The 57,671-nt window shown below is 60.0% G+C and carries 51 protein-coding genes (1 of these 51 running past the window's edge); 19 read left to right on the top strand and 32 right to left on the bottom strand.

Annotated elements, in window-relative coordinates:
• From NKH43_RS25945 to NKH43_RS25890, 12 genes are all read right to left on the bottom strand, one after another.
• Positions 1–1,785 carry the 5' portion of an ATP-binding protein gene (locus tag NKH43_RS25945; RefSeq protein ID WP_352860472.1) on the bottom strand. 1,113 nt of this gene lie to the left of the window's left edge, so only the first 1,785 of its 2,898 coding nucleotides appear in the window; it begins with the start codon at positions 1,783–1,785; the stop codon falls past the left edge of the window.
• A 146-nt stretch (positions 1,786–1,931) separates the two neighbouring features.
• Positions 1,932–2,867: a helix-turn-helix transcriptional regulator gene (locus tag NKH43_RS25940; RefSeq protein ID WP_352860470.1), complete on the bottom strand. Its 936-nt coding sequence runs from the start codon at positions 2,865–2,867 to the stop codon at positions 1,932–1,934.
• Positions 2,851–3,861, bottom strand: a complete 1,011-nt coding sequence (locus tag NKH43_RS25935; protein WP_352860468.1) for a helix-turn-helix domain-containing protein — start codon at positions 3,859–3,861, stop codon at positions 2,851–2,853. The genes NKH43_RS25940 and NKH43_RS25935 overlap by 17 nt, the downstream gene beginning before the upstream one ends.
• 326 nt (positions 3,862–4,187) lie before the next feature.
• Positions 4,188–4,613, bottom strand: coding sequence for an organic hydroperoxide resistance protein (locus tag NKH43_RS25930; RefSeq protein WP_352860467.1), 426 nt, complete (start codon positions 4,611–4,613; stop codon positions 4,188–4,190).
• 49 nt (positions 4,614–4,662) lie between these two features.
• The gene (locus NKH43_RS25925; RefSeq protein ID WP_352860465.1) at positions 4,663–5,595 is read right to left on the bottom strand and encodes an acyltransferase domain-containing protein; all 933 of its coding nucleotides are present in this window, start codon (positions 5,593–5,595) and stop codon (positions 4,663–4,665) included.
• Complete coding sequence (mdcB, locus tag NKH43_RS25920) at positions 5,592–6,488, bottom strand: triphosphoribosyl-dephospho-CoA synthase MdcB (protein WP_352860463.1); 897 nt, start codon at positions 6,486–6,488, stop codon at positions 5,592–5,594. Before mdcB ends, NKH43_RS25925 begins: the two co-directional genes overlap by 4 nt.
• Entirely contained in the window at positions 6,464–7,141 is a 678-nt protein-coding gene (gene mdcG, locus NKH43_RS25915; protein ID WP_352860462.1) for a malonate decarboxylase holo-[acyl-carrier-protein] synthase, read from the bottom strand. The genes mdcB and mdcG overlap by 25 nt, the downstream gene beginning before the upstream one ends.
• Complete coding sequence (mdcE, locus tag NKH43_RS25910) at positions 7,134–7,865, bottom strand: biotin-independent malonate decarboxylase subunit gamma (RefSeq protein ID WP_352860460.1); 732 nt, start codon at positions 7,863–7,865, stop codon at positions 7,134–7,136. Before mdcE ends, mdcG begins: the two co-directional genes overlap by 8 nt.
• On the bottom strand, positions 7,852–8,781 hold the full coding sequence (locus NKH43_RS25905; protein ID WP_352860458.1) for a biotin-independent malonate decarboxylase subunit beta: 930 nt from the start codon (positions 8,779–8,781) through the stop codon (positions 7,852–7,854). Before NKH43_RS25905 ends, mdcE begins: the two co-directional genes overlap by 14 nt.
• Entirely contained in the window at positions 8,774–9,091 is a 318-nt protein-coding gene (mdcC, locus tag NKH43_RS25900) for a malonate decarboxylase acyl carrier protein (RefSeq protein WP_352860456.1), read from the bottom strand. The genes NKH43_RS25905 and mdcC overlap by 8 nt, the downstream gene beginning before the upstream one ends.
• Before the next feature lie 11 nt (positions 9,092–9,102).
• Positions 9,103–10,773 carry a malonate decarboxylase subunit alpha gene (gene mdcA, locus NKH43_RS25895; RefSeq protein ID WP_352860455.1) on the bottom strand — a complete coding sequence of 557 codons (1,671 nt, stop codon included), beginning with the start codon at positions 10,771–10,773 and terminating at the stop codon, positions 9,103–9,105.
• Between the two features lie 65 nt (positions 10,774–10,838).
• Complete coding sequence (locus NKH43_RS25890) at positions 10,839–11,552, bottom strand: alpha/beta hydrolase (protein ID WP_502906512.1); 714 nt, start codon at positions 11,550–11,552, stop codon at positions 10,839–10,841.
• A gap of 743 nt (positions 11,553–12,295) precedes the next feature.
• Here NKH43_RS25890 and NKH43_RS25885 point away from each other — a divergent pair.
• A complete protein-coding gene (locus tag NKH43_RS25885) occupies positions 12,296–13,252 on the top strand; it encodes an AEC family transporter (protein ID WP_352860453.1) in 957 nt (318 codons plus the stop codon).
• Between the two features lie 184 nt (positions 13,253–13,436).
• Here NKH43_RS25885 and NKH43_RS25880 read toward each other — a convergent pair whose 3' ends face one another.
• The 4 genes from NKH43_RS25880 to NKH43_RS25865 all read right to left on the bottom strand — a co-directional run bounded on the left by NKH43_RS25880 (position 13,437) and on the right by NKH43_RS25865 (position 21,447).
• Positions 13,437–13,763, bottom strand: a complete 327-nt coding sequence (locus NKH43_RS25880; protein ID WP_352860452.1) for a hypothetical protein — start codon at positions 13,761–13,763, stop codon at positions 13,437–13,439.
• 226 nt (positions 13,764–13,989) lie between these two features.
• Positions 13,990–16,740: an ATP-binding protein gene (locus tag NKH43_RS25875; RefSeq protein ID WP_352860543.1), complete on the bottom strand. Its 2,751-nt coding sequence runs from the start codon at positions 16,738–16,740 to the stop codon at positions 13,990–13,992.
• A gap of 348 nt (positions 16,741–17,088) precedes the next feature.
• Positions 17,089–18,525 (bottom strand): MFS transporter, encoded by a 1,437-nt coding sequence (locus NKH43_RS25870; RefSeq protein ID WP_352860451.1) that lies wholly within the window; start codon positions 18,523–18,525, stop codon positions 17,089–17,091.
• Between the two features lie 72 nt (positions 18,526–18,597).
• Complete coding sequence (locus NKH43_RS25865; protein WP_352860541.1) at positions 18,598–21,447, bottom strand: ATP-binding protein; 2,850 nt, start codon at positions 21,445–21,447, stop codon at positions 18,598–18,600.
• A 199-nt stretch (positions 21,448–21,646) separates the two neighbouring features.
• On the opposite strand from NKH43_RS25865, the gene NKH43_RS25860 reads away from it, so the two are divergent.
• From NKH43_RS25860 to NKH43_RS25835, 6 genes are all read left to right on the top strand, one after another.
• Complete coding sequence (locus NKH43_RS25860; RefSeq protein WP_352860450.1) at positions 21,647–22,921, top strand: epoxide hydrolase family protein; 1,275 nt, start codon at positions 21,647–21,649, stop codon at positions 22,919–22,921.
• A gap of 32 nt (positions 22,922–22,953) precedes the next feature.
• Positions 22,954–23,370 (top strand): organic hydroperoxide resistance protein, encoded by a 417-nt coding sequence (locus tag NKH43_RS25855; protein ID WP_352860449.1) that lies wholly within the window; start codon positions 22,954–22,956, stop codon positions 23,368–23,370.
• Positions 23,371–23,429: 59 nt separating this feature from the next.
• Positions 23,430–24,488: an alpha/beta fold hydrolase gene (locus NKH43_RS25850; protein ID WP_502906511.1), complete on the top strand. Its 1,059-nt coding sequence runs from the start codon at positions 23,430–23,432 to the stop codon at positions 24,486–24,488.
• 82 nt (positions 24,489–24,570) lie between these two features.
• Positions 24,571–25,023: a cytochrome P460 family protein gene (locus NKH43_RS25845; RefSeq protein ID WP_352860537.1), complete on the top strand. Its 453-nt coding sequence runs from the start codon at positions 24,571–24,573 to the stop codon at positions 25,021–25,023.
• A 112-nt stretch (positions 25,024–25,135) separates the two neighbouring features.
• Complete coding sequence (locus NKH43_RS25840) at positions 25,136–25,912, top strand: alpha/beta fold hydrolase (RefSeq protein ID WP_352860448.1); 777 nt, start codon at positions 25,136–25,138, stop codon at positions 25,910–25,912.
• Positions 25,909–26,874, top strand: coding sequence for a quinone oxidoreductase family protein (locus NKH43_RS25835; protein ID WP_352860447.1), 966 nt, complete (start codon positions 25,909–25,911; stop codon positions 26,872–26,874). Before NKH43_RS25840 ends, NKH43_RS25835 begins: the two co-directional genes overlap by 4 nt.
• 813 nt (positions 26,875–27,687) lie before the next feature.
• Here NKH43_RS25835 and NKH43_RS25830 read toward each other — a convergent pair.
• From NKH43_RS25830 to NKH43_RS25800, 7 genes are all read right to left on the bottom strand, one after another.
• Complete coding sequence (locus NKH43_RS25830) at positions 27,688–28,902, bottom strand: pyridoxal phosphate-dependent aminotransferase (protein WP_352860446.1); 1,215 nt, start codon at positions 28,900–28,902, stop codon at positions 27,688–27,690.
• Between the two features lie 40 nt (positions 28,903–28,942).
• Positions 28,943–30,457, bottom strand: coding sequence for an aldehyde dehydrogenase family protein (locus tag NKH43_RS25825; protein ID WP_352860445.1), 1,515 nt, complete (start codon positions 30,455–30,457; stop codon positions 28,943–28,945).
• A 380-nt stretch (positions 30,458–30,837) separates the two neighbouring features.
• A complete protein-coding gene (locus tag NKH43_RS25820; protein ID WP_352860444.1) occupies positions 30,838–32,313 on the bottom strand; it encodes an NAD-dependent succinate-semialdehyde dehydrogenase in 1,476 nt (491 codons plus the stop codon).
• A gap of 399 nt (positions 32,314–32,712) precedes the next feature.
• Complete coding sequence (locus NKH43_RS25815) at positions 32,713–33,471, bottom strand: amino acid ABC transporter ATP-binding protein (protein ID WP_352860443.1); 759 nt, start codon at positions 33,469–33,471, stop codon at positions 32,713–32,715.
• Between the two features lie 17 nt (positions 33,472–33,488).
• Positions 33,489–34,271, bottom strand: a complete 783-nt coding sequence (locus NKH43_RS25810) for a transporter substrate-binding domain-containing protein (protein ID WP_352860442.1) — start codon at positions 34,269–34,271, stop codon at positions 33,489–33,491.
• 69 nt (positions 34,272–34,340) lie between these two features.
• The gene (locus NKH43_RS25805; protein WP_352860441.1) at positions 34,341–35,027 is read right to left on the bottom strand and encodes an ABC transporter permease; all 687 of its coding nucleotides are present in this window, start codon (positions 35,025–35,027) and stop codon (positions 34,341–34,343) included.
• Positions 35,024–35,707, bottom strand: a complete 684-nt coding sequence (locus NKH43_RS25800) for an ABC transporter permease (protein ID WP_352860440.1) — start codon at positions 35,705–35,707, stop codon at positions 35,024–35,026. Before NKH43_RS25800 ends, NKH43_RS25805 begins: the two co-directional genes overlap by 4 nt.
• 334 nt (positions 35,708–36,041) lie before the next feature.
• Here NKH43_RS25800 and argE point away from each other — a divergent pair, with 334 nt between their 5' ends.
• Entirely contained in the window at positions 36,042–37,199 is a 1,158-nt protein-coding gene (argE, locus tag NKH43_RS25795; RefSeq protein WP_352860439.1) for an acetylornithine deacetylase, read from the top strand.
• Between the two features lie 6 nt (positions 37,200–37,205).
• Here the strand turns inward: argE and NKH43_RS25790 are convergent, their stop codons facing one another.
• Positions 37,206–38,138: a LysR family transcriptional regulator gene (locus NKH43_RS25790; RefSeq protein WP_352860438.1), complete on the bottom strand. Its 933-nt coding sequence runs from the start codon at positions 38,136–38,138 to the stop codon at positions 37,206–37,208.
• A gap of 224 nt (positions 38,139–38,362) precedes the next feature.
• Here NKH43_RS25790 and NKH43_RS25785 point away from each other — a divergent pair, with 224 nt between their 5' ends.
• The 10 genes from NKH43_RS25785 to NKH43_RS25740 all read left to right on the top strand — a co-directional run bounded on the left by NKH43_RS25785 (position 38,363) and on the right by NKH43_RS25740 (position 48,854).
• Positions 38,363–39,286, top strand: a complete 924-nt coding sequence (locus NKH43_RS25785) for an ABC transporter substrate-binding protein (protein WP_352860437.1) — start codon at positions 38,363–38,365, stop codon at positions 39,284–39,286.
• A 145-nt stretch (positions 39,287–39,431) separates the two neighbouring features.
• Entirely contained in the window at positions 39,432–40,166 is a 735-nt protein-coding gene (locus tag NKH43_RS25780; protein ID WP_352860436.1) for an ABC transporter permease, read from the top strand.
• Between the two features lie 8 nt (positions 40,167–40,174).
• A complete protein-coding gene (locus NKH43_RS25775) occupies positions 40,175–40,930 on the top strand; it encodes an ABC transporter ATP-binding protein (RefSeq protein ID WP_352615880.1) in 756 nt (251 codons plus the stop codon).
• A 53-nt stretch (positions 40,931–40,983) separates the two neighbouring features.
• Entirely contained in the window at positions 40,984–41,946 is a 963-nt protein-coding gene (locus NKH43_RS25770) for an agmatinase (protein ID WP_352860435.1), read from the top strand.
• 35 nt (positions 41,947–41,981) lie between these two features.
• The gene (locus tag NKH43_RS25765; RefSeq protein ID WP_352860434.1) at positions 41,982–42,356 is read left to right on the top strand and encodes a nuclear transport factor 2 family protein; all 375 of its coding nucleotides are present in this window, start codon (positions 41,982–41,984) and stop codon (positions 42,354–42,356) included.
• A gap of 21 nt (positions 42,357–42,377) precedes the next feature.
• Positions 42,378–43,667 (top strand): class-III pyridoxal-phosphate-dependent aminotransferase, encoded by a 1,290-nt coding sequence (locus NKH43_RS25760; protein WP_352860433.1) that lies wholly within the window; start codon positions 42,378–42,380, stop codon positions 43,665–43,667.
• Positions 43,668–43,838: 171 nt separating this feature from the next.
• On the top strand, positions 43,839–44,513 hold the full coding sequence (locus tag NKH43_RS25755; RefSeq protein ID WP_352860432.1) for a GntR family transcriptional regulator: 675 nt from the start codon (positions 43,839–43,841) through the stop codon (positions 44,511–44,513).
• Positions 44,514–44,630: 117 nt separating this feature from the next.
• Positions 44,631–45,827 (top strand): M20 family metallopeptidase, encoded by a 1,197-nt coding sequence (locus NKH43_RS25750; RefSeq protein WP_352860431.1) that lies wholly within the window; start codon positions 44,631–44,633, stop codon positions 45,825–45,827.
• A 1-nt stretch (position 45,828) separates the two neighbouring features.
• Complete coding sequence (locus tag NKH43_RS25745; protein ID WP_352860430.1) at positions 45,829–47,475, top strand: 5-guanidino-2-oxopentanoate decarboxylase; 1,647 nt, start codon at positions 45,829–45,831, stop codon at positions 47,473–47,475.
• The gene (locus NKH43_RS25740) at positions 47,472–48,854 is read left to right on the top strand and encodes an FAD-binding oxidoreductase (protein ID WP_352860429.1); all 1,383 of its coding nucleotides are present in this window, start codon (positions 47,472–47,474) and stop codon (positions 48,852–48,854) included. Before NKH43_RS25745 ends, NKH43_RS25740 begins: the two co-directional genes overlap by 4 nt.
• A 150-nt stretch (positions 48,855–49,004) precedes the next feature.
• On the opposite strand, the gene NKH43_RS25735 is transcribed toward NKH43_RS25740, so the two are convergent.
• From NKH43_RS25735 to NKH43_RS25720, 4 genes are all read right to left on the bottom strand, one after another.
• A complete protein-coding gene (locus tag NKH43_RS25735; protein WP_352860428.1) occupies positions 49,005–49,211 on the bottom strand; it encodes a hypothetical protein in 207 nt (68 codons plus the stop codon).
• Between the two features lie 564 nt (positions 49,212–49,775).
• Entirely contained in the window at positions 49,776–50,531 is a 756-nt protein-coding gene (locus tag NKH43_RS25730) for an SDR family oxidoreductase (RefSeq protein ID WP_352860427.1), read from the bottom strand.
• Positions 50,532–50,794: 263 nt separating this feature from the next.
• Positions 50,795–50,953: a hypothetical protein gene (locus NKH43_RS25725; protein WP_352860426.1), complete on the bottom strand. Its 159-nt coding sequence runs from the start codon at positions 50,951–50,953 to the stop codon at positions 50,795–50,797.
• An 81-nt stretch (positions 50,954–51,034) separates the two neighbouring features.
• Positions 51,035–52,462, bottom strand: a complete 1,428-nt coding sequence (locus NKH43_RS25720) for an NAD-dependent succinate-semialdehyde dehydrogenase (protein ID WP_352860425.1) — start codon at positions 52,460–52,462, stop codon at positions 51,035–51,037.
• 161 nt (positions 52,463–52,623) lie between these two features.
• Between NKH43_RS25720 and NKH43_RS25715 the strand changes: the two genes are divergently transcribed.
• Complete coding sequence (locus tag NKH43_RS25715; protein WP_352860424.1) at positions 52,624–53,517, top strand: AraC family transcriptional regulator; 894 nt, start codon at positions 52,624–52,626, stop codon at positions 53,515–53,517.
• Positions 53,518–53,811: 294 nt separating this feature from the next.
• On the opposite strand, the gene NKH43_RS25710 is transcribed toward NKH43_RS25715, so the two are convergent.
• From NKH43_RS25710 to NKH43_RS25695, 4 genes are all read right to left on the bottom strand, one after another.
• On the bottom strand, positions 53,812–54,393 hold the full coding sequence (locus NKH43_RS25710) for a histidine phosphatase family protein (protein WP_352860423.1): 582 nt from the start codon (positions 54,391–54,393) through the stop codon (positions 53,812–53,814).
• Positions 54,394–54,475: 82 nt separating this feature from the next.
• On the bottom strand, positions 54,476–55,498 hold the full coding sequence (locus tag NKH43_RS25705; RefSeq protein ID WP_352860422.1) for an acetamidase/formamidase family protein: 1,023 nt from the start codon (positions 55,496–55,498) through the stop codon (positions 54,476–54,478).
• Positions 55,499–55,603: 105 nt separating this feature from the next.
• A complete protein-coding gene (locus NKH43_RS25700) occupies positions 55,604–56,218 on the bottom strand; it encodes an ANTAR domain-containing response regulator (RefSeq protein ID WP_352860421.1) in 615 nt (204 codons plus the stop codon).
• Complete coding sequence (locus NKH43_RS25695; protein ID WP_352860420.1) at positions 56,215–57,408, bottom strand: transporter substrate-binding domain-containing protein; 1,194 nt, start codon at positions 57,406–57,408, stop codon at positions 56,215–56,217. The genes NKH43_RS25700 and NKH43_RS25695 overlap by 4 nt, the downstream gene beginning before the upstream one ends.
• Between the last annotated feature and the right edge of the window lie 263 nt (positions 57,409–57,671).

The following is a 57,671-nucleotide window of genomic DNA, read 5'->3' as shown; positions in this document are numbered from 1 at the left end:
AGAATGTGCCGATGCCTCCGGCAGTCGCGCTTCGCGCCGAGGGAGTTCTTTGATTTCATCGCTCGCGCTCAACGCGAAACGCGACCAATGCCTACCTTCGGAAAGTAGCCAAAGATTGAGAAACAGAGGTACAGCATCGGCTGCCAGTTCGACCGCTACAGCATGCGATTCCGGGTCTGAAAAGCTCCACTCGAGTGCCTTTCGGACATTGTTGATGTGCGGTGCATATGGTCGCATATCGGCATAGGCGCCATGTTCGAGCGCAATGCCCTTGAGCAGGCTGGCAAAGTAACGAGCGTGGCGCCGGGAAATAGGTTCAAGCTCTTCGACCTCCTGCAATTTCGTCATTGCATATGCGCGGGTCACATCGGCAAGGCGATAGAAGACGACCTCACCTACCGGCTGGACCCAGACCATGGATTTGTCGACGAGGCTTGCTATCGACACCATTGTCGCCTTGCCGTCATCCCCGGCCGAGCCAGCAACGGAGCACGCCGCTTCTATCGAGAAGAGCCCGACGAAGACGGAGAGGCGGGAGAGGACCCGCTGCTCAAGTTCCGCAAGTAGCTCGAAGCTCCAGTCGAGCATCGCTTCGAGCGTCTGGTGTCGTGGAACGACAGTGCGCCGCCCGGCCAAGCGCAATTTCGCATTGCCGGCCAGAAGATTGGCGACGCCGCGGATGCCGTAAGTTCCGACTCGACTGGCTGCGAGTTCGATTGCAAGCGCGATGCCATCGGTGCGGCGGCAGATCTCACCGACGACGGGCGCATCGCTGTCAGTTAACTCTCCGTGGAACCCGCTGTACGCTGCCCGATCCATGAAGAGTTGCACCGCCGGTGTCGCCAGCGCCTCGGGCGCTGTCGGAAACTTGTCGGCCGGATAGGCCAGAGGGCTCAAGAGATGGACGGTCTCTCCATCGACACGCAGCGATTCACGGGAAGTTACCAGCAGATGCACGCCTGGCGCGCGCTGAAAGAGCTCGCCGGCCAAGAGCGACGTCGGATCGACCAAATGCTCGCAACTGTCGAAGATGATCAGCACGCGTTTGTCCGCGAGAAAGGTCACCAGTTCGGTGACTGGATCCGCGCCTCCAATTGCACAGCCGACCGCCGCGATGACGGCCCCGGGAACCAGGTGGCCCTCGGTCATGGCGCCGAAATCGACAAATATGACGTTCGTGTCGTCGAATGCACTTTGCAGCCTCTGGACAATGGCCGCAGCCACTGTCGTCTTGCCGATGCCTCCCGGTCCGACGATGCTGATGAAACGGCGCGCCAAAAGGAGTTCGCTCAGGCTGGTGATGACGGCTTCCCGGCCGATCAGCGAACGAGGTGGCGGTGGCACACGGCCTGTGGATCGGGGTGCCAAAGACGCCGCCGGTGGAGGCGGCTGCGGATCCGGTTCGTTGGGTGCTATTGGAGCGACAAAACTATAGCCCCTGCCCGCGATATTCACGATGTATCGTGCCCCATCTCGCCCGTCTCCTAGAGCCCGGCGAAGCGAAGCCATGTGGACCCTCACCCCCGCCTCGTCGACGACAACGTTTCGCCAGACGAGTTCCAGCAACTCATGCCTGCTGACGATGTCGCCGGCACGGTCAATAAGGGCAATCAGCAAATCAAGGGCGCGCGAGCCGATCCGAACAGGCTCGCCATCCTGCAGGAGTAGCCGCTGTGCCCGATCCAGGCGAAAGCTGCCGAACGATATCGGAGCGTGCGCGCTAGCTTCGACATGCGGCGGGGCAAGCAAGACCTCGTCCGTCCGGACCATCGCTTGACCTGTCATCGCTCCCCGCTCCTGCGCCTGCAGTTGACGAGCATGTTGAAGGAACGACAGACCTGTCTTCCGAAAAACGGATGCAGATTGTGAAAATATGACGCCTTCTCGTGCGGGGGCCTCGTTAAGGACCGTCTTTGGCCGAGTTCGCCGGTTCAGTCAGTATCCGGGCCGCTAATCCCGATTGCTGTTGACCGGCGCCAGTGCCCGGCGCTGACGCCGATATTCTGTTTGAAAGCGGTGGCGAAATGGCTTTGACTCGAAAACCCGCACCTGAGAGCGATCTCCGCAATCGGAAGCGATGAGCCCGTCAACAGCGCCTGCGCCCGCTTCATACGACGGCCGAGTTGCCACTGATGCGGCGCAATGCCCGTGGAGCGCTTGAAGGACCGGCCGAAGTGGGCGACCGAAAGACCGCATTCCTCGGCCAGTTCCGTCATTGACACGTCCAGGCGCTCGTCCATGAGTTCCTTCGCGCGACGCTCCTGCCAAGTCGCCAGACCATAGAACCGGACTGATGCCGCGCTTTTCGAGTTGCCATACCGCCCGAGCACATTGGCGCAGACAGCATCGAGGATCGTGTCGAGCAGGAGTCCGCTCGCCTGGTGGCGATGGGCAAATGCTGCCGCCGCCGCCCCGGCAAGTTGACGCATCACCGGATCGTCCTGGCCAACAGTGGGAGATTGAGGAAACTCTGTGAAGATCGGCATGTCGTTCTGCTCGGCATACGCCTTCAGGGCCGTAATCGGCATGTAGAAATTCACGGTGTGGAAAGGATCCTGTATAAGGACCCGCGGCTCCCGTCTTAGATCGGTAAGGTAGGTTTTTCCCGCATGCATGGTCTCACTCAAGGGGGACCTATCGTTCAACCAAAGATCCAGCCGCATATGCTTGAGGTTAACAATTACCTGATAGGCATCGTCATAGCCGAAAGACGGGGTTGGATCCTGCGGCGGCGCTCGGGATTGCAATTCCGTGATAGCGAGCGTACCTCGATTCAACGTGCGATAGACGTGACTGAGAGGCTCCGGCAAACCGAGGCGTTCGCCTAATTGCGAACCGTAGGCGCGGCCTCTAGTTGTCTGAGTCAATTTTCGAACTCCGTCCCCCAAGGTCTAACTGACGCCAACGCCCAGGGCTTGCGCCGATATTTTCCTTAAAGGCAGTGGCGAAATGGCTTTGGCTCGAAAACCCGCACTTGAGAGCGATTTCCGCAATCGGAAGCGACGAGCCCGTCAGCAGCGCCTGCGCCCGCTTCACACGACGGCCGAGTTGCCACTGATGCGGCGCAATGCCCGTGGAGCTCTTGAAGGCTCGGCCGAAATGGGCGACCGAAAGACCGCACTCCTCGGCGAGTTTCGACATGGACACATCCAGGTGCTCGTCCATCAGCTCCTTCGCGCGACGCTCCTGCCAAGGCGCCAAACCACGGGACCGGACTGATGCCGCGCTTCTCGATGTGCCATACCGCCCGAGCACATTGGCGCAGACAGCATCGAGGATCGTGTCGAGCAGGAGTCCGCTCGCCTGGTGACGATGGGCAAATGCTGCCGAGACCGCCCGGGCAAGTTGACGCATCACAGGATCGTCGTGGCCAATCGTTGGAGGCTGAGCAAGGTCCGCGAATACCGGCATGTCGTTCTGCTCGGCATATGCCTTCAGGGTCGTAATCGGCATGTGGAAATTCACGTTATGCCAAGGATTCTGTAGAAGGACCCGTGGTTCCTGTCTCAGATCGACGACGTAAGTTTCCCTGGCACGGAGGGCGTCGATCGAGGTGAACCGACCGTTCAGCCAGAGCTCCCGCCGGATATTCTTGAACTGCACGATCACCTGATAGGCTTTGTTATAGCCGAGAGACGGGTTTGGGTCCGCCGGGGGCACTCGGGATTTCAATTCAGAGACTGCCAGCATGCCGCGCTGCAGCGTGTGATGAACATGAGTGGGTACCGCCGGCAAGCCAAAGCATTCGGCCAGATGGGCGCCGTAGGCGGGGCCTCTGCTCGTCCGATTTCCGGTGAGAAGTGTCTTGCCTATTGGGACACCACGAATTGCACAAACCAAGACTGCGAGAAACGATGCCATCTAGAAGCGGCCTTATCAAGTTCGTGCAACGGCGACGTGTAGAACCGCGCTTGTCAACTTGAATTAAGGCCAATCCAACCGCATCGGCCCCGCCGGCGAATCCGGATGCCCGCGCGGCAACTCCACCGCGGCGTCTTCACAACGCCTTCGACGATAGGATTGGCGGTCGTCCCACCCCGCAGATCCTCATTCGCCAGCACCCCCTCGTATAGGGTTAGGCCATTTGGCTTGCGGTAAAAGCAACTGACATTCGGCCCGGAGAAATTCCGAAAGTCGGTCTGACCTGCGACATGCGGAACGCCATCATCATTGTTTCTGGCCGATCGTCATACGGCAACCACTGCCTTCGCGACATCGACGTTTCCTCGGACGGCATTGGAATAGGGGCAAATGGCGTCGGCATTTCTCACCAGCTCCTCGGCTGTCGTTTGATCGACGCCGGAGACGGTGACGGCGAGAGAGGCGTGCAGCACGAAGGCATCGGCTTCGTTGCGGCTGAGGCCGATTTCAGCGACGACGATCACGTCGCCGTCGGCGAAGCGATGCCCCGACTGCCGAGCAACGCGCAACAGCGCGTTTTCAAAACACGCGGCATAGCCACCGGCAAAGAGCTGTTCGGGATTGGTGGCGCCGCCCATGCCACCCAGTTCCTTGGGGATGGCAAGCTTGAGATCGAGAATGCCGTCCTCGCTGCGGATCGCTCCCTTGCGGCCGCCCGTTGCTGTTACCTTGGTCGAGTAGAGAATAGTCATGCGTTATCTCCCTTCATGAGCGGTTCGGTCCCGCATCTGTGTCGAATGTTTAGGACGCCACTTCCATCCACCGGCGCAGGCCAGCTACGGAGCGGAAATCGGCGGCGCTGCGCGTTGGTATGCCGGGCTCGAACTCGGTCATCATCCGCGACAGCGCGTTGCCAGGTCCGAGTTCGAGCACGCGGGTGGGACGGGAGGCGCGGCAAGCATCCATGCAGGCCGTCCAATCGATGGTTGTCGAGACCTGAGCCGCGAGCTTGACGAGACCATCGGCGACGCTGCGAACAGGCACCCCGTCGATGCCGCTGATCAGTCGGACATCGCTCGGCAAACTGGCGTCCGTGACGGTTTCGCTCATCAGCCTGCCAAGCCGCTCGCTCACGGCTTTGAGAGCCGGTATGTGGGATGCGACGTGGATCGGCAGCACCGTCGCGCGGGTGGCGCCACACGCCGTGGCGTCCGCGAGCGCCAGCCGGAGGCCGACCGCGCGTCCGCCGACGATGAGGTGCAGCGGACCGTTGACGATGGCGACGTCGAGCCCATAGGCGCGACAAATTCTGTCGACCACATCGCGCGGCAAGCCGATAATGGCGGCAAGCCCGGAAGGCTCGTGCGTAGCCTCGTCCATGAGGGCGGCGCGGCGCGTCACAAGATCGAAGGCGCTCGATGCGTCCATGACGCCGGCGACCGCCCAGGCTGGCACTTCGCCGGCACTGTAGCCGGCGACGGTGAGCGGGCGCGAAGCTGACGAGTCTACCACCGCCCATACCGCGAGCGCCGCCGCGCAGCAAAGCACCTGCGCAACGTCGTTGCGGTGAATGATGTCGCCGCCCCTGTGGGCGAGGTCTCGCGGATCGCGACCGCCGAGCGCCCCGGCGGCGAGCGCGAAGACGGGTGCCGCCGCCGGCTCAGAGACGACGAGATCGAACATGGCCGCGCTCTGTTTACCCTGTCCCGAGCACAATATCGCGATGCCGCTCACGGCGTATTCTCGACATGATCGAGGAAGATCGTTACGGCCAGCAGATCGGCCGATCCACCCGGGCTGAGGCGCCGCGTCACAAATGCGCGGTGCACGGCCATAGCATGGGCAAGCCAGTCCGTCCGGCCGACGCCTCCGGCGAGAAGGAAATCGCATGCCGCGCGGCGTGCGTCCCGCAGCCCTTCTATGCCGCCGCGGTGGAGCAGGTTGGTGTCCTCCATCACCGCCAACAATGCGAAGAAGGCATGCACCCGCGCCGCCCCTTCGTCGCCAGTGAGCACCCGCCCGGCCAGCATCGCCGGAAGGCCGATGGTCCGTGCGTGCGGAAAGCCGGCGGCCGCCTCCACACGCGCACCGCCAGCGCCAAAGCGCCGCAGCGCACCGCTGCCGTGGCTGTTCAGCGGGATCGGGCCGCGCGTGATTTCTCCACCCCAGCGCTCTTCGACTATCCGCGTCAACCGCTTTGCCGAAAGACGGAGCCGATCGGCGCATGCCGCACCGGCTGCTGCGCATAGCAATCCCAGCGCGAAGATTGCGCCGCGATGGGTGTTTACCCCTCCGGTGGCAGCGAGCATGGCGTCTTCTGCGAGCCCACCTATTCGCCGTAACTCTGCCATATCGGCGCCCGCCGCGCCGGCTGCGGCAAGCTCGGCATAGAAGGGGCGAATGCCGTTTATGCTGCTCAGGAAGGTGCCATAGTCCATGTCGTCATGGCTGCCGTTGTCGAGCGGGCTGACGAGGCCGGGCTTCGGCCAGGTGTCGAGTTCGGCGAGCAGCGCGTCTGTAGCCATGCCGCCGAACCGTTCGGCGTCGACAGGTGCGAGCGATGCCCTCCCGTGCGCCGGCGCGCGCTTCGGGAAACTCGCGGTCACACGAAGAGATGTCGTGCGCATCTAAATTCCGCTCCGTGCATCGATTTGATCAGGACTGTGCCGCCAGGGCGGGTCAGTGCGTTGCGCAGTTCGCGCCAGTTCGCGCCTTCGCCTGTGTTCAGGATGATCTCGCCGTCGAGTCGGGCCGGGCCTGCGGCGTCGAGCGTGGCGAGACCGTCAAGCAGTTCATCCAGGTCTTCTCGGCGTGATACCGGCCAGATGAGGTCGATGTCCGAGCCGGCCCGCAGATAGGTAAGCCCTGTCAGATGCTGCCAAAGCAGCGCGCCGAAGACGGCCGGCCGCAACCCCAGCCGCATCGCGAGAGCGTCAGCAGCTTCCAGCTGTGGGCGCAGGTGCGCGGGGGCCGACCGCGTTGCCTCGGCCACGGAGTGCGCCGCGACACTTGCCGCAACGTGCTTGGGAGCGATGAAAAAGCCCAGCCTTAGCTTGCCGAGTGTGGGCGGCAGCGGGAGGCCGATGGCGATCGCGCTCTCGTCGTCACCCGCGGCGCCCCGCCGCACGATCACCGGCAAGCCGCGTTCGGCCCAGCCTTCGACCAACGGCCGGGGCTCATCGGCCAGACGGTCGAGGCTGCCGGCAGCGAGGAGCATCTCCCTCCACGCCCCTGGCTCTACGCGCAGCAGATCGTGGCGGCGATAGGCATTGTTAGACATAGTCGTCACCGGACGCTTGGTGTGCCACGCGCCGCGCGATCTGCGCGGCGACAGCGCGCCCACCACGTTCGGCGCCGAGCACGTCTCGCTTATCGCGTTCGGGGACAGCCGCTAGCGTCGCCTCGAGCTGATCGGCGAGCGATTTCGCGGGATCCCAAATCTGCGCGATTGCGCCGACGGCGCTCATAAAGGCAAGGCCGGGTGCGAAAACCGGGGTGGTTTGCGACAGCTCTTTCAGCTTCTCCTCCGGCAGCTTGGTCACGCGCGCCATGGAGGGCAAGTCCATCACCGCCGGCGCGGCGTCTGGAAGCGCGACAAGGACGTCGGTGGCTAGCGCAGTAGCGAGGAACGCGCCGGCGACGGCCTTGCCGTAATTCAACCCGACGGTGGCATGGCCGCTGCGGCTCGCCAGCAGCAGGCATTTCGCCAGGTGGGCGAGATACTCGTTGAGGCCGAGCATCTCGTCGCGGCGGGACATGAGTTGGCCCTGCGTGTCGACGATGACGAGGATCGGTGTCTTGCCGCCGGTCGCGATGATGTCGAGCACGCGACGGGCCAGCGGCAGCACGCCCTCGATCCCCAATGCCTCGCCGTCGGCGATGCCGACCACCTCGACCGTGCCACCATTGGCCCGCTTTCCCGTGCCGAGGATCAGATGATCGGGCCGGGGATCGATGTTGTGCCCCATGAGGAAGAGACTTGAGAGGATCTCATCGAGCTTCATAAGCAGCTCCTCTCAGGCCTTTGACGATTCCCGCGAAGGCCACGTCATCCAAGTTCCGTATGGTTTGCGGTTCGGCAATGCCGAGCGCTACCCACATCTCGACCGCGGAGTTGCACGCTCCAAGGCGCACTATCCGGTCGGCGAGCCGTCGTTGCTCGGCGCGCAGGGTCGCGAGATCGAAAGGCGGCGCTCGGTCGATCAACGCGAGCACGGCGTCGCGGAAGCCCGCCACAGTGTCCCCGGCATAGGCGTCGGCGCCCCCGAGCAGGCGGCGATTGCGTCCTCCAGTCACGCTCCAAACCAGCGCTTTGTCCTGCGAGTCGAATTCCTCGACGCCTTTGTTGGTCTCAATCACCTCCGGGCCTGACACGCCGGTGCGCCCTTGTTCCGAAATGGCGATCCGCGAGCAAGTGGCGGCGGCGAGGCCCGCACCACCGAAGGCGCCCGCTCTCCCGCCGACGAGAGCGATGACAGTCACTCCGTAGCCGCGCGCCTCGACGATGGCGCGCATCACCTCGGCCACTGCGAGCTCGCCGGCATTGGCTTCCTGCAATCGCACTCCGCCGCTGTCGAGCAGCAAGAGGACGATGCGCGGCAGCTTCGCATCTTCGCGTGCGGCGCGCAGCAGGCCGACGAGTTTGGCCCCACTCACCTCGGCGAAGGTACCTCCCATGAACTGGCCTTCCTGTGCCGCGACAAGAACGGCACGTTTCCCGAGCTGGCCGCGCCCGACAACCATGCCGTCATCGAAGGCGGCGGGCAGGTCGAACAGGGCGAGATGGGGGCTCTGCGCGCGCTCCGTCGGGGGCAAGAACTCGGCGAAACTGCCCGGATCGAGCAGCCCCGCGAGGCGCTCGCGTGCGGTCGAGAGGAACCAGCTTGCGGTATCGGCAGCGGGATGCTTCAGGTCAGTCATGGCCCGCCTCCATAGTCCGCACGCCCTGCAACAGCCGCAGCATCACCGTGTCGGGTCGGGCGCCGCTGTCATTGATGGAGATGCGCAGGCCGCCCGGCGAGGCGCGCTCGACAAAATCGGCGACGACGGCCTTCCAGACATCGTCATAGCCGCGCACCAGGGTGGCGATTTCGACGTTGCAATCAGTACCGGCAAGCGTGCGTTCCAGCAGCACTTCGAGATTGCCGGAGGCGACGACGCCGACGAGAGCGCTGCCGACGGTGCCGGCAGCTGGACTGCGGGTTTTGTGGTGGACTTTGAGTATTTCCATGTGCCGCCTCCTCACCAATTGCGGAATTTGGCCGGCGGATCGTAGAGGTTGCCCGACCAGTGCATCAGCTCCTTGATAGAGCGCGCGGCGAGCAGGCTCTTGTTGGCCTCGAGCGGATCGATGCCAAGGTCTTCCGGCCGCAGGATCACCTTGCGGGCGCGCAGATCCTCCACGGCCTTGCGGTCGCGGGCACGGCCGACATCGGTATAGCCGGCGACGCCGCGGATCGCCTGCTCGCGCTCATATGCTGTGCGGCAGAGCAGAAGGTTGGCGATGCCCTCCTCCGTAACGATGTGGCTGACGTCGTCGCCATAGATCATCACCGGTGGAAGCGCGAGATCGAGCGATTTGGCCAGTTCGACACTGTCGAGGCTCTCAACGAAGGTGGGATCGAGCTTTTCGCCGAAGGTCTCGACGATCTGCACCACCAGCTTTCGCCCGCGCGGCAGGCTCGTCGCCTCCCCGGCGGCTTCACGGCCCGCCTTCAACCAGGCCTCGCTGGCATGGCGCCGTCCATGCGGATCCGAGCCCATGTTTGGCGCTCCGCCGAAGCCGGCGATGCGGTCGCGGGTGAAGGTCGAGGAGTTGCCCTGAAGATCGATCTGCAGAGTCGAGCCGATGAACAAGTCGGTCGCGTAAAGCCCGGCCGACTGGCAGTACATGCGGTTGGACGCCATCGAACCGTCGCGGCCAATGAAGAAGATGTCCGGCCGCGCCTTCATATAGTCGTCCATGCCGACTTCCGAGCCGAAGCTGTGCACCTGTTCGACCCAGCCCGACTCTATGGCGGGGATGAGGGTGGGATGCGGGTTGAGCGCGAAGTGCGTGGCGATCTTGCCTTTAAGCCCAAGCCGCTCGGCATAGGTCGGCAGGATCAGCTCGATAGCGGCGGTGTTGAAGCCGATGCCATGGTTCAGCCGTTTCACGCCGTAGGGCGCGTAGATGCCCTTGATCGCCAGCATGGCGCCGAGGACTTGCGTTTCGGTGATCTGTGCCGGGTCGCGGGTGAACAGCGGCTCGACATAGAAGGCCTCGGGCGTCACCACCACGAAATCGACCCGGTCGCCCGGCACGTCGACGCGCGGCACCTTGTCAACCAGCTGGTTCACCTGCGCGATGACGATTCCCTGCTTGAAGGCGGTCGCCTCAATGACAACGGGCGAGTCCTCGGTGTTCGGGCCCATATAGAGATTGCCGTCGCGATCCGCGCAGCGCGCCACGGTGAGCGCGACATGCGGGGTCAGATCGATGAAATAGCGCGAGAACAGCTCGAGATAGGTGTGAACGGCGCCGAGTTCGATCTTGCCAGCCTTGAGTGCGCGCGCGATCGCCGCTCCCTGCGGGCCGGAATAGGAGAAGTCGAGCCTCTTCGCGATGCCGGTCTCGAACAGGTCGAGATGCTCGGCCAGCACCACGCCCGATTGCACGATGTGCAGCTCCTTCACCACCGAGGGGTCGACTTCCGCGAGCCGGGCGGCAAGGAAGTCGGCCTGCTTCTGATTGTCGCCCTCGAGGCACACCCGGTCGCCCGGCCGTATCACCGCCTCCAGCAGCTTCGTCGTATCCCCGGGTGCGACCTGCTTGCCACGGGCATAGGCGCTGGCGGCGGCAATGCGCTGCTCGCGTGACCGACGTGATGCGTCCCAGATTCTGGTCGACGAGATGTTCGAAAGGACAGTCATGGAGGACCTCGTGCACTGAAAGAAGCCGTCGCATGCTGGCGCTGTGCGACGGCTTGGGTCTGCGTTCAGTTCGTCTTCTCTCCGACTTTCCGAGCGGCCTCCACGATCACATCGGCCACGCGCTCTGGATGGGATTCGTAGACCGAATGGCTGGCGCCTTCGATGACGATGAAAGGCGCCTTGGCGCGTTCATAGTAGAAGCGTTCGAGGTCGGGATTGATGATCTGATCGTTGCCGGCGACGATGCCCCAACTCGGCTTGGTCTTCCAGGCAGCCGCAGTCAGCGGCGTGTTGAACACCTCGGCCTTGGCCAGCACCTGCGAGCGGGCAGCGAACTCGGCTTGTTCGCGAGGGAGGTCAGGGGCGAACAGCTTCGGGAACAGTTCCGGCTCCAGATAGGTATAGCCGTCCGGTGTCGCTTTGATCGCCCCTTCGGTCTTGGCCAGCACGCTCGGCATCTTCTTGCCGAGTTCGCCCTCGTCCTCACCGACGTCTGGTGCGTGGGCGGCAACATAGACGAGGCCGGCCACCTTCGGATGAACACCCGCCTCGGTCACGATCGAGCCACCGTAGGAGTGGCCGACGAGGATGGCCGAACCTTCCTGCATGTCGAGCACGCGCTTTGCGGCGGCGACATCATCCTGGAACGACGTTTCGGGCTCTTGGACCATCGATACACGGAAACCCTTCTTCACCAGAATGTCATAGATCGATTTCCAGCCGGACCCATCGACCCAGGCACCATGCACTAGGACAATGTTCTTGATGGGCTCGGCCATCGCCACAGCGGGGGCGATCAGGGCGAGAGAAGACGCGAGTAAGACGGCGGAACAGATAGGGCGAAATGGCATGGCAGCACCTCGGCGGTTGGGTTGAGGTTCAGAAAATCGTGAACGGCCAGATGCTGGCATGCATATGAACGGAGCGCGCGTTAAGATGGGTAAATAATCGCAAGCCAACAATCGGAAGGCTCGCTCAGCGCTCCACAGCAGAAACTGCGCCCTTTGGATCGTCGGTTCACCTATCAGAATCGTCGAGGCTCGCCGACGATCTAATCCGTCTCGGCCCGGCACCGAGAGACGCATTGGCCAAGCGCTCTGCCATCGGCCCTCAACAACACTTTCCAACAATTTACGCGCGGCAAGCGCGAGCCTGTGCAAGCCTGAGCTTCTGATGACGAACCGATATCGCCGTGACGCTGAGGACTCACCCAAATGCGGTCGCCGAACAGCGCTTTACTTAATGTCGACAGTGTCAGTCGCGGATCCGGGCCAAACGGCGGAACCCACGACTGGCACTGTGGCGCGCAGGCCGCCCCACACTGCGCGCGATCACAGATAGCGGATGCCCTCACCGCCATCCTTTTCCAAGCCGAAGCAATCCGGCTGGGAAATGCGGTTGCAAGCTCGGCTGAGGCTGAGCTGGATCTGTCAGTCCGACACATCATGAAAAGTGCAAAACGCGTGTGGAGCATCATGGGCGATACCCACGAGGCGAATTGTATCTGCAGGAAGCCTCCGACATGACGGCCAATACAATCCTTCCGGCACTCGTCCCGATCTTTTTCGCGATTCTTGTTGGCTACGGCGCCGGTAGGCTCCGCATCGTTGAAAACCATCATGTAGACGGCCTCAATGCTCTCGTGATGAACTTTGCGCTGCCTGCCTCGCTGTTCCTGGCGACCGCATCCGCACCGCGAAGCGAGATGCTCGAGCAAGTGCCACTTTTCCTGACACTCGGTTTCGTGATGCTGCTCATTCATCTTGCATGGTATTTTTTTGTCCGTGCTTCCTCGCACGTTTCGAAGGCGGACGCGGCCCTTCAGGCCCTGACTGTATCTTTCCCGAATTTGGCCGGCGTTGGCCTTCCCGTAGCGGCTGCCGTTATAGGACCAGGTGGCACAGTCCCCATCGCTGTCGCGCTTGCCGCTGGCTCGATCATCGTCAGCCCCATGTCTTTGATTTTCGTCGAACTGAATTCCAGGAAACCGAAGGAAGAAATCGCGACTGGCCCCGCAAGACAGATTCGGAAGGCATTCCTCCGCTCAGTGACGAAACCCGTCGTTCTGGCTCCCGCAGTCGGCATTCTGTATTGCCTCGCCGGATTGGAGCTGCCCTCTCTCGCCAAGGCGAGCCTTATGCTCATCGGAGTCGCCGCCCCCAGTGTGGCGCTGTTCCTGACAGGTCTCATTCTCTCGTCGCAACCGTTTCGCTTGAATTGGAGCGTAGTTGCTGCAACGGGGCTTGCCGATATCGGCCGACCTATCTTGACTGCCGTGGTCGTGTTTACTTTGCCGATGTCGATCGAGACGGCGAAGATAGCCATTCTGATCTCCGCCATGCCGTCGGGTTTCTTCGGCATTCTCTTTGCCGTGGACTATCGCCTAGACTCAGCGGCAGCCGGCTCGATGGTCATAGCGAGCACTCTTTTCAGCATCGTCACGCTGACAACAGTCATAACGTTGCTTTTTCCGCTTTAGGCGATCTGCATCTCTCTTCGCCCTATCTCATGGCCATCGCGCCTGCGATCAAATGTTCGATCCTGCGCTGTCTGTCACAGGCGGCTATTCTCATCCTTGCGACGGTCCGCCTCCCGACAGCGCGACGGTCAGCTGCCGATAGCTGTCAGATGGCTTCTGGCACCAGCACGCGACTAGCGGATGTTCAAGTCGGCGCAGGGGCGGTGAGGAAGGGCATGATATCTACGCCGTCTCCCGGGAAGACGGTGAAATGCGGGTGGGTTTCGAACAGGCGGGCGGCAGTCTCGATGGTATCGGCCTCGATGACAATGTAGCCGCAGAAAGGGTTCACGGCGTCGGCGATGCCGTCCTTTGTAACGCGCCTCGTCCTGCCGACCATACCGCCGCGATCAGGGAAGAATGCGGCATTTCTCTCCTCCCAGTCCGCCCACTGCTGCATCCCAACGGCATCAATCGCATCCTGCTCTGGCTTAGGCAGGCTCCGAAAGCGAGCAAGGTCTTCGGGCTTCATGGTGTAGACGGCAAGATAGCGGGCATGCGGCGGTCTTCCTGCTGGCAGAAGTCGTGCCAGCCTAGACTTCTGGGCGGCCCAAGTCACTGCGCACCACCACCCCCCTAATCCCTGCTCAAAGGTCGGTGTAAACGATCGCCGGCTTGGGCTGGGGTCTTCAGGCGATTGTCGCGCCACCTTGACCTCGAGACCGATTTGCAAGCCGTCGAACTGGGGTAATTTTCAACTATTTCAGAGATGCCAGAATGCGTTCGGCATCCACGAGGTCCCTTGTGCCGGTTCTCTCCGAAAATTCCTCGAAGATCGGTTGCAGAATGCCTAACGCCTCTGCGCTGCGTTCGCTGTCTATCAACAGCCGGGCCAATGGAACGGCGGCTTTCAATTGCCAACCGACGGCAGCCTGAGCTGTCGCAAGCTTGATGGATCTTCGCAAGGCCGTTTCCGCTGCATCGATATCCGGGCAAGGCGCTTTGAGGGCAATCTCAGCTTGCGTCCGGTAAAGAGAAGGTACCCACAGCCTTTGGCCCATTTCTTCGGCCGAAGAAATCGCCTCGGCGATGGATGCACGAGCTTCGTCATGTTCGCCACAATGGACGAGTGCCGCCGCCAAGGCGCGGGACGCTGGGGGAATGACCAGGCGAAATGGGTCTAGGTGAAGTATGCGGAGGGCTTGTCGCAGCACGTCTACGGCAGCCGCAGCCTCTCCCGTCATCAGGAGCCATTCTCCTTTCAGCGCCCATGCCGCAGCCGCGGTGCTCCTCAAAGAATGTTTCTCAGTATGAGCAATCACCCGCTCGATGTGCTCTCGTGAGTTCTGCGTATCGCCACCCCAAAGCAGGATAGGAATAGAGGCAACGGCGGCAATGCTGTAATTACCCGGGAGACTAGAACCCTCTGCTTCGTTCATGAGCCTGAGCGCCATCCCGTTGGCGGTCTTGGGGAAGCCCCGGAGCCATAGGCAGCGTGCCAGCGCGATTTCGGCGCGCAGATGATGATCATATCCGAAGATATTGACCTCGACACGCCCAACAGTGGCTTCGAGCTTGAAACCGCGTCGACAGTGCTCAACGGCCGCTGCCTGGTCGCCGGCGAGATGGTAGGCGGTGCCGACCATCCACTCAGAAATTACTTTTTCGGCAAGCGATCCATTGCGCGTTGCAAGAACCATGCATCGTCTGGCTGCGTCCAAACCCCCGTCGAAATCACCGAGCCTGCTCAAGAAGACGCTGAGACCGGCTAGTAGACGAATCTGCGGCACGCCACTTTCATCCGCCTGGGAAAGATCCAGTCCGCGTTCGATGGCGTTACGAACTTCTTGCGGATTGCCTTGTGTATGCATTGATGAGATCGCCAGGGCTTCTTGCAGGCGCACCTCCTGCTGGGATCCGCGGCTGTGACCTTCAATTATGCCCAGCGCCAGATGGGACCAATGGCGGCATTCGGCGAGCAGCCAGAGACCAATAAACAACGGAGATGAATCCGCGGCAAGTTCGATGCCGATCGCATAAGATTCCTTGTCGGAAAAACTCCATTCCAGCGCCTTGCGCACATTGCCGATATGCAGCGCATGACGCTCTATGTTGGCGTATAAGCCTGGCTTGAGCGCAACCGCCTTGAACAGATCCGCGAAATAGCGGGCGTGGCGCCGCGAAATCTGCTCAGGGTCTCCGATTTCCCTGAGCTTGGTCGCCGCATAGGCACGCGTCGTGTGAGGAAGACGGTAAAAGACAGCATTGTCTACCGGATGCACCCAAACCAGGCTTTTATCAACCAGGCTCCCCACCGTCGGCGCCACCGCCGCCCTGTCGTGGTCACCCGAAATTGAACGCGCGGCGTCCATCGTAAAAAAGCCTACAAAAGCGGAAAGGCGGGCCAGGACGATCTGCTCGTTCTCGGTGAGCAGATTGAAGCTCCAGTCGAGCATCGTTTCGAGCGTTTGATGCCGGGGAGCGGCGTTTCGCCGTCCAGGCAAATGCAGTTCCACATTACTCGCAAGCAAGTCTGCCACGCCGCGGATGCCATAGGCGCCGACGCGGCTGCCAGCCATCTCAATCGCCAGCGCAATGCCATCAGTCCGCCGACATATCTCGGCTACCACCGGCGCGTCGATGTCGGTCAGTCCGCCTTCAAATCCACTCGCGATCGCCCGATCCATGAAGACCTGCACCGCTGCCGTCGACAACGCCTCCGCTGCGGTCGGAAGCTCGTTGTCGGGAACCGGAAGGGGGCTCAGCAGGTGAACCGTCTCTCCCTCGGCACGCAACGATTCCCGAGAGGTCGCCAGCAGATGCAGACCTGGGGCACCACGAACGAGCTGCTCCGCCAGGAAAGCCGTCGCATCGATCAGGTGCTCGCAGTTGTCGAAGACAACCAGCATGCGCTTGTCGCGGACGTAGGATAGAAGCTCTTCGACAAGGTCGGTGCCTTCGAGTTTACACCCCAACGCCGAGATGACGGCTCCTGGCACGACGCCGGTTTCCGAGACCGCTCCAAGGTCGACAAAGGCAATGTTGTCATCTGCGAATTCTGATTGCATTCGCAACGCGATCGCGGCCGCTACCGTCGTTTTGCCAATGCCTGCCGATCCGACAATGCTGACAAAACGGCGCTCCAGAAGGAGTTCGCTCAAGCTGTCGATAACGGCCTCGCGGCCAATGAGCGAACGGGGCGGAGGCGGCGCATGACCAAGCGACCTGGACGCTTGAGCCGGTACCGCCGGCGGCGCCGCATCCATGTCGTCTCGCACAATCGGGGCGACAAAGCTGTAGCCGCGGCCCGCGACATTGACGATATACCGCGCTCCGTCCTGGCCGTCCTCAAGGGCCCGGCGCAGCGCTGCCATGTGGACCCTGACGCCCGCTTCATCGACGACTACGCCTTGCCATACGAGATCAAGCAACTCGTGCCGGCTGACAATGTCGCCGGCACGCTCTACCAGGGCGATCAAGAGATCCAGCGCACGGGATCCGATCCGCACCGGCTCGCCATTCCGCAACAGCAGCCGGCGGGCAATATCCAAGCGGAAGCTGCCGAACGACACAATGGCGCCCGATGAACGCGAACCAGACGCGCGGTTAAAGCTTGGCAAGATCGTTTAGCATAGGCCGCCGGAAGCGTCCCTCCCTGGCTATGTTGAATAAACGGGTTAGCCGAAATCCAATAAACGATGCCATGGAAAGCAGCCAGATTCAATGAGGCTCCGAAAGAGCTGAACACCGCCGCAAACTGCTGGAGGGGATGCTGGACCGGCAACCTCCTGCCGGCTCGCGCCCTCATGAAATCGGAGGCGGCAGAATGATCTGCAGTTCCACAAACCGGCGCTGGCCTACCCACCCATCGCTCTCAACCCTTTGCGTACCGAAGGCCAGATCACGACAAAGGAAAGCAGCGCCGCGCCCAGGCTCACCGTCGCCATGGCCGGTTGCATGTTCGCCTCGCCGCCGAAGACATGTTCGGCCACCAATGGCACGAGCGTCGGCCCGAGCCCGATGCCGAGCAGCGCCGTAATGGTGAGAGAAAGCGCAATCGTTGTGGCGCGCATCTCGTTCGGCACGTTTTCCTGCATGACGACGTGCCCAATCACATAGCCGCTTATCGAACCAAAGGCCCAGATGGCGAAGGAGAGCGTCATCTGCTGCTCAGTAGCGGCGAAAAACGTCGCTGAGGCTCCTGCGAACGCCAACGTGCAGCATCCAAGAAGCGGGACGATGCGGGCTGCCAGGCCCCAGCGCCGCACGATCCAGTCCGAGAGCGCGCCGCCGGCAAGCGATGCAACGACCCCGCTGGTCGTGATCGACAACGCGATAAGGCCGCCCGCCTCAAGTGGGGTCATACAATGCGTGCGCTGCAGGAGTGTCGGCAACCAGGAGAGGAAAGCGTAGTTGCCAATCCCGAGCGCCCCTTTGCTCAGACACAACCTGAGCACTGCGCGGTTGTCGGCACCCAGTTGGCGGAGCACCCCCCCGAGTGGCAGCAGACCCGAGAGGTGCCGCCGCTGCGGCTCGCGGATGAGCAGAAGCAGCGGCAGCAGCAACAGACCCGGCATCCCAACCAGCACGAACATCTGCCGCCACGGCGCCAGCGGCCCGATCAACGCAATCGGCTCAAGCGAGGCGAAAGCCAGCACTACACCCCCAACGAACATCGCGACGCCTGTGCCGAACGTGGCGCCGAGCGAAAATATACCGAGCGCAATGCCCCGCCGACGGGAAGAAAAGCTATCGAAGATCAGCGCCGAAGCTGCCGGGACCAGCGCCGCCTCGCCGAGTCCCACCGCGACCCTCGCGGCAAAAAAGCTCCAGAAGTCGCCAGCCAACCCGCAGGCAATCGTCGCTACAGACCAGAGCGCAATGCCGGTCATGATTACATTGCGGCGGTTAGCCCAATCGGCGAGCCGGCCGCACGGTAAACCTGCCAGCGCGAAGATCACGGCAAATCCGGCGCCCTGCAGCAGACTGACCTCAAAGTCCGTCAAAATCAGATCTGCTCGGATAGGATCGACCACGAGATTGATTACAAGTCGGTCGGTGAAGGAAATCAGCAAGGCAAGGCACAGAACGATGACGGTGTACCAACTGGCAGCCGTAGAAATATTCTGCACCGTATTAGGCCTGTCATCGTCCAATAGAGTGTTCCCCACGGCACCCTCGCCCATCCTTAAACCCTCGCGCAAAAAGCAACCTGTGGCAAATGAATCGCAAGCCGAGGTATCGAGGTGTTCGGGCAGGTCGGCAGTCAGACGCGCTGCGTACTCGACGGTCACGAGCTGCTCGGTGTAAGATGACGTCGCGGCCCGGCACGGGCTTTTGCCGTTGTCGCATATTGCGGAACCAAACTAACTCTGCATTGCGAGCAGACGTGCAGCTGACTTCAGATCAGCAGTATCCAAACCCTCAACGAAGCGCTCGAACCGCGGCTGGAGATGCGCTCGGGCGGTTTCGTGTTCTCTGCGATCGATCAGAAGGGTAGCCAGGTCGATCGCGGCGCGCAGCTCCCACCCCCACGCGCCCTGACCTTGGCTCATTTCGAGTGACCGCCTAAAGTAGGTCTCAGCCTCGTTGGTGCCAGACTGCACTGACGCCAAAACAAGGCTGCCCTTCACGCGCAGCAATTCCGGCATATAGCAGAGATCTCCGTTTGCCTCGACCGACAGGATCGTGTCGTCGAGCAGTGCGAGGGCCTCTGTAAGCCGGCCCGTGGCGGCAAGGCCTTGAACGAGCGCGACGTTGAGCGGGGTGGTGAGCAGTTCGTAGGGTGCTGCGTGGAGCTCCGCGAGACTGCGTTGCAGGCTCTGGATTCCCCTCTCCGCATCGCCTCGACGAATGGCCAGTTCTCCCTTAAAGCCTCGTCCTAGCGCCAGATACGGTCCGAGAGAGTGGGGTTCCGCACGCAAGAAGAGACGGTCTATATGCTCGTCAGCGCGGTCGAGATCGCCGACCCAAAGGAACACGGAAACGGCCCAGACAAGAGCGATCGACAGCGTCAGCGGATGGTTCAGGATCTCTGCGTCCTTGATTGTAAGCAGCGCGCGTTCCACGGCCCGATCCGGATGGCCTTGCAGCCAAAGCGTCCTTGCCAGGATCGCGCCGGCGAGGACTCTCCCGTCGAAGCCGAGATAGTTGGTCGTAGTCCGGCCAGAGCGCGGCCCGTATCGCAATGCGGCTTGGAGCGCGGTCTGTGCGCGCCCGAATTCTCCATTGAGGTGTAGCGAAATTCCCATCAACGAATGCGCCAATGACGTGGAGACGGAATCCTCCAGCGCGTCGGCAACGGCGAAACAGCGTTCCGCGTAGGTGAGAGCCGTCCTGAAATCACCTGTACGCAAATGGAACATCTGCAACGGCCCGAGAACCTGAATCTGATCGAGCGCATCGCCGCGCTCCTCGGCAATGGAGAAGCTTCTGTTCAGCGCCATATGCGCTGCGTCCCTTCCCCCGCGCGTGAACATCAGAGAGACACCGAGGGCTGCCTGAAGGAGCATCTCGTCTCGTCCTCCGCGTGTGGTGTCGTCGAGCGCAAGAACCGCTTGAGCCGTCCACCGATGGCATTCGGTGAGCAAGGACATCGACAGGAAGACAGGAGCGGCGGCGGCGGCAAGGCGAATGCCAAGCCGAGCATCCCCGTTGGGTCCGAAGCACCATTCCAGAGCCGCACGCACATTGGCTAGGCCGGCAAGGTGAAGTGACCGTTGCGCTGCGCTTGACAAGGTTGGCCACTCAGCCCCCGTCTCCTCCAGCCATCGCAGACAATAAGTCGCGTGCTGGGAGGCCAAATCCGTGAGTTCGGCATCCTGAGAATCGAACTGGAGGACATGCGCCCGCGTCGTATCGAGCAGCCGGTAGCGCATTGTAGCCCCAGCCGGCCTTGCTGCGACCATCGACTTCGCCACGAGACTGTCGATGGCGCCAAATACCAGCGCCTCGTCGACGGTGGGGCTCGTCACTATTGCCAACGCCGCCTCAATCGAAAAATGCCCAACGAACACGGCAAGCCGGCGAAGCACTAGGCGCTCGAACTCCGACAGCAGCCCGAAGCTCCAGTCCAAAGTAGCCTGAAGGTTTTTCTGACGCGGCGGTGCAGTACGTTGACCCGGCCACATGAGGGCCAGGCGCTCGTCGAGAAGCATCGCAGTCTTCTGCAGGCCATAGCTCCCAACCCGTCCTGCTGCCAGTTCGATGGCGAGCGGCACGCCATCGAGCTTCCGACAGATGTGCGCCACGACCCCGGCATCCGAATCGTCGAGGTCAAGACGAGCACCGCTCGCCGCTGCGCGCTCCAAGAACAGCTCGGTCGCAGGGAACGCCTGCGCAACTGCCGCGGTGGGTTCCAAATCGTTCGGCGGGCAAGCAAGCGACGCGAGCTTATAGACGTGCTCGCCTTCGACCTGGAGAGCCTCCCGGCTCGTCGCCAGGATGTGGGCCTTCCCCGCGGAAGCGAATATGCGGGCGGCCAGGTCTGCCGCCGCGTCGATGACATGCTCGCAGGTGTCCAGGATCAGGAGGGTTCTCTTGTCAGCCAGGTATGTGATGAGAGCGGACGTGGCGTCGTCGGACTGAAGTGACAGCCCCAGCATCGAGGCTACGGTCGGCGCAACCAGCTTGGGATCATTCAGCGCGCCAAGATCGACGAAATGCACGGCGCCAGCGAACGCATCGACCAGGAGATGCCCGGCCGCCACCGCAACGGTGGTCTTGCCGACCCCACCCGTGCCGACGATCGTGACGAAGCGCGCGGCAGCCAAAGCCGCGGAGAGCGCGGCCGTGTCGTCGGTTCGCCCAACCATGCGGGCCAGTCGGCTCGGGAGGTTGGCCTGCGGGTAGCTGGCGGCGGCCTCGCTTCGCGCATCGTCCCGCCCGGCCGATCGCGAGACCGGCGCCACGAAGCAATAGCCCCGGCCCTTCAAGGTAGCGATGTAGCGCGCGCCGTCTTTGCCGTCGCCCAACGCCTTTCTGAGATTGGCCATGTGAAACCGCAGACTGCCCTCCTCGACGGTGACGTCGGGCCAGACGTGCGCCAACAAATCCTTCTTGCTGATCACCTCGTTGGCGCGGGCAGCCAACGTCGCCAGGATATCGAAAGCGCGCCCGCCCAGATCGACGGTGGTGCCTTGCCGCAAGAGCAGCCGTTCGCGGACGGTAAGCGTAAACGGACCAAACGATATCGTGTCGCTTGCAGGCCCTATCATGAGACTCCCTTCGCGGCCCGGCTCATGCAGGCGACCACTCACCCATGAGAAGAACAAAATTGGGGGCTTCGCTGCAAGCCTGCATTCGCCGACGAGCGCTAACGTTGCATCATAATGCATAACGGGCACCTCGGGCGATCTCCTTCTATGTGTCGAAAGCAGCAAGAACCTTTCTGCCGACAGGACAAGGAGAACCACCATGCCCGCATCATCGCCATCGCTCACGCGGCGAAGCCTGCTTGCCGCATCAGCGGCCACAGGCGCCTTGAGCCTGCTTCCAGCAATGGCGCGCGCGAGCGTAGACAGCGAAGCTGTCCATCCCTTTCGCGTCGACATTCCGGAAGAGGCAATCGTCGATCTTCATCGACGTCTGGCAACGACGCGCTGGCCCCTGCGGGAAACCGTCACGGATCAGTCGCAGGGCGTGCAACTCGCAAAGCTCCAGAATCTCCTTCACTATTGGACGACCGATTACGACTGGCGGAAGGTCGAGGCGAAGCTCAACGCTCTGCCTATGTTCGTCACCGAAATCGACGGCGTTGCTATCCACTTCATCCACGTCCGGTCCCGCCATGAGAATGCGATGCCGATGATCATGACGCATGGTTGGCCCGGCTCGATCCTAGAATTCATGAAGGTCATCGGGCCGCTGACCGATCCCACAGCCCATGGCGGCGCTGCCGGGGACGCCTTCCATCTCGTCGTGCCGTCAATCCCCGGCTTCGGCTTTTCCGGGAAGCCGACGGAGACCGGCTGGGGCTCAGACCATATCGGCCGTGCCTGGGGCGTGCTGATGGGGCGGCTGGGTTACGACCGCTACGTCTCACAGGGCGGCGACTGCGGTTCCGTCATTTCTCATCGCATGGCGCTGCAGAAGGTGCCTGGGCTCATTGGCATACACGTCAACATGCCAGGCACCGTTCCGAAAGAGATCGCGGCGATCCTCACAGCCGGCGGACCAGCCCCCGGCCATCTCACCGAGACGGAAAGAGCGGCGTTCGATGCGCTCGACACCTTCTACAAGGACAGTTCCGGCTATGCCGCCATGATGGTCACGCGGCCGCAGACCATCGGCTACTCCCTAGTGGATTCGCCGGTCGGCCTGGCCGCATGGATCTACGAAAAGCTCGCGCAGTGGACCTATAGCGGCGGGGAGCCCGAGCGGGTTCTGACCAAGGACGAGATGCTCGACGACATCTCGCTTTACTGGCTCACCACCTCCGGAACCTCCGCGGCGCGGATCTACTGGGAAGACCATTCCAACAATTTCAATGCCGTGGAAATCGCCAATCTTCCGGTCGCCGTGACGGTTTTCCCCGGCGAAATCTACTGCGCGCCGCGAAGCTGGGCCGAGCGCTGCTACCACAACCTCATCTATTTCCATGAGGCCAAGAGCGGCGGGCATTTCGCGGCCTGGGAACAGCCGGAGATCTTCACAAAGGAGGTCCGTGCAGCTTTCAGATCGCTGCGCTGATCGTAGATCCAATTTCATACAGGATGCATGCGATGACTAAACAAGCAAAACGACTCTACACAGCGAAGGTGCGCACAACGGGCGGCCGGGAGGGTGGCTCGCGCAGTTCCGACGGCAGGCTGGACATCAGGCTCTCGACGCCCGGCGGCGCGGGCAGCGGCACCAATCCCGAGCAGCTTTTTGCTGCCGGTTGGTCGGCATGTTTCGAGGGCGCGATGGCGATCGCCGCGCGCAAGATGAACATCGTGTTGCCTGCGGATCTTGCGATCGATGCGGAGGTCGATCTCAACAGCAACGACGGCGCCTTCTTTCTCAGCGCCCGGCTCAATGTGAGCCTGCCAGGGATGGATCGCAACGACGCCCGGGCGGTCGTCGATGCCGCTAATCAGACCTGTCCCTACTCGAAGGCCACGCGCGGCAACATCGAAGTCGAAATGAACCTGATCTAGTCCCTCGGTCTTGGCAATCGCGCTGCCGAGACTGCCCCGTAAGCAAAGGCAATACTCCCATGAACGCAATCAAGATTCCGGAAGTCATAGACCATCACCGCCGGCGCCTGTTCGGCATCGCTGCGGCTACCGTCGCTCTAGCTCAGCTAGGGGCGGTCCGAAGCTCGAATGCTCAGGACGGAGAGCAGACCGCTGTAGTCAGCGCAACCGGATCGCGCACCGCGTTCGCGCCGCTAAAGCAGATCCATGCTGGTCTGCTGAACGTCGGATATGCCGAGGATGGCCCAGCGGATGGGCCTCCCGTCATACTGCTGCATGGCTGGCCATACGACATCTACAGTTATGTCGATGTCGCGCCACTGCTTGCGGGAGCCGGCTATCGGGTAATCATCCCTTATCTGCGCGGCCACGGAACGACGCGGTTCCTGTCGGATGCCACGCTTCGCAACGGGCAGCAGGCCGCGCTGGCGGTCGATATCATCGACCTAATGGATGCCCTGGGCGTCGAAAAGGCGATCGTCGCCGGCTACGACTGGGGCGCACGGACGGCAAATATCCTTGCCGCGCTCTGGCCCGAGCGCTGCACGGCCATGGTGTCGGTCAGCGGCTATCTGATCGGCAGCCAGACGGCCAACAAGGCGCCGTTGCCGCCGCAGGCCGAACTGCAATGGTGGTATCAATTCTACTTCTCGACAGACCGCGGCCGCGCCGGCTATGCGAAATACACGGATGACTTCGCCAGGCTGATCTGGAAACTCGCCTCGCCGCACTGGAACTTCGACGACGCGACCTTCGCCAGAAGCGCCGCCGCGTTCCGGAATCCCGACCACGTCGATATCGTTATCCACAACTACCGTTGGCGGCTCGGCCTTGCAGAAGGCGAGCGCCGCTATGACGAGCTAGAGGAAAAGCTCGCCAAAGGCCCGGTGATCGATGTGCCAACGATCACGCTGGAGGGCGACGCGAACGGCGCCCCACATCCCGTTCCCACGGCCTATGCGAAAAAATTCTCCGGCAAATACGAGCATCGGCTGATCACGGGCGGCATCGGGCACGACCTGCCGCAGGAAGCGCCCGAGGCGTTCGCAAAGGCCGTCATCGACGTCGACAAGTTCTGAGTGCGGACGGAGCGAGCGCATGAGACGCAATCTTGTAATTGCAGCCGTCATCACCGTGTCGATCGCTCTCGCTATCGGCTGCATGGAGATCGACATCGTTCGAGCTCAGAACAACACGGAAGCCTCGCCGATCTATGGCGTGACGATCCCGGACGGTTACCGCAGGTGGGAGCTCATCGCGCCAGCCCTGGAAGGCGATCCGCTGAACGAGCTTCGCGCTGTCGTGGGAAATACAGTCGCAATGGATGCCTATCGAAATAGCACGCTGCCGTTCCCGGACGGTTCCGTCCTGGTCAACCTCGCTTGGAAGCGCATGCAGTCGGCCGAGTTCGAACCCGCTTCGGTTCCTGGCGCGGCCACAACGGTGCAGGTCATGGTCAAGGATTCGAAGAAATACGCGTCGAGCGGCGGCTGGGGTTTTGGCCGGTTCATTAATGGCAAGCCAGTCGACGAAGCGCAGCACGAAACATGCTTCGCCTGCCACGAGGCGCGTGTCCAGGGACACGACTACGTCTTTACCCGCTACGCGCCGTAACTCGGTTCCCACGCAGAGAAACGCAGGGCACGAGGGCGAGTTGGCGGCATCCCCGCCCCTCACCTGCGCTCGACGCGGTGAAGACCGCACCCCACAACGAAAGGATGTTCCAATGAAAATCTTGCTCGCAGGCCTCGCAATTATCGCGGCCACGCTCGGTAACGCCCAAGCGCAGCCTGACAAACCCACCATCGTCCTGGTTCACGGCGCCTTCGCCGACTCTTCGAGTTGGAACGGTGTCGTTGAGATTCTTGAAAAGGACGGCTTTTCCGTCGTGGCGGCAGCCAATCCGCTGCGAGGCGTCAGAAGCGACGGAGACTATGTCGCCGGCGTGCTTTCCTCGATAAAAAGCCCGGTCGTTCTCGTCGGCCATTCCTATGGCGGGTCGGTGATCAGCGACGCTGCCGATGGTCATGCCAATGTGAAGGCGCTGGTCTATGTCGCCGCATTTGCGCCGGAGGCGGGTGAAACCGCTGCGCAACTTGCAGGAAAGTTTCCAGGCAGCACGCTGGGTCCGACACTCGCTCCTCCTGTCGCGCTGTCAGGCGGTGGAAAGGATCTCTACATTCAGCAGGACAAGTTCCACGATCAGTTTGCCGCCGACGCTCCCGAAGCGCAAGCCAGACTGATGGCCGCAACGCAGCGGCCAATCGCGGAAGCCGCCCTCAACGAAGCCCAGGCCAAGGCTGCTTGGAAGAGCATTCCAAGCTGGTTCATCTACGGCGACGCGGACAAGAACATCCCGCCGCGAGCATCTGCCTACATGGCTGAACGGGCTCACGCCCGCGAAACGATCGCGATTAAGGGTGCTTCGCATGTGGTGATGGTGTCGAATCCTGGGCCCGTAGCGCGGCTGATCGAGAATGCCGCCAGGGAGATATCGCGATGAAAGCCGTCGTCATGAACCGCACCGGGGGACCTGATGCGCTCGAAATCGTCGAGCGCCCCGAAACTGCGCCCGCGAGCGGACAAGTTCTGGTCGAGGTCGCCGCGGCGGGCGTGAACTTCATGGACATCGGCGTCCGCCAGGGCATGGCCTGGACGGAAACGCCCAATCCCAAGGTTCTGGGCGTAGAGGGTGCCGGGCGGGTACTCGCCGTCGGCGATGGAGTCGAGCATTTCCGGCCCGGACAACGGGTTGCCTGGGTGTACGCGCCTGGAAGCTACACAGATCGGGCGATGGTACCGGCGGATGCGCTCGTGCCGATTCCGGACGGGATCGATGATCGCACGGCCGCGTCCGTGATGATGCAGGGGCTGACTGCCAGCCACTTCGCCACCGACTTCTATCCCGTCCAGCCCGGCGACGTGGCGCTGGTCCATGCGGCGGCGGGCGGCGTCGGATTGCTGCTCACCCAGATCATAAAGCTGAGGGGCGGGCACGTGATCGGCCGCGTCTCGTCCGCAAACAAAACCGCCGTGGCAAGAGAGGCCGGAGCAGACCATGTGATCGTGGACACTGAGGGGCGATTCGCCGAGGAAGTCGTTCGAATGTCCGGTGAAGGCGTCCACGTCGTCTTCGACGGTTCCGGCCCGAAGACCTTTCAGGCTTCGCTCGACTCCCTGCGTCGCTCCGGCACCTTCTGCTGGTACGGCCCGGTGCTGGGCGGTCCCGGACCGCTGGACATCATGAGCCTGCCGAAAAGCATCAAGATCGGCTACGCAAGGTTCTTCGATCATATCCACACGCCGGCACTGCTTCGCGCCCGCACCGGACAACTATTCGACTGTATCGCCAGCGGCGATCTGAAGATCCGGATCGGCGGCGTTTATCCGCTCGCCGAAGCAGCATGCGCACATGCCGATATGGAAAGCCGTGGCACCACGGGAAAGCTTCTGCTCATTCCCTGAGCCATCCGGTCTTCCTCACGATACGGTTTTCGCGAGGCGTCAATAGGCAAAGTTTCCGAGATCATTCCGCCGGTTGGCGCGCCGACATTCGCAAGGAAACGTCTCGTCGTGGCTGACCAGCAATCAGCGCGTCATAGGCCGTCAGGACCGCCTCTATGGTCACAGTCGATTTCGGGATGATTGGTGAGCTCGAAGACGGCGATCAACCCGTCCCCCAGGTTCTCCGCGCAAGTAGGCACGGAAGACCCGGTAGGCGTAAGCGTAAGCGGAAACGGGAGATACTTAGGCGCCAGTGCACCAGCATTCCGGCTCGAAAACTCACCCCCCTGAAGTTCACAGGTTCAAATCCTGATAGTCACGCACTCTGAAACGCGACCCATTTGTGCCCAAGCGCTGTTGACGAGTACGACAGCAGTACAACTTCGAGGAGGTGACGCCCCTTAAGTTTTTGAATAGACGTTGCTTTTCGCGACATCCGTCCAATCCATCATGGGCGCAATGGCGAAACGCCGAGATACGCCAATCTGCGATTTCCTTTCGTTTTCCACTACTTACACCTTCTAAAACACTTTTGCGGTTGTCTCGTTTCGTCCGATTCTGTACCGTTTCTCCCGAAAGGTACAACAAATGTTGTACCGCCGAAGGGGATGTAGCATGGCTCGCACAGATTGACCTGTGCGCTCAAGACCCCTTTTGCCCAGACTGATCGCTTGCCCAGTATCAAGAGTCGGGGCGGCTCGCCCACGAGCAGTTACCAACTTCGACACGCCGGATGTCGACGTATTCTCAAATCAGATCCCGCGAACGTTGTTGCTACGATTTCGCGCAAAAACGTTTCAGCCGTGCCATGCCGCTCTCAATCACGGAGTCAGCGCCCGAGAAAGAGATGCGTATGAAGTTTTTCATATCCGGCCCAAACGCGACGCCCGGCACGATTGCCAGTCGTTCCGTGGAGTACAGACGCTCGACAAACTCAGTGCCGGGTAAACCCGTTGCACTGACGTCGACGAAACAGAACATGCCGCCACCCGGCCTCGCGAATTTCAGCTGGGGAATCTCGGAGAGCCTAGCGCACATCAGATCGCGTCTGCGCTTGAGTTCGCTTGCGAAAAACCGCATCTCTTCGTCACCCGCCTCATCGAGAGCCACCGCTGCGGCATCCTGAATAAAGGTCGGCGATCCGAAGAGCATGCATTGCGCAAGATTTTCCAAATGAACTGATGCCGAGACCGGCCCAAGCGTCCATCCTAGCCTCCAGCCAGTCATTGCATGAGACTTGGACAGGCTGTTCACAATTATGGTCCGCTCCGTCATGCCGGGAATGGACGTTACTGAGAGGAACTCGCCGTCGAAGATTGTGCTGCGGTAAACCTCATCACTGATGATCCACAGATTGTGCCGCTCAGCAAACCTCGCAACGGTTTCCAGATCCTCCTTGCCGAACACATATCCGCCGGGATTGTTTGGGGAGTTCAGCAAGATCGCCCGCGTTCGATCTCCTACCGCTGCACGGAGAATATCCTCGGATATCTTCTGTCGTGCATTTTGCAGCGATAGTTTGACGGGCCGGGCCACTGCTCCACCGGCGCGTATTGCCGCTTCGTATGTGGCATACCAAGGCTCGAGGCAGAGCACCTCGTCGCCAGCTCCGGCAACGGTCATCAGGGCGGCGAAAAGAGCGTTTTGTGCTCCACCGAATACAATGGCTTGTGCTGCACTCCAATCACGCCCATCGAACCGCTTTTGCGCGGCAGCAATGTTGCGACGAAGGCCGGGCGTGCCCGGAACCGGAGCGTAGTGCGTCCGACCGCCTCGGATGCTTTGAATGGCAGCTTCAGATACCCTCGTCGGCGTGTCGAACGAGGTATCCCCAAGGCAGAGGCTGACGACGTCTTCGCCTCGATCTACAGCATCCGCCGCCGCGTCCGCGATCGCCCAGCCTGCCGCTCCTTCACTGGCGATGGCCCGAGTGTGCTCCGAAAACCGTGGCAGCTCCTGATCAGTGTTAGTTCGCCGCAATGTTTCCATCGTTGCCTCCTCCCGAAGCGCTGTGTGAAATAGTTGCGCATCACTTTCCGAGTTGAAGGTAGATGCTTTTTGTTGTCAGGAATCCGTCGAGTTGTTCCGGTCCCATGTCCTTGCCAAAGCCCGAAGCTCCCACGCCACCGAATGGCATGGTCGGATCCAGGAGCCCATGTGCATTGATGTAGATGTTCCCGGCTTTGAGCCGCCGGGAGAGCTGCACTGTTTCGTCGACATTGTCGGAATAGACAGCGGCAGCCAGGCCATAGATGCTCGCATTGGCCCTTTCCACCGCCTCATCAAGGGTCTCAAATCGTGCAACGCCCAGAACGGCGCCGAATATTTCATCGCGGAAAATTCCCATTCCTTCGGAGCATTCAGCGAAGATCGTCGGACGAAGAATGCCGTCCTCGCGACCCGTTCCGCCTAGCCCTTCGCCTGTAACGAGTAATGCGCCTTCCAAATGCGCGCTCTTGATATGCTCCAGGACGCGGCCCCGATGCGCCGCCGAGACGAGTGGGGTGATCCTGGAGTTCGGATCCAAACCAGGACCGATTGTCAAACTCTCTGCACCGTCCTTCAGCTTCTCGACCAATTCGTCGTGGACGCTGGCATGGGCGTAGACGCGCGATCCCGCGTCGCAGACCTGGCCGGAATTCATGAATATCCCTGATAAAATAGCGTTCGCTGCGTTATCCAGGTTCGCCTTGCTCGTCACGATAACAGGCGATTTGCCTCCGAGCTCAAGCGTCAGACGCTTCATCGTATCGAGTGCGGTTTTCCCAACCGCCGTTCCCACCGCTGTCGAACCAGTAAACGAAAGTTTGTCGATACCCGGGTGGGCGGCCAATGCCTGGCCGATGATATGGCCAAAGCCGTTTGCGACGTTGATAACGCCATCAGGAAAACCAACCTTGGTCGCGAGTTGGGCGACCCTCATTGCCGAGAGAGGCGTGAGCTCCGACGGTTTGCAGACGACTGTGCATCCGCAAGCAAGCGCGGCCGCGAGTTTCCAAGAGAGGATCTGCAGCGGGAAATTCCACGGGATGATTGCCGCGACCACCCCGACCGGCTCCTTGATGGTGTAGGTCAGCGTCTCGCCCGGTAGGGAGACTGCGCTCGCTGTCCTGCCATCCAGCTTGCTCGTCCAGCCTGCAAAATACTCAAAATTTGCGATCGAGCCGAAAACGTCGATCGACCTCGCGTCGGAAATCGATTTCCCTACGTCGATGGTTTCCAGATGGGCCAGGAAATCTGCGTCGGCATCGATCGCATCAGCCAATCGCAGGATAAGCTTCTGTCGTTCCAGCGGCGGCATTCTACCCCAATGACCTGTGAGAGCCTTGCGGGATGAACGCACTGCGCGATCGACAATTTCTGCACCTCCGCTTGCCAGACCTGTCAATCTTTGACGGGTGAACGGCTCGATGACATCGATGACGTCGGCAGATGAATCAACTTCCTTGCCGTCGATGAAATGGCCTATCGGACGGCAGACGAAGGAAATGACCTCGGACGGGACGGAGAACCGATTGAAGTAGCTGCCCATGTCCTGGTTCATGCATCTGCTTTCTTACCTCCATCGGTGACGCATCGAAGAGCGCCTGCCAGTGATGATGATCCTCAAAAAATCCGGCGCGTCGAAATCACCCAAGGTGGCGGTGAGGCTGGAAGCCGATCTCAGCACCCCCTCGTCCCGTTCTGAGCTTTTGGTCTACGGGAAGCCCGGCTTCGCCGCATCGCTGCGCAGGAGAGGCCGAGACTCACCTGGCCCTGTTTAGATCACCGGAGGAAATTCGAAATTATGTTGCACCAAACCAAAGTTTGATGATTGCGAACGTCAAAGCCTGCACGATGGCCATTGCCGCGACGAGAGCCGGATTGAGGGCATTCCCGCAAGCGGCACCCATTCCGCCACGCTTACCAAGCCTCGATCGTCGGCTACGAAATACTCAAGCAGATGTATTTGATATTGATGTAGTCGTCGGCCCCATATTTCGAGCCTTCCCGTCCTATCCCCGATTGCTTCACGCCGCCAAACGGAGCGACCTCGGTCGAGATCAGACCTGTGTTGATACCCACCATCCCAGTTTCAAGATCCTCGGCAACGCGGAATATACGAGCGACATCTCGCGAGTAGAAATAGCCGGCAAGACCGAACTCGGTCTTGTTCGCCATTGCCACGACCTCCTCCTCTGTCTCGAATGAGAACAAAGGCGCAAGGGGACCAAAGGTTTCTTCCGTCGCCACCTTCATCTTGGAGGTGACACCGAGCAGTACGGTCGGCGAGAAAAACTGCTTGCCTTGTTCACCGCTTGTCCCGCCTGTCGCTATATGTGCGCCGTGCGACAGCGCGTCCTGCAAATGCTCATTGACCTTCTTGACTGCATTTTCGTCGATCAGAGGGCCGATTTGCGTCCCTTCTGCAAAGCCATTGCCGACGTTCAGGTCGCGCACCCGGCTTGCGAGTTTCGACGCGAACTCCTGGTAGACTCCCGACTGCACATAGATGCGGTTTGCGCAGACGCAGGTCTGGCCCGCATTGCGAAATTTAGCGACGATCGCCCCTTCCACGGCCGCGTCGATATCAGCGTCGTTGAAAACGATGAACGGTGCATTGCCGCCAAGCTCAAGGCTGAGCTTCTTGATCTGGTCTGCACCCTGCCTCATGAGGATTCGCCCGACATTCGTCGAGCCTGTAAACGAGATCTTTCGAACTTTGTCGCTTGCGCAGAGCACCGAACCAACCATTGCTGCGTTGGTGGATGTGACGATGTTCAGCACGCCCGCCGGGATACCGGCCCTCTCCGCAAGTACCCCAAGGGCGAGCGCCGACAATGGTGTCTGCGCGGCCGGCTTGGCGACCATCGAACACCCCACCGCCAAAGCGGGCGCAAGTTTCCGGGCGAGCATCGCGCTCGGGAAGTTCCAGGGCGTAATTGCGCCAACCACACCAACCGGACTCTTCAGCACGAAAATGCGCTTGTCAGCCTGATGGCCGGGAATGACATCGCCGTAAATCCGTTTTGCTTCCTCGGCGAACCACTCGATGTAGGACGCCCCGTAGAGAATTTCGGTCCGGGCTTCTTGGAGGGGCTTGCCCATTTCTGCGGTCAGAATGACCGCAAGGTCTTCGACATTTTGAACGACGAGGTCATACAGCTTTCGAAGGTATGATGCTCGTTCCTTTCCAGCCAGCTTCGCCCACTTCTTCTGCGCTTTGTGGGCAGCATCGATTGCCTCCCGGAGCTCCAGTTCGCCGAGATCCGGGACTGATAGGATGTGTTCGCCGGTGGCGGGGTCGGTCACGGCGAAGATGGATCCTTCGCTGGCTCCCACCCAGCGTCCGCCCACCAAGGCTTTGTCGACTAGGAGAGTGCCATCTTTCAATTTGGATGCAAGGTCGGAACTGGTCATGTAACTCCTCATAGTGCCGGTGGTTTTGCTTGGGGACTGGTCCTGGTTTTGGCTGCGCTCGCTCCTGAGCGCGCGGTGCCATTCGCTGTCGAACCCCCACGTGGTCGCCGGTTTGACGCTCGCCTTTGGCGACGCCTCGGGCCGTTTCCGCCGGCTGATCCAGATCGCCTTCGGTTCGTCGATCGGCTTCGCCGCCAGATCGCAACGACCAGTTCCACCGATCCCAGTTGCGATCTAGTCGATGCCAAAAAAACGGAGATGGCGCGCGACGGAACCCGCCGTCTTGGGATATCGTAGAGGAGCTCTGGATGCGTATGAACTAATGCTGCCAAGCAACGTCAGTCACGAGTTCCATTTGCTTTCGTAGTTCCAACCATCAAGGCCTAGCGACTGACACACCTATCCCCTTGTCGTGGCTTCCACAAAAGAACGCACTCTGGAATTTTGGGACGCGTTGAAGAAGCAGTCGGGCGGCGTAACCTCGACGATCTCCCCCTGATCCATAAAGACGATCTGGTCGGCGATCTGCCTCGCAAACCGCATCTCATGCGTGACGATCATCATCGACATCCCTTCGTCGGCAAGACCCAGCATGACGTCGAGCACTTCGTTCACCAGTTCGGGATCGAGCGCCGAGGTCGGCTCGTCGAAGAGCATCACGGCAGGCTGCATCGTCAAAGCGCGGGCGATTGCCACGCGTTGCTGCTGACCTCCTGATAACTCAGACGGATACTTATCCTTTAGTTGCTCCACGCGCACCTTGCTCAGCTGCGTCATGGCGATTTCCTCCGCAGCAGCCCGTGTCATCTTCTTCACGCGCCGCGGCGCCAGGATGAGGTTTTCCATGACGGTAAGGTGCGGGAAAAGATTGAATTGCTGGAAAACCATTCCAACGTCGCCGGCGAGTTGTCTTGCGTTCGCACAATCCGGATCGAGATCATGACCCGCCACCCTGATTGAGCCCGCGGATCTTCGCTCAAGACCGACGATGCAGCGTACAAGGGTCGACTTGCCCGACCCCGACGGACCGCAGACGACGAACCGTTTTCCGACAGGCATCTGCAAGGTGATTGCCGTCAAAACCGGGTGTAGGCCAAATCGTTTGGACACTCCGGCGACATCGATCGCCGGAGTGGTTGTGTGTCGTTCAGAATCCATGCTCTTGCTCCGAATGCTCATGGCTTCTTCGGAGAGATATCCATGCCAAAATACTTCTGGCTCAATGCTTTGAACTCGCCGGAGTCCTGTACCGCCTTCAGACCTGAAGCAAGCGCAGATGCCGTAGCCTTATCGTTCTGGCGAATTCCAATGCCTGGGCCGATGCCGAAATGCTTGGTGTCCGACAGCGCGGGTCCGATAAACTCAAACCCCTTTCCTTCAGGCTTCTTCAAAAATCCCTCGGAGAGGGCGATTGCGTTGTCAAGGACGAGTTCGACGCGGTCGGCCGACAAGTCAAGAAGGGCATTGTCCAGGCTCGGATAGCTCGTGATTTTTGCTGTTGTCCCGGCAACGTCGCGAACGTAACTCTCGCTGATCGTTCCCGACGCTACACCGATGGTTCTGCCCTTAAGCCCCGCCGGGCTGACATCGGCAGACGATCCAGATTTGCCAACGAAGCGCGGCGGATCGACGTAATAGGGCCCCACGAACGAGATGACTTTCTTGCGTTCGTCGGTGATGTTCATCGAGGCGATGATCGCATCGATCTTCTTTGCCTTGAGTGCAGGAATCAGACCGTCGAACGCAATGGCGGTAAATGTGCAAGTGAGCTTGGCCGCCTTGCAGATCGCATAACCGAGATCGACTTCAAACCCTTGCGGCTGGCCGTTGGCATCGACAAAATTGAAGGGAGGAAAGGCACCCTCCGTTCCTATTTTCAGCATCTGCTGTGCGTAAGCCGAGTTGACCGAACAGACAGCCGCAAAGACGGTTGCCGTCATAAGACGTTTCAAATTCATTTGTTCCTCCGGGGGATCGACAGGTTTTTATTGTCGACAGTCGCCAATTTATCGATGCGCAGACATCTGTCAATGGCTGTTCGGCAGATGCCGCCGAAACCGACGGTCAAGGACATTCCAGCTCAACCTGAGCACCTCGACGCAGCAGATGTAGATAAGCCCTGCCCAAAGATATGGGCTTAGTTCGAAACTCCTCGCATAGACCAATCTGGCGGCGCCCATCAGATCATAGACGGCGACGATGGAAGCGACCGCGCTCGCCTTTACAAGAAGGACAAGCTCATTGCCGAGCGGTCTCACCGCGACGACCATCGCCTGCGGAATCAAGATGTAGATAAACGTGTTGTAGCGGGACAAACCGAGGGTCTGTGCCGCCTCAGTTTGTCCGCGCGCTACCAAGTTTATTGCGCCCCGGTAAATCTGGGCCTGATAGGCTGCGGTGTTCAGTGAAAACGTCAAGATCGTGCAAAAGAAAGGGTCCGCGAATAGCCACCAGAGGCCGACACCCTCCAGAGCTGCGCGGAACTGACCGCTTCCGTAGTAGACCAGGAAAAGCTGCGCGAGCAGCGGCGTACCGCGGAAGAAGAGCAGGTATGAACTAGCTATGAGACGGATGGATGCACGACTACTGAGAAGCGCCATCGTTAGCGGAATCGCTGCAAGGAACCCCAGCAAGGCGGACATGGCCACGATCTTCAGGGTGACGGCAAACCCGGCCAAAAGCTGAGGGGCAAAATCGGGCAGGAACAGGTTCAAGACGCGGTCCTGGCATATCCACGCGAGAGCCGTACCTCGAGAACGCCCGCGGTGCGTTCGGAGACCGTGGTCAACAGGAGATAGATGATACAGGCGGCCCCGTAGAACTCGAAGGGTTGCTTGGTGCTCGATACCGCCAGGCTGGTCGTCCGCATGAGGTCATTGAGCGCGATGATCGAGACCAATGATGTATCTTTCAACAATACAATCCACGTATTCGACAGGCCAGGCATCGCCGCCCGCAGCATCTGCGGTGCGATGACATCCTTGAATGTCTGAAAGCGATTAAGGCCGATCACCTGCGCGGCCTCGGCCTGGCCGCTGGCAATGGAGTTCAGCGCAGACCGGAAGACTTCCGCGGAGAAGGCCCCGAAAACGAGAGCCAAGGAGAATACGCCGGCTGCGAACGGGCTGATCTCGCCAAATCCGTCGATCCCGATTTCGTCAGCGAACTGATTAAGCAGTTCCTGCGCTCCGTAATAGATCACGATCAGCGTCAGAAGCTCCGGCAAGCCGCGGAAGACTGTCGAGTAAACCGCCGCAACGAACCGGAGGCAAAGACTTTCCGACCTTGATGCCAAGGCCAGCACCAATCCAAGCAACAGCCCTACCGGAAGCGTCGCAAGTGCCAGCCCAACGGTCAAAATCGTGCCCGATGCGATCTGTCCAACCCAGTCCAATCTGAAACCTCATCTCACACCTTGCCGAAATCTAGCATCGCAAACCGATTGTCCACTGTCGACACGAGGCCCCTCAAACCCTTGTTTGAAAGTTTGACATCATGTGCCGTCCGATTGGCGACTACTAAGAGCCAAGTCTGGGAAACGTTCGTCTTCGGCGGTTGGATGTATTGAAGGAGATATCGGCTTGCCTGGCTCACCTCTCATACTCCGCGAAATGAACAGTGTTGGCGAGGCGACCAACGGCATCCTCCCATTTGCCGGCGGACGGCGACGGCGGCTTCATCCTTCGGGCTGAGTCGCCGTCGCACCCACTGGAACCAAAGGATGAAGGATGCCCTCCACAGACGCTATCGAGATCCTGTCCAAGCTGGTGGGATTCAAGTCGCTATCGAGTCAATCCAATCACGACATCGTGGACTATGTCGAAACGTTCGCCAAATCCTTGGGGGCAGCCATCCAAAGGTTCCCCTCGCCCGATGGCACCCGAACCAGCCTGCTCATGACGCTGGGGCCAATGGTTTCGGGCGGGATTGTCCTGTCAGGCCATATGGACGTCGTTCCCGCGGGGGACCAGTCCTGGACCTCCGACCCATTCGCGTTGCGACAGGCGGATGGGCGCCTCTATGGGCGTGGGGCGGTGGACATGAAGGGTTTCCTCGCCCTTGCCCTCTCGCTTGCCGCTACCATTCCCATTGCCGAGCTTAGGAAACCGCTCCACCTTGCGTTTTCTTATGACGAAGAGATTTCCTGTGAAGGTGTGAAACCGATCGTCCGCCATATCGAGAAGTCCGTCCCGAAGCCTCTCGCCGTCATCGTCGGCGAACCCACGGAAATGCAGATCGTGGGCGCGCACAAAGGCGCGCTCGATTGGACGATCGAAGTTCTCGGCAAAGCGGCCCACTCAAGTCTTCCGCACTTGGGCGCGAACGCCATTCATGCGGCCGCTCGCCTGGTGTGCGAGGTGGAGGAGATTGCCAGGGAGTTCGAGAAACGGCCCTCACCCAATGCCGAGCTCTATGACGTGCCGCATCCCACTGTCACCGTCGGTCTCATCGAAGGAGGCACCGCTGGAAACGTCATCCCCGCGCGGTGCAGCTTCCAGATGGAGGCCCGAACAGTGGAGCCGGGGCAGGCTGCAACTATTTTTGCCCGGATTTCAAACTTTGCGCGGGATGTCGTACTTCCTGGGCTGCGTGCGACTGCCCCCGGTTCTGAGATCAAGATCACCGAGCGTTTCGATATTCCCCCACTTGTCAGAGAACCCTCCAGTGCTGCGGAACAGCTCGTAAGCCGCGTCAGTTCCTCGCCGAATGTCAAAGCCGTGTCATATGCGACTGAGGCCGGCTTCTTCCAGGCGGCGGGGCTTCCTACAGTGGTGTTCGGGCCGGGGAGTATATCCCAGGCTCATCAGGTCGACGAGTTTATCGACAAAACGCAATTCAAGGAAGGAGAACGGGTGCTGGCGCTGATCGCCCAAACCCTCTTGTGACGTGGTTCAATTTGTTTCCTGGCTTGCTATGCGTCGTGACTCGCTGAGGAGATCATCTCGAAACGTTGAGACGAGGACCGACGGAGCGTTGCTCTCCCGAGACACGATGTACACCGGCCAATTCACGCTGAAGCGTTGCGGATTGATTTTTCGCAGTATGCCTAGGTCAACCAAAGCCGCAGCGTACTGATCAGGAAGATAGCCGATGTGGAGACCAGTCAAGATGAACTGGAGAGTTGCTTCGACGTGCATCGAAATAACCGTTGAGTTCCAACCCGTTTCGACCATTTCCTGCTCCTGAGTGACAAACCCTCGCCGGACGAAGTCAACCTGCCGCAGGTCATCATCGGTGAGCGTGCTTTCCGAGCGGCCGAACAGCGGGTGCTTCGAACCACAGTAAAGCGTTATTTTTTCTGAGTAGGCCTCCTCGTACTTCAAGCCATTCAGCGGGCTTCGGCTTCCGGTAAGACCAAGATCGCAACGACCATCATAGACCGCCCGCTCGACATCGTTGGATGGCACCACATTCATGGTTATTTCAACGCCATTCGAGCGCTCGCGAAATCGCTGAAGGGCGCCGACCAGAGGGTTCAGCGGATCGCTCGCAATGTTCTCCATCTGCCATATCGTCAGTTCGCCCATGAGTTGCCCCTTGGACCCGGCGACTGTCGTTCTGAAACTGTTGATCTCGCTAAAGAGCCGCAGGGTGGCCTCATACACGACCTGTCCCTGTGGCGTGAGAGAGAACCCACTAGGACCGCGAATGCAAAGCTTCAGGCCGAACCGCGTTTCCAAGTCGGATATGTGGATTGAGATGGTTGATCGGCCCAGACCGAGCGTTTCCTCGGCGGCCGCGAAACCATTGCATTCGGTCACCGCCTTAAAGACCCGAAGGAGCCGAATGTCGACCTTGTCCAGGGGTGGGATCTCTAAACGCATATTCCGCCTTTCGACCGTGCCTCCGCCGTTTCAGGATAATCCCGCACGACTTGATGGGGTGATGCCAGCCCATAAATCACAGTTATCGCGAGAGGACCATTTCGCATTGACTAAATCGGATCTATATGAGACTGAGGATTGTCGACAGAAGACAGTCGCCAAAACAACGATGGGGAACGTCAATGAAACTGCTTAAGGGACTCGCTCTCGCGGGAGTAATCGCGATGTCTGCGAGCTGGAACGCTGCTGATGCGGCGGAAAAGATTTCGGTCGCGCACTCGACCTGGATCGGTTACGGCGCGCTCTACATCGCCCAGGAAAAGGGCTTCTTCGAAAAGGCAGGACTGGATGTAAACCTGCAGATCATCGAGGCATCATCCGACGCCATCGCCGCGATGCAGGGCGGTCAGATCAACATCGTCGCCTCGACGATGGACAACTTCGCGCTGTTTTCGGGAAATGGAGCCGACCTGAAGGTGCTGACCGCGCTCGACGAGTCGGCCGGCGGCGACGGAATCGTGGCGAAGAAAGAGATCGCCACCGTCGCGGACCTGAAGGGCAAATCAGTCGGTGTTCAGAAAGGCTCGGTCTCCCAGTTCCTTCTGGCGCAGGCCCTCAACAAGGCAGGATTGACGCTCGAAGACGTCCATATCATCGACATGAAGTCCGGTGACGCCGGCGCAGCCTTCGTTGCCGGTAGCGTCGATGCAGCCGTGACGTGGCAGCCCTGGCTTTCCAAGGCCGCAGCCACCGACTTCGGCAAAATTCTGGCCGACACCAGCTCGATGCCTGGCCTAATCGTCGATGCGCTAGCCGCGAAGTCAGACTATGCCAACGAGCACAAGACGGAGATGAAGGCTTTCGTCGGCGCCTACTTCGAAGGCATCGCCTTCATGGGGAAGAATCCGGCGGAGGCGCATGAGATCATTGCTCGAAATCTGAAAATGAGCACCGAGACACTCGAGGGGACGCTGAAGGACGTTCGCTTCTTTACCAAACAGGACAACGCGGCGTTCTTCTCCGGTGACCGCAGCCCGGCCTTTGCACTCGTGTCGCAGGCCGGTGAGTTCTATCACAAAATCGGCGTGCTGCGCTCGGCGCCGGACGCGGCAAAGGTCGTCGGCATCGCCGGCGAATTGGCAAAGTGAGCTTGGTGGGACGATGCGGACTTCCCAAGCGCTTCCAATGAAAAGCGAACTCAAAACGGCGGGCGTCTCTGAGAGACGCCCAGGCTTCCTCACCAAGGTGCGGACATATTTGAGACCCAGGGCAAACCTGCCTGCTGGCGAACGGATGACTATTTCCGTCGTCGGCGTACTCGGCTTTTTTCTGCTGTGGTTGCTTGTCACCGAGGCCGGTTGGATTCAACCCTTCTTTCTTCCCAGCCCCATCGCAGTCGCCAGTCGTCTGGCCAACATGGTCGTGAGCGGTGGCTATTGGGAGGATGTCTGGGCAAGCTCTTACCGTGTATTCGGGGGATTCCTTCTCGCGGCAGCAGTGGCTGTGCCGATCGGCATCCTCATCGGGAACTTCCCGTTCTTCCGTTCCCTTCTCGAGCCGTTGCTCAGCACCGCGCGCTATCTGCCTGCAACCGCCTTCGTGCCGCTGATGATCATCTGGCTCGGGATCAACGAGTCGCAGAAAATCTCGATCGTCTTCATGGGCACGTTCTTCCCGCTCGTCCTGTTCATCGCAAGCATTTCGGAAGGTGTTTCCAGTGACCTGATGAACAGTGCCTACTCGCTTGGAGCGAGCTCGCGACAGGTGTTCTTCAAGGTTCTGCTGCCCGCCTGTGTTCCGGCAATCGTGGACGCGCTCCGCATCACGGCGGGCATCGCCTGGACCTATGTCATCGTCGCGGAACTCGTCGGAGCGGACAAGGGAATGGGTATCGCCATCCTGCAGTCCCAGCGCTTCCTTCTGACGGACCAGGTCATCGCCGGGATCGTCGCCGTCGGCATCCTGGGCGTCTTGACCGACCTCGCATTCCGCTATGCGCACCGCAAGTTTTTTCCCTACATGTACTGAGGACCACCATGACACGCGTTCTTGTCGACAACGTCAGCGTGGAATTTGCCCGGCATCGGGAAGCTCCGAAGATAGCGCTGACGAATACCAATCTGGAAATCGAGCAAGGTGAGTTCGTCTGTCTTCTGGGGCCATCCGGATGCGGAAAATCAACTTTGCTCAATGTCGTGGGCGGGCTAGTGGAAGCTTCGACTGGGTCAATCAAGGTCGATGGAAGATCCGTTGCCCAACCAGGCCCGGATCGCGGAATGGTCTTCCAGAACTATTCGCTCTATCCATGGCTTACGGTGAGGCAGAACATCGAGTTCGGCCCGAAACTGAATCGCTGGCCGAAGGCCAAGGTCTCTCAAATCGCGAATGAACTCATTGAGATCGTGGGTCTCAAGGAATACGCGGACCAGTTTCCCAAAGTCCTTTCGGGCGGCATGAAGCAACGCGTGGCGATCGCCCGCGCTCTGGCGATGGAGCCTAGCGTTCTGTTGATGGATGAGCCGTTCGGGGCGCTCGACGCACAGACACGTTCTCGGATGCAGGAACTGTTGCTCGATATCTGGTCTCGCAAACGGACCACCGTGATCTTCGTGACCCATGATATCGAGGAGGCCGTCTATCTTGCGGACCGCGTGCTGGTCATGAGCGCGCGCCCCGGCAGGATCATCGAAGACTTCAGAATTGAACTGCCGAGGCCGCGCGTCCCCGACATCGTCGCGAGCGAGGAATTCACCCGTTACCGCAAACACATGCTTCACCTGCTGAGGCATTGACGCGCTGATCTAAATTTGCGGCCGACCCCAATGGCCGACAAGAAAGGAATGAAATGTCGAACGAATTCAATCCCGTTGATTCATCCGTTACCCCGCGATACGCCGAGATCGCAACGTTCATGCGCGCCGCCCGGTCGGAGATTTCCCCTTCCATCGACATCGCTCTGGTCGGCGTTCCCCTGGACCTGGGCGCGACGTACCGATCCGGTGCACGACAGGGACCGGCGGGCGTTCGTGAGGCCTCTCGCTTGATCCGCCAGGTCAATCCGACCACCGGCGTCGCTCCATACCGCATCGCGAATATCGCCGATATCGGCGACGCGCCAACCCATCCACTCAGCGTCGAGAAAAGCGTCGAGCACATTGAACGGTTCTTCCAGCGTGTCCACGAAGCTGGCGCCGTGCCGATTTCTGTGGGCGGGGACCACACGGTTCCGCTTCCAATTCTCAGGGCGATCGCGAAGGACGGCCCGGTCGGCCTGATCCAGATCGACTCGCATTCCGATACCTTCGACGAATTCATGGGAACGAAGTACAACCACGCCACCTTCGTCCGTCGTGCGGTGGAAGAAGGCCTTCTCGATCCCAAGCGGATCGTCCAGATCGGTCTGCGAGGCACCCGCTACGGCGACGACGACATTGTCTACGGTGGTCAGGTCGGCATCCGTATGATCACGATGGACGAGTACGAGACGATGGGCCGCGCAGCGGTCATCGAGGAGATCAAACGCGTAATCGGCGCCGGCCGGACTTACTTCTCGATCGACATCGACGGTCTGGACCCGAAGGACGCACCCGGCACGGGTGTCCCTGAGCCAGGCGGCATCATGATGCGGGACGCCCAAATGATCCTGCGGTCGCTCAATGGCATCGATTTGATCGGCGGTGACATCTGTGAAGTCGTGCCATCGCTCGATCCGACCGGGATAACCTGCATCAACGCCGCGAACCTGATGTTCGAGCTCACCTGCCTGGCGGCGGTAGCCCACCAGAACCGCACGACGAAACAGGCTTGATCAGCCCGAATAGAACAAACGCAAGGGAGGACATCATGTCAGGCCAAGCCGCGTTGCGCGAGCTCGCAAACAAGTACTTCGACGCGCTGTATTTCGGGAAGGCGGACCTTTTCGCTGAGATATTTCATCCCGCAGCCATGCTCTACTGCTTCACCGAAGCGGAACCCGTAATCATGGGTGTCGACAAGTACCTCGAGATCGTGCGGGGCCGTGTTTCACCGGCTTCCCGCAACGATCCGAGGCGAGACGAGGTCGTTGCGATCGAGATCGCCAGCCCCACGACAGCTCATCTTCGGGTCAAGGAGATTTTCATTCCGAAGAACTTCGTGGACGAACTGACCTGCGTCAAAACCGCCGCCGGATGGAAGATCGTCTCGAAGGTTTGGCACTTCACTTTGGATGCGCAGTGACTGCGAGAATGGAATAGCAAAATGATATCCGTGGACGACAAGGAACTTCATACAAGTGCCAAAATTTTCGACGCCTTCATCGAGCGGTCCTGGCGGTCAAATGCTGAGCGGCAGAAGGCGAAAGGCGCTGAATTCGTCATCGGCAAACGCGAAGGCGTTTACATGTGGGACATCGAGGGCAAGCGGCGTCTGATCGACTGCGGCACCGGCGGCGGCGTGCACGCGTTGGGACATCGCCATCCGGAGATCTTGGCTGCGCTGCGGCAGGCACTCGACGACGGCCGGGACACCGGGCTTTGGTCCGTACCCAATGTCAAATATTTGGAACTCCAGGACAAGCTGGCGGCGCTCGCGCCCAAGGCCCATCTGAATCGGAGCGTGATTACTCTTTGCTCCACTCTTTCGGTCGATCTGGCCACAATGTTCGCGTTCCGCGTTACCAAGCGCCAGAAGATGCTTGCCTACAGGCACGGATATCACGGCCATACAGGATTCGCGGCTATCGTCACGGGCTCGCCCGAAGAAGGGATCATCGACCACTATAATCTTCCCTCGCACTCGAACTTTCTCGAGCGGTTCGGCGATATCGAGGAACTCGACCGTCTTCTTACCTCCGAGATCGCGGCCTTCATCATCGAGCCGATGGACTACGAGACCTTCGAGGCGGCTTCCAACGACTTCTTCACCCAGGCGTCCCGCCTTTGCAAGGAGCGCGGAGTGTTGTTCATCGTGGACGAAACACGCGCAGGTTTGGGTCGATCGGGGACACTGTGGGCTTCGGAGCAGTATGACATCGATCCGGACATGATGATCACCGGGAAGGGCTTGTCGGGCGGCCTGTACCCAGCGAGTGCCGTATTGATGCGGGCAGAGATCTACGAGCAGTGCATGAATCAGCATCGGTTCGCGTATATCTCCAGCCTCGGCGGCAACGAGATCAGCTGTATTGTCGCGGCGAAGGTGCTTGACGTCGCCTCAAGTCCAGCTTTGTTGGAGAACGTCCGCAAAGTTGGAGCGTACCTTCACAACGGCTTCCAAGCGCTCTGCTCGAAACATTCCGATGCCCTCAGGGGCGTTACATCCTTCGGGCTCGCCGTCTCGGTTCAAGTTGCCAACCGGGAAGTGGGGCGTGAACTCTACAGAGAGATCCTCGCCGATGGCGTTTTATGCCACAGCGTCGCGGAAATCGATCCACCCGGTCTGAAGTTCTTTCCTCCGCTGGTGCTTACCGAAGTGGAAGCCGATACCATCGTTGATGCTCTTGACCGTGCCGCCTCTTTGCTGCGCAAATCTGTGAAACCTGCGGCGTAATCCGCCTACCCTCCCCGGCGAAAAGCCGGTGAGGTTCTCCACATTGGAAAACGGAGCGGATCCGTATCGTTGCACGGGTTCGTATTCTTTTTTCGCAAGTTCCGCTAAGTTGCCTGCGCTGATGCTGGACCGAATTCGGTAGGCTGCGCCAACCATGAAGAAAGGCCCGCCATGGGTGTCGTGAAACAAGATGAAACCAACGGCTTGGTGATCCAGCGTAATTCGGTTGCTGATCAGGTGTACTTCGACCTCCGTGCCAAACTTCTTTCAGGACAGATCGCCCAGGGGGAGCGCATTGTCGAAGCGAGCATCGCCAAATCTCTCGGCATCAGCCGCGCGCCGATCCGCGAAGCCGTCAACCGCCTGACCGAAGCCGGGCTTCTTGAGAGCCGGACCCATTATGGGACCTCGGTTATCCAGATGAGTGCAGAGAAAATTCGCGAATTGTATGTCGTGAGGAATGCCATCGAGGCGTTGGCGATCAGGGCGGTGGCCGAGCGCCATACTTCCGAAGACATCAAGAAGCTGCGCAAGCTCATCAAAACGATGTCGAATTTTGCGAAGAATGGCGATTTGCCTGGCTTGGTCGACGCAGAAATCGAATTCCACGAAACTCTCTGGCGGATGGCCAAGAACCCGTACATCGAAAAGGTCGCGGGACTTCTTTTCGACCATCTTCGCCTCGCGCTTACGATCGACAATGCCGGGTACAAGAATCTCATGGACGTGGCGCAGGAGCATGAGCCTCTCGTGCAAGCGATAGAAAGCGGGGATCCGGACAAGGCAGCCGCGGCGCTCGCTGAGCACATCATGACATCACTGGGCGCCTTTGCTTCCACGAAATAGCTCAACGCGGCCGGACGGCAGCATCACGAGCTCAGCACGAAATTTCCCCTTAATCCCGACATGAGGCCGTTCCTAAAGGTCCAAGATGTCGACAGTAGACAGAAGAGTAACTTCATCATGCTCAGAAATTTAGTTGGTGCGGCCATTGACGAAGCGATCGACGTCCCTGCGCTTATCGCGGCTTGCCAGGAGGTCGTACGCATCGAGAGCCTCACCGGCCAAGAGGCGAATGTCGCGAAATTCGTCGCCGAAAAGATGATCGAGCTTTCCTTTGACAACGTAAAAATCGATGCGAACGGAAATGTTATCGGGACGGTATTCGGTGATGGAACCGGGCCATCCGTGATGATCAACGGCCATATCGATCACGTCCCGGTTGGCGCCATGCAGAATCCGTTCTCCGGTGAACTCGTGGACGCCGCCCGTTGGGGCGAAAGCGGTCAGGCCATTTTCGGCCGTGGATCGTGTGACATGAAGTGCAACGTCATCTCGGCCGTGTATGCGGTGGGTGCCCTGCAGCGCAGCGGGCTGAAGCCGGGCGGCGATGTGATCGTTGTCGCCGACGTCGAGGAAGAGACGGACTCTCCCAAGGGTGTGAAGTCGGTTATCGAAGGAGGAATTCGCGCGGACTATGGAATCTCCGTGGAATCAACGAGGGGGCAAGTCTATCTCGGTCACCGCGGCAAGCTGGAGTTCGAGGTCTGCTTCCATGGGCGAACCTCCCATGCGTCGGAGCCGTCGAACGGCATCAATGCGATCTATCTTTCGACGGCGTTCATCGGTGCTTTGGAGCAATACGCGTCTACGCTGCCGGAAGACGAGCTTCTTGGCCCTGCCACGGTCGTCGTGACCGGCATGCATTCCTTCCCGGACAATGGCACGGCCGTCGTACCGGACCTCGTGAAGATGAGGGTCGACCGTCGCTACATCAGGGGAGAGGATGAAGAGAGCTGCCTGTCGGAAATCCGTCAAATCCTAAAGTCCGCATACGGGGAAACCGAGGGGGTCAAGTGGACCGCCGAAGTCACCAACCATTACCCGTTGATGTTCACCCCACAAACCAGCCTGGTGGCTCAGGCTGCCATCGTCGCCGCACTCGACGTCGACGACACCGCCCCGGCCATCTCCGCCTGGCGTTTCGGCGTGAACGGCACGTTCATGAACGCGGCCGGCATCCCCACGATCGGCCTCGGTCCCGGTGACGAGAAGTGGGCGCATACCCCTGAGGAACACGTCGGGACGGCAGACCTCGTCAATTCCGCGCGCAAGATTGCCAGGGCCGTCATGGTTCTGACCAAAGGCGGGGAGGCCTGATATGGGCGACAAAAAGCAAATCGGCGAGACGACGGTGGCGGACGCCATTCTTCGTCTCATGGAATCCTATGGGATCGACACGATTTTCTCCATTCCCGGGGTCCACACCGTCGACTTCTATAAATCCCTTCCCGAACGACGGATCAGGCACGTGACGCCTCGGCACGAGCAGGGCGGAGCGTTCATGGCATACGGCTACGCCTTCGCGACAGGCCGACCGGCCGCGTGCATGCTCATCACCGGACCCGGTGTGCTCAACGCTGCTACAGGTATTGCCGAAGCCTATTCGGACTCCATTCCGGTGTTCGTGATCGCCGCGAACAACTTGCGCAGAGAAATCGGTGTTGGCCGCGGCGCCCTGCACGAGACCAAGTCGCAGTCCGCTGTCCAGGAGCAGATTGCTGCTTTCACCCATACCTTGCTCGAGCCTTCAAACATCGAGGAGGTTTTCCACCGGGCCATGTCGTCAATGGAGGTGTCGCGTCCGCGGCCGGCCCTGATCGAAGTTCCGAGAGACCTCCTCAGTTCGAAGGTGCCGGTGCCCGGCGAGCAAGCGCTCCAATTGTATAGACCCGGGCCGCACCCGGATGTGATCAGCCGAGTCTCCTCGATGCTAATGGGCGCCAAGCGTCCCATCATGATCGTCGGCGGAGGAGCTCGCAGCGCGAACCGAGAAGTCCTGGCGCTCGCGGAGCAACTTGGCATTCCCGTGGTGACGACGAATACTGGTAAGGGAATCCTGCCGGAAACCCATCCCCTTTCCCTTGGCTCAAGTCTTCCTTTTCCTCCGATGCACCGCGCGATCGAGGATGCCGACGTAGTGCTGGCAGTGGGGACGGAACTCAGTGAGACTGACCTGCTCTACACCTGCAAGAGCTACCGGATAAATGGTGCGTTGATCAGGATCGACATCGATCCGCGACAGTTGACCATGAACTATCTCCCGCGCATCGGCATGCTCTCCGATGCGAAGGTCGCGCTCCAGGCGATAATCGAAGGGTGCAGCGGTGCCGACGCGGATCAGAGAGAAATCGCTCAGCGACGAGTCGCCGACATCAGGGCGGCAGTGGGAAAGGACGCCGGTTGGTCCGCTGAGTCCCACAAGCACAAGCCGATCTTCAGGGCCATAGCGGCAGCGCTTGATCCGAATGCCGTCATCTGCGCCGACTCCACTCAACTTGCATACACAGGTAATCACTTCTTCCCCTCGAAAGAGCCCGGCACATGGCTGTTCCCGAACGGCTACGGCACGCTCGGAAGCGCCCTCCCCGCCGCCATCGGAGCGAAGATCGGCTGCCCGGATCGTCAGGTGGTCGCGATCGTCGGCGACGGCAGCTTCCTCTACACGATCGAGGAACTCACCTCGGCGGTTGAGAATGAAGTCAGCCTTCCGATGATTCTCTGGAACAACCGAGCATATGGCGAAATCCGAGATGCAATGATTGCGTCCGACATCCCCACGGTGGGCGTGGACCTCTACACGCCCGACTTCCAGATGATTGCGACGGGCTTCGGATGCCATGCCGTTCAAATTGAATCGCTCGAACAACTCAGCCGTGAGCTCAAGGAAGCTTTCAAGAGAAACAGACCGACCCTGCTCCAGATAGACAACGACGCGGCAATGTTTTCAGGCGCAGGCGTGTCATGAACAGCGAGACCCTTGAGGCTAGCCTTCGGCAGCTCGTGGGCGGATCGAATGTCCTTGCCGGGCCGCCAGGTGGCCCGGCGCTTGTCGTCAGACCCGGGACCACCGAGGCAGTGGCGGAGTGCCTGAAGCTCTTTCATGGGCAACAGGCGCCAGTGGTTGCGCTGGGTGGGCTCACCGGGCTCGTGCACGGTACCCACACGCCATCGCACTACTTCGGAATTTCCACCGAGAGGCTAAATAAGTTCGAGAGCTTCGACCCGAACACGCGCCTCGTTGTGGTAGGGGCGGGAACGAAGTTGGTGGCGGTCCATGATTTCGCTGCGGACCACGATCTACGTTATGGCGTTGATCTCGGCGCTCGGGGCAGTTGCACCATAGGTGGAAACATCGCCACGAACGCGGGCGGGAATTCCGTCATCCGCTTCGGTATGACACGATCCAACGTTGTCGGGCTTGAAGTGGTCCTTTCCGATGGGTCGATCGTTACCGATCTGAGGGGTTTACCCAAGAACAACGCGGGTTACGACCTGAAGCAGATATTCATCGGCTCCGAGGGAACGCTGGGTATAGTGACCAAAGCGTTGCTGAAGCTCAGCCGACGCCCGGCCGGCACGGCGAGTGTTCTGTTGGCGCTCAACCACCTGGACAGCGCCCTCGCGGTGATGGAGGCAATAGAGCGTGCCTGCGGCCATTCCTTGTTGGCCTTGGAAATCATGTGGAACCGCTATTTCGAGAAAGTGAGCACCGCACTGTCGGCACAAACGCCTCCGCTCCCACCGGGCCATCCCATTTATTTGCTCGCGCAGGTCGAGGGCGTGGATAATGGCGAACAGGCAGTCGACAGTTTGATCGGGGCTTTGGAGAGCATCGACGGGATTGTCGATAGCGCGCTGGCGACGACACCTGTCCAGGAGAGCCGCCTCTGGTCCATCCGTGATGGGTCCGATGTCATCGAGCGAGCCCACAAGCATGTGCTTTCCTTTGACGTCAGCATGCGACCACATAATTATGCGGCTTACATCGCAGACGTAGAAGCGCGCCTCAAAGCTCGGATATCAGACGCCATTGCCTACTATTTCGGGCATCTCGCAGACGGCAATATTCATTTTATGATCGGACACAACGGGTCTTCGTCCGATGCGACACGCGTTATCGAGGAATGCGTCTATGACGCCTTGGCGTACTACGAACCGTCTTCGATTTCTGCCGAACATGGGATCGGCCGAGAGAAGGCGGCGCATCTTTGGCGATCGCGGTCAACCGCCGAAATCGCTGCGATGAACCGCATCCGCGTTGCTCTCGATCCTGCAGGAATTCTAAATCCGCATATATCGTACGAACCCAAGTCTCTTGATGCTCGTGCATCCCAAGTCCCCTAACGAGTCCAGCAAGTATTTCTGGTTCTGCGGTCTACCTCATGTCCGCTCACGACAATCAAATCCTGACTGACGTCGGCGATCGCCGAGTTTTCGAGCCTAGGCGGAGCGAACTGGACCAAGGCTGGGCTGAGCCAGCCATCGGCACGCTGCTCATTTGCAGGCCGACAGGCCGAGATATTGGTCCCATTCGCGCTTCGAAGGATCGTCGGGAATGCATCCATATTTCACATAGGTCGTGTGCAGAGGCAGGGATTCCGTTGATGAAACGAGGACCAACATCAATGCAAGCGCCGCACAAACAGATCCCGCGAGGACCACATACCAAAGCCTGTCCGGAAATCTCTGGAAACCAGCCACACTTATATCTCCTACTGATACCTTGGTTGTGGAAGCTTGGCTGCGGTTGAGTTGACCATCATCGCCGGACCGGTCTCGCTGAAACGCTTCAGAATTGTGGAACTCATGCCAATGATGTCGGCCACAAAGAAAAGCTTCCACATCGAACTTAATCGGGCCAGTCCGAAGAAAATGCCTGGATCGTCCGTTCAAAACGCGCACTCCATGTGTTTCAAGTCGTCCTTCAGTCAATAATTCGGCGGACGCACAGGCGGTACCTTGTCTACGCTCGCCCCAAATTTCCTAAAGTCGATTTGAGTAGAACCACGGTTTGACAGCATCAAACGTGGGCATTCGATATGCTCGCTGCATGTGAGCTCAACCGCTCCCGCTTGACCGAACCAGCTTCTCTCGACGTGGCTCCGCCCCTTCAAGGGACCTATCCAGACGTGCCGCCTCGAAGCGTCATATGCGTGACCGGGGACCTTGACGCAGTGGTTCATGCAGAAGATAGAAAGCCGCTGCTGAATATCGCGGCGGCCTCCCACCACAAAAATCTCGTCGCGCCATTAGGGCTGTGAGCGATTAGATATTTTGACCGCCGGACACCTCGATGCGCTGAGCCGTAATCCAGCGGTTATCCGGGCCGAGCAGGCTGGCGACCGCCGGCCCTATGTCATCAGGCAGGCCGACGCGCCCGAGAGCGATCATAGCGGCGAATGCGTCGTTGTAGGCCGGCGTATCGCGCACAGCGCCGCCCAGGAAATCAGTCTCGATGGCGCCGGGCGCGATCGTGTTAGCGGTAATGCCGCGGCTTCCCAGTTCCTTGGCCATGTAAAGCGTGAGGATCTCGACCGCGCCTTTGGCAGCGGAATAGGCCGAGAAGCCAGGATAGGAGACGCGGGTCAGACCCGTCGAGAAGTTCACAATGCGACCGCCATCGGCCAGGAGAGGCAGCAGCCCCTGTGTCAGGAAGAACACGCCCTTGACGTGAACATTGAACAGTTTGTCGAACTGCGCTTCGGTCGTCTCGGCGATTCCCGCCATTTCGCCGTGACCGGCGTTGTTGATCAGGTGGTCGAACTTGTCACCGCCCCAGGTCGACTTCAGCGCCGCACGCACGCTCTCGACGAAAGCCGGGAAGGTCGAGACATTGCTAACGTCTAGCTGCAGCGAGACCGCCTTGCGGCCCAGTGCCTCGATCTCAGCCACGACGGCCTTCGCGTTGTCGGCGCCATTGTTATAGGTCAGGATAACGTCGCCGCCGTGGCGGGCGATGTTGATGGCGGTATTGCGGCCAAGGCCGCGGCTGCCGCCGGTAACGATTGAGATGGTGGTCATCGGTAACTCCTTTGGGATGAGCGTTTCGCTCAACACACAATCGTCGCTGGCTCCCCATTAGTGTTGCCGGATGCTCGGCTATTCTTGCCTATTCCTATGAAGCTATGCTGGACTGAGGCACGCTTGCGCCGATCGCGGGCCGGCAAGCCGCGCATGATCTATTCTATGTCGGATGCCGGAAAGCCGCGGATACCGGCGTCGATCAGCCGGTCCATATCGAACCGATATGTTTCCGCGGTTGCCGCGATGCCTTAGCCGCCGCGTCAGGAAATTATGCCAAGTCCCGCCCTGGCCAGGGCCAATGCGACCTCGACCTCGACGCAACGCCTGAGGTAGGCCTCCGATCCGAAGACCGCGCGCATGTCAACCGGCAGGAAGCCGGCACCGGAGAAGGGTGAATCGACAAAGGAAAGGGGATTCATGCTGGGAACTCTCGAATGTGTGGGCAAATGCCCCTCAACGCCACGCCAGTCCCTGGACCTGACCTGCCGCTGGTTCACTGGTCAGTGAAGACTGACATGCTTCGTTCTATGATAGGGGTCTAGGATCTCGATCCCTCCTTCGGTGTCGATACCGCTTTCCTTCCAGCCTCCCAAGGGGGCCTCGGGCCGGTGCGTCAGGGGACCGTTCACCCCGACAACGCCGTACTCCAGCGCATCGGCAAGCCGTTGCTGCCGGTGAACATCATTCGTAACAATGTAGGACGCAAGGCCGAACTCCAGACCGTTGGCCTTCTCCAACATGCTCTTCTCGTTGCTGAACGGGATGATCGGTGCGAGCGGACCGAAAGGCTCTTCATGCAGCATCGCCGCATCGTCCGGCAAATCAACAATCACGGTCGGCGCGTAGAAGAATCCCCGGTTGCCGATACGCTGCCCGCCGGCGAGCACCGCAGCGCCGCGCGCACGCGCGTCGTCAACGAGCCGGGCGACGGCCTCGAGACGACGGGCGTTGGCGAGCGGCCCCATCTGTGTTGCCGGGTCGGTTCCGGAGCCGACACGCCAAGCCTTCGCGTGCTCAATAAACCGTGCCGTAAAGCGTTCCCTGACACCTTCCTCGACGAAGAAGCGGGACGGACAAAGGCATATCTGGCCGGCATTGGTGAATTTCGCTCGTACCAGCATGTCGGCCGCCTGTTCCGGATCGACATCGCCACACACGATCACCGGAGCGTGGCCGCCCAGTTCCATCGTGACCGGTTTCATCACCGCGCCTGCGGCGGCGGCCAAACGCTTTCCAATCGCAATGGAACCCGTGAACGTGATCTTCGCAACCTCACGGGCTGCTATGAGATGCTTCGAAACGGCGGCGGCATGGCCGAAGATCACGGCGAGAGCCGATGGCGTGACGCCCGCCTCTAGCAAAGCCTTGGCCATCACGAGGACAGACCCCGGCGTCTCCTGCGAAGGTTTGCAGATAATCGAGCAGCCCGCGCCAAGAGCGCCGGCGAACTTCTTGGCCGCAAGCGCCATCGGGAAATTCCAGGGCGTGAACGCGGCCACCACACCAATCGGATGGGTCTGGATTTCGATCCGGCTCCCCGCCACCCGGCTAGGCACAATCCGGTTCGAAATGCGCCGGGCCTGCTCGCCACCCCACTCCAGGAAATCTGCCGATCGTTCAACCTCGTCCCTGGCTTCGGCGAGCGGTTTGCCCTGTTCGAGAGACATCGTCAGGGCGGCGGCCTCGATGTCGGCCCGCAATAGATCGGCGGCCCTCTTCAGAATGCGGCCGCGCTCCCATGGCGGCACGGCTTGCCATTCGCGCAATCCGCGTGCAGCAGTCTCGACGGTTTCGCTGAGATCTTCGGGTGAAGCATACGCAACCCGGCCGATGCTCTCCCCCGTTGCGGGGTTCACAACAGGCTCGCTTTGCCCGGTCGAGCCAGCACGGCTGTTGCCGTTGATTAGAAGCTGAAAATCACGGTTCATGGCAGACACCTTCGTTATCTGAGAGCGACGTGGCAAAACGCCAATTAGCGTCGTTTCCATATTTGGCTGAAACGGTGGCGGCATTTGCCCGAACCTCGTAACTTCTTGCCTATTCCTCCACTGCTGTTGCGGCACCGAAAATTGTGAATTACAACTCCCAAATGACCCAAACCTTGCTCGACAGTGTGCGCCGCTACACCGAGGCACATGCAGACGATAACGGCATTGCCCAGACGCCTGTCCAGGGATTGACCCTCATTCGCGAAACCACGCCGACTGCGCTGCATTACGCGATCTACAAACCGCTGGTCGCCCTGGTGCTGCAGGGCAGCAAGCGGGTGATTATGGGCAGCCGGACATTCGATTTCGGCGCCGGAGAATCCCTCCTGATTACCGCAGACGTGCCTACTGTCAGCCAGATCACACGCGCCAACATCAGCAAGCCCTACCTCTCGCTCGTCTTCGATCTCGATCCCGCGGTGATTGAAGGCCTGGTCGTCGAGATCGGCTCCGCCCCCTATGCCGCGAACACGCCCGTCCGCATCGATCCTATGGAGAGCGAAGTTGCAGACGCTGCGCTGCGTCTAGTGCGTCTTCTCGACAGGCCGGCGTCACTGCCGGTCCTGCAGACCCAGTTGATCCGAGAGTTGCATTTCTGGCTGCTGTCAGGTCGGCATGGCGGAGCGATCCGCAGCCTCGGCGTGGCGGGAAGCCATGCACAGCGAGTGGCGCGCGCCGTCGGGCTTATTCGTGCGAATTTCGCCACGCCGCTCAGGGTTGAATGTCTTGCTGGAGCAGCGGGCATGAGTGCGTCGTCTTTTCATGAGCACTTCCGCGCCATCACATCGCTCACACCGCTCCAATTCCAGAAACAGGTCAGGCTGATCGAGGCGCGCCGGATGATGTTGGCGAATGGCGAGATGATTAGTAACGCCGCCTATGCGGTGGGATACGAAAGCATCCCTCAGTTCACGCGCGAGTATGCCCGGATGTTCGGACTGCCGCCGGCTCGCGACATCAAAGCTGTTAAGGCGCGGATCCAAAATGCCGCATAGTTCGCATCTCGCATGGCAGCTGGATCGATGGGCGCCGCGATCGCCAGCGTATGGCGTAGAGGCTCGACATGCCCAACATCCAGCCACCGAGGGACAATGCGGCCACAAGCTCAGGATTTTATTTCCAGTTTGCACTGCCATGGCAAATCTACAACGCCAACCAACCTTCACTCAGAGTGAGTTTTTGACAGCGCCTCGGCGATGGATAAGCGCTCGCGATTCTCCTCAACCACCTCCTCGGGCGCGCGAGCAATGTCGCCTCTTGGCGTGGCAGCTGGTGCGAATTTCCGCCATTCAGTCTGGTGGATCTTTACCAGCAGCACGTCGCTGTGCACCACAAGCGCGGAGAGTCCAACGCGTGCCATCCGAATAGAAACTAGTCATAGAAAGTGGAGGGACGTCGATTTGCCAGCACGACGTCAGAGGCGCTGCCAATATATGGATCATGGCGGTCCGCACCACCACTGGGTGGGTGACCGCTATCAGGTGTCCACCTGCCGACCGCATTGCATCCAGGAATCCTGTCGTTCGGCTGGCAACTTGAGTCAGTGATTCACCGCCTCCAGGAACATAGGCAGGATCAGTTCGAAATGCGGCAAGTGCCCCAGGCTGCTCTGCCTCAATCTTTTCTAACGTCTTGCCTTCCCAAAAGCCGTAGTTCTGGTCTCGCAGGCTGTCGATCACCGTTGCACGAAGCCCTAGTAGCTGGGCTGTCTCCCGGGCGCGCAGCGATGGAGCCACAAACACGCGATCTGTCTTTGAAAGATGCTGTCCAAGAGCGAGCGCCAGCTCGATCGAGCGCCTTTCCAGTGGCTCGTCGAGGGGAAATCCAGCGCTGCGCATTTGATGCGTGATACCGCTGCAAACAAGCGTCAAGCGTGTCGCTCTCATGCTGTCAGAGTCTGCCTTTTCGGTTCGATGCTACCTATCTCTCGCGGTGAAAGCCTGCGGCGACAGCCTACCTGTTAATGATCGTCTTCCTCACCGCCGCCGCGACGGAATATTTCGGGTCCACGAAGTTTCCCAGTCGCACTATGCCGCATTGGCTGAGCAGCATGTATGCGTCCCACTTGTCGAAACCGAACTCCGCGACCATCCAGCGGATCAATTCGCGGTAAGCGATGCGTGTTGCATCCTCAAGGGGTCTGGCACTGCCGATCGCCATAATGAGATCGGCGGTCTCGAGCCGAGGCCAATCGATTGTCCAGCCCTTGATCAAGTCAACACGGATGGTGACGGTCGCCGAATACTCGACCGCCACACCGCAAACTTCGCCGTCGCCCTGGCAGGCATGCGCATCACCTATAAACACGCGCGCGCCGGGCGAGCGGACGGGCAGGTAGGTCACGCTGCCAGGTCCCATGTCCGGCAGGTCCATGTTGCCGCCATGGTTGTCAGGCGTCAGCGAATTGATGGAATCGATCTCTGGCGAGCAGCTCAGTGTCCCGATATGCGGCTTGTAAGGAAGCGTGACCCGGTCGCTCCAGTAGACGTTTTCTTCGTCGAGGTTGATCTTGCGAACCACCTCGGGCAGCGGGTCGTTGAGCATGGCGGTATAGGTCGTACCGGTCAGTCCGCCGAATTCCTCGATCATGCAACATGTGCCGCGCGGGTTCTGGCCGCGCGGGACCATCGACTCGATGTAGACCGCAACGGTGTCGCCCTTCTCTGCTCCTTCGACCATGATCGGCCCGTTCTGAGGATTGAGAAACGGCATTCGCAAGAGCTGCGAAGGCTTGTCGGTTTCGTGCTGAATGGCGCCCTCGAAGGCGTCCCGGGTTTCGACGACGATCCTGTCGCCGGGTGAAATCTTAAGGACGGGCTCCGAGTAGGGGCCCATTGTATAGTGGAAGGTCCCTTGTCGTTCCTCCGTCAGATGATGCGTTTGGCGAGCCGAACCACGACCGACCCCGCGCGTCGCCATGATCGAGTCCGCGACCCATCGATGCGTGAAAGGGATTGCGACATCGAACTTATTCATGCGTGTTTCCTCCAAAAAAGAAAAGGCCGCGCGAGCGCAGCTTTCGCTAGCGTTCGCACGGCGCTGTGCGTATTCAATTTCGATATCGAGGCTCAGCCCTAGCGCTTAATTGCGAGCGACGGATCTGCTGAGTTCGGGAATTGTCGACAAAAAGCTGTCTGCTTGTGCTTCGAGTTCCTGGCAGCATGCTTCGACGGAAATGCGCCGGCGCATACTCTCATCCCGAATCAGGTGAAATGCTGCGTCGTCATCGATGCCCAACACACTCATGACGCGCAGGATCGTGTGGACCACCAGCGGTCGGCATCGCAGCCGCTCGCGCAGATCGGCGACTTCGCGCTGAAGGTCGGCACGGTCGGTATGGTTGTGGAAGGCCGTGACAAGCGCCTGAAACACACCTTTCGAACCTATGGGCGTAGTGAGGTAGGCGCTCGGATTCTGGCTTATGGCCCAGGCCAGGCGACCGGGTGTCTCTGATCCTATGATCGCGATAAGCGGGATCGGAGCCTGGGACCACGGGAACATGCCGTCGAACCCGTTGTCGACGTCGAAGAACACAATGTCGACGGGCCCAAAATCCTTGGCCCGCGGCGGCCATTGGCATACGGCTTCGATGTTGAACCTGCGGAGCTGGCTCAGCAGGGCATCAACGTTGTTATCCGCCCTGTGGATGATCAGCGCCTGTTTGTTGCTGAAATTAGGGATCACTTGCTTGCTCACGACACGACCCTCAGCTGCTGTCGGTCACCTGGTGGCTGATCCTGGTCGCGAGAATCCAGCATGAAAGCCGCCCCTTTCAGGGAAGCGAGAAACGGATCGGGCTTGATCGGCTTTTGCGCGGCCGCGATGATGGTGAATTCCGCGCCGGCGCCCGATACGCCGATGCGCGGCGTCAGGTAACAATGGTTGTTTTCCGTGTCGATGCGGATCCGTCCCTGCGGTGCATCGTAAACACAGTCGCCGAGCACGGCGAGTATGTCGGATGCTTTCGTCGAGGCTGCAGACCGGAGCGCGAGTGCAAGCATGTGAACGGAATTGTACGAAGCTTCGGCGTCTGCCGAGGTCACCTTTTGCTGGCCGAAACGCGTTCTGTAATTTTCGACAAAGGCGTGATTTTGCGGATTGTCTAGCGACTGGAAATAGACACTCGAGGTGATGTGGCCGAGCGCTGCGGGATCGCCGATCGTGCGAAGTTCCGGTTCGGAGAGTGTGCAACTGGCAATAGGAATGGAGACGTCGCCTGGAGATTGGGTGCCTAGTCCCGCTTCGCGAAAAGCACGCAGGAATGCGTAGCTGGATTCGCCGATAAGCGTGTTGAACACGAAATCGGGCCGCAACTGACGGATTTCCTCTACTAGCCCGGTGACCTCGATCGATCCGACAGCCAGGTAGCGCTCCGCGAGCACCTCGCCGCCGAAATTCTCGACGATTTCGCGCATGACGCGGTTGCTTTCCCACGGCCAGATATAGTCAGACCCGCAACAATAGACGCGAGCGCCGAACCTTGAGGCCATGTACTGGGCCAAAGGTACTATGTGCTGGTTCGGCGATGCGCCGAGATAGACGACATTGTCGCTGCTTTCGAAGCCTTCGTAGTGCGATGGATACCAAAGCAGTGCGTCATATTTCTCAACGACGGGCACGATCGCCTTGCGGCTGGAAGAGGTGTAGCAGCCGACGATGTGCGCAACACCGGAATTGATGATCAGATCCCGGCAGATTGAAGCGTAATCGGCCGTTTCCCCTCCAGGGTTTCGAACAAGTGGTGCCAGTTCGAAATCGAAGTCCGGCGATCCGTTGACTTCCTCGACAGCGAGCAGCGTTCCATTGAGCATCGCCTCGCCCACGGTGGCGTAGGGCCCTGTCGTGGAAAAAAGCACGCCGATCGGGATTTTCGCTTTTTCACCCAAGGTAGCTCAGTCCCAAAAAATAAGCCCTGAGGCCTTGGAAGGCGTCAGGGCTTCGTTGCCGCGAAGGATCGTCCCGATCCCTCAATTTTCAGTTCAAACCGGCTAGCCGGCATGTTCGATTAAATCGTCCGTCATCTCGGCAAGAATGTCAAATTCTATTTCCCCTGACTGGTCGAGGTGACGTTGCCCCCAGTTTCTATCCAGTTTTGAGTTCGTTTCCGGCGTGGGTTGTGCCCTGCTGGGCGGGTGAAGCGACGGGCGCT

This window comes from Mesorhizobium sp. M1163, from assembly GCF_040318415.1.
Classification (GTDB): Bacteria; Pseudomonadota; Alphaproteobacteria; order Rhizobiales; family Rhizobiaceae; genus Mesorhizobium.
The sequence above is the reverse complement of the archived record's forward strand: the minus strand, read 5'-3'. Positions and strand labels throughout refer to the sequence as shown.

Coding starts and splice junctions, on each gene's coding strand:
- NKH43_RS25935 (WP_352860468.1), bottom strand. CDS start 3,861: ATGGCATCGTTTCTCGCAGTCTTGGTTTGTGCAATTCGTGGTGTCCCA.
- NKH43_RS25930 (WP_352860467.1), bottom strand. CDS start 4,613: ATGACTATTCTCTACTCGACCAAGGTAACAGCAACGGGCGGCCGCAAG.
- mdcB (WP_352860463.1), bottom strand. CDS start 6,488: ATGCGCACGACATCTCTTCGTGTGACCGCGAGTTTCCCGAAGCGCGCG.
- mdcG (WP_352860462.1), bottom strand. CDS start 7,141: ATGTCTAACAATGCCTATCGCCGCCACGATCTGCTGCGCGTAGAGCCA.
- mdcE (WP_352860460.1), bottom strand. CDS start 7,865: ATGAAGCTCGATGAGATCCTCTCAAGTCTCTTCCTCATGGGGCACAAC.
- NKH43_RS25905 (WP_352860458.1), bottom strand. CDS start 8,781: ATGACTGACCTGAAGCATCCCGCTGCCGATACCGCAAGCTGGTTCCTC.
- mdcC (WP_352860456.1), bottom strand. CDS start 9,091: ATGGAAATACTCAAAGTCCACCACAAAACCCGCAGTCCAGCTGCCGGC.
- mdcA (WP_352860455.1), bottom strand. CDS start 10,773: ATGACTGTCCTTTCGAACATCTCGTCGACCAGAATCTGGGACGCATCA.
- NKH43_RS25890 (WP_502906512.1), bottom strand. CDS start 11,552: ATGGCCGAGCCCATCAAGAACATTGTCCTAGTGCATGGTGCCTGGGTC.
- NKH43_RS25885 (WP_352860453.1), top strand. CDS start 12,296: ATGACGGCCAATACAATCCTTCCGGCACTCGTCCCGATCTTTTTCGCG.
- NKH43_RS25880 (WP_352860452.1), bottom strand. CDS start 13,763: ATGAAGCCCGAAGACCTTGCTCGCTTTCGGAGCCTGCCTAAGCCAGAG.
- NKH43_RS25865 (WP_352860541.1), bottom strand. CDS start 21,447: ATGATAGGGCCTGCAAGCGACACGATATCGTTTGGTCCGTTTACGCTT.
- NKH43_RS25860 (WP_352860450.1), top strand. CDS start 21,647: ATGCCCGCATCATCGCCATCGCTCACGCGGCGAAGCCTGCTTGCCGCA.
- NKH43_RS25855 (WP_352860449.1), top strand. CDS start 22,954: ATGACTAAACAAGCAAAACGACTCTACACAGCGAAGGTGCGCACAACG.
- NKH43_RS25850 (WP_502906511.1), top strand. CDS start 23,430: ATGAACGCAATCAAGATTCCGGAAGTCATAGACCATCACCGCCGGCGC.
- NKH43_RS25845 (WP_352860537.1), top strand. CDS start 24,571: ATGGAGATCGACATCGTTCGAGCTCAGAACAACACGGAAGCCTCGCCG.
- NKH43_RS25840 (WP_352860448.1), top strand. CDS start 25,136: ATGAAAATCTTGCTCGCAGGCCTCGCAATTATCGCGGCCACGCTCGGT.
- NKH43_RS25835 (WP_352860447.1), top strand. CDS start 25,909: ATGAAAGCCGTCGTCATGAACCGCACCGGGGGACCTGATGCGCTCGAA.
- NKH43_RS25830 (WP_352860446.1), bottom strand. CDS start 28,902: ATGGAAACATTGCGGCGAACTAACACTGATCAGGAGCTGCCACGGTTT.
- NKH43_RS25825 (WP_352860445.1), bottom strand. CDS start 30,457: ATGAACCAGGACATGGGCAGCTACTTCAATCGGTTCTCCGTCCCGTCC.
- NKH43_RS25820 (WP_352860444.1), bottom strand. CDS start 32,313: ATGACCAGTTCCGACCTTGCATCCAAATTGAAAGATGGCACTCTCCTA.
- NKH43_RS25815 (WP_352860443.1), bottom strand. CDS start 33,471: ATGGATTCTGAACGACACACAACCACTCCGGCGATCGATGTCGCCGGA.
- NKH43_RS25810 (WP_352860442.1), bottom strand. CDS start 34,271: ATGAATTTGAAACGTCTTATGACGGCAACCGTCTTTGCGGCTGTCTGT.
- argE (WP_352860439.1), top strand. CDS start 36,042: ATGCCCTCCACAGACGCTATCGAGATCCTGTCCAAGCTGGTGGGATTC.
- NKH43_RS25790 (WP_352860438.1), bottom strand. CDS start 38,138: ATGCGTTTAGAGATCCCACCCCTGGACAAGGTCGACATTCGGCTCCTT.
- NKH43_RS25785 (WP_352860437.1), top strand. CDS start 38,363: ATGTCTGCGAGCTGGAACGCTGCTGATGCGGCGGAAAAGATTTCGGTC.
- NKH43_RS25780 (WP_352860436.1), top strand. CDS start 39,432: ATGACTATTTCCGTCGTCGGCGTACTCGGCTTTTTTCTGCTGTGGTTG.
- NKH43_RS25775 (WP_352615880.1), top strand. CDS start 40,175: ATGACACGCGTTCTTGTCGACAACGTCAGCGTGGAATTTGCCCGGCAT.
- NKH43_RS25770 (WP_352860435.1), top strand. CDS start 40,984: ATGTCGAACGAATTCAATCCCGTTGATTCATCCGTTACCCCGCGATAC.
- NKH43_RS25765 (WP_352860434.1), top strand. CDS start 41,982: ATGTCAGGCCAAGCCGCGTTGCGCGAGCTCGCAAACAAGTACTTCGAC.
- NKH43_RS25760 (WP_352860433.1), top strand. CDS start 42,378: ATGATATCCGTGGACGACAAGGAACTTCATACAAGTGCCAAAATTTTC.
- NKH43_RS25755 (WP_352860432.1), top strand. CDS start 43,839: ATGGGTGTCGTGAAACAAGATGAAACCAACGGCTTGGTGATCCAGCGT.
- NKH43_RS25750 (WP_352860431.1), top strand. CDS start 44,631: ATGCTCAGAAATTTAGTTGGTGCGGCCATTGACGAAGCGATCGACGTC.
- NKH43_RS25745 (WP_352860430.1), top strand. CDS start 45,829: ATGGGCGACAAAAAGCAAATCGGCGAGACGACGGTGGCGGACGCCATT.
- NKH43_RS25740 (WP_352860429.1), top strand. CDS start 47,472: ATGAACAGCGAGACCCTTGAGGCTAGCCTTCGGCAGCTCGTGGGCGGA.
- NKH43_RS25730 (WP_352860427.1), bottom strand. CDS start 50,531: ATGACCACCATCTCAATCGTTACCGGCGGCAGCCGCGGCCTTGGCCGC.
- NKH43_RS25725 (WP_352860426.1), bottom strand. CDS start 50,953: ATGAATCCCCTTTCCTTTGTCGATTCACCCTTCTCCGGTGCCGGCTTC.
- NKH43_RS25720 (WP_352860425.1), bottom strand. CDS start 52,462: ATGAACCGTGATTTTCAGCTTCTAATCAACGGCAACAGCCGTGCTGGC.
- NKH43_RS25715 (WP_352860424.1), top strand. CDS start 52,624: ATGACCCAAACCTTGCTCGACAGTGTGCGCCGCTACACCGAGGCACAT.
- NKH43_RS25705 (WP_352860422.1), bottom strand. CDS start 55,498: ATGAATAAGTTCGATGTCGCAATCCCTTTCACGCATCGATGGGTCGCG.